Origin of the sequence: Rhizobium sp. WYCCWR10014 (assembly GCF_001657485.1) — a bacterium.
Lineage (GTDB): Bacteria > Pseudomonadota > Alphaproteobacteria > Rhizobiales > Rhizobiaceae > Rhizobium.
This window is the reverse complement of the sequence record NZ_LXFU01000019.1, coordinates 1-44,279: the sequence shown is the minus strand read 5'-3', so window position 1 is coordinate 44,279 and position 44,279 is coordinate 1. Positions and strand designations below refer to the sequence as shown.

At 61.4% G+C, this 44,279-nt stretch carries 49 protein-coding genes; 24 read left to right on the top strand and 25 right to left on the bottom strand.

Annotated features, from left to right (window positions below; translation table 11 throughout):
• Window positions 1–106: 106 nt before the first annotated feature.
• The 4 genes from A6U98_RS37960 to A6U98_RS01290 form a co-directional block, all read right to left on the bottom strand.
• Window positions 107–238 carry a hypothetical protein gene (locus A6U98_RS37960; protein WP_280950171.1) on the bottom strand — a complete coding sequence of 44 codons (132 nt, stop codon included), beginning with the start codon at window positions 236–238 and terminating at the stop codon, window positions 107–109.
• Window positions 239–332: 94 nt separating this feature from the next.
• A complete protein-coding gene (locus tag A6U98_RS01300) occupies window positions 333–1,418 on the bottom strand; it encodes a putative zinc-binding metallopeptidase (protein ID WP_064647359.1) in 1,086 nt (361 codons plus the stop codon).
• Between the two features lie 95 nt (window positions 1,419–1,513).
• Entirely contained in the window at window positions 1,514–1,705 is a 192-nt protein-coding gene (locus tag A6U98_RS01295; RefSeq protein WP_003546001.1) for a CsbD family protein, read from the bottom strand.
• 114 nt (window positions 1,706–1,819) lie between these two features.
• The gene (locus A6U98_RS01290; protein ID WP_017959273.1) at window positions 1,820–2,425 is read right to left on the bottom strand and encodes a YqgE/AlgH family protein; all 606 of its coding nucleotides are present in this window, start codon (window positions 2,423–2,425) and stop codon (window positions 1,820–1,822) included.
• A 141-nt stretch (window positions 2,426–2,566) separates the two neighbouring features.
• Between A6U98_RS01290 and A6U98_RS01285 the strand changes: the two genes are divergently transcribed.
• Together A6U98_RS01285 and A6U98_RS01280 are read left to right on the top strand one after the other, a co-directional pair.
• Window positions 2,567–3,418 (top strand): protein-disulfide reductase DsbD domain-containing protein, encoded by an 852-nt coding sequence (locus A6U98_RS01285; protein WP_064647357.1) that lies wholly within the window; start codon window positions 2,567–2,569, stop codon window positions 3,416–3,418.
• A gap of 94 nt (window positions 3,419–3,512) precedes the next feature.
• Complete coding sequence (locus A6U98_RS01280; RefSeq protein ID WP_011650769.1) at window positions 3,513–3,998, top strand: peroxiredoxin; 486 nt, start codon at window positions 3,513–3,515, stop codon at window positions 3,996–3,998.
• A 77-nt stretch (window positions 3,999–4,075) separates the two neighbouring features.
• Here A6U98_RS01280 and A6U98_RS01275 read toward each other — a convergent pair whose 3' ends face one another.
• Window positions 4,076–4,492, bottom strand: coding sequence for a hypothetical protein (locus A6U98_RS01275; protein ID WP_245304473.1), 417 nt, complete (start codon window positions 4,490–4,492; stop codon window positions 4,076–4,078).
• Between the two features lie 146 nt (window positions 4,493–4,638).
• Here A6U98_RS01275 and A6U98_RS37955 point away from each other — a divergent pair, with 146 nt between their 5' ends.
• From A6U98_RS37955 to A6U98_RS01255, 5 genes are all read left to right on the top strand, one after another.
• Window positions 4,639–4,767 (top strand): hypothetical protein, encoded by a 129-nt coding sequence (locus tag A6U98_RS37955; protein WP_280950170.1) that lies wholly within the window; start codon window positions 4,639–4,641, stop codon window positions 4,765–4,767.
• Window positions 4,764–5,513, top strand: coding sequence for a metal ABC transporter ATP-binding protein (locus A6U98_RS01270; protein WP_064647355.1), 750 nt, complete (start codon window positions 4,764–4,766; stop codon window positions 5,511–5,513). Before A6U98_RS37955 ends, A6U98_RS01270 begins: the two co-directional genes overlap by 4 nt.
• On the top strand, window positions 5,510–6,382 hold the full coding sequence (locus tag A6U98_RS01265; protein ID WP_064647353.1) for a metal ABC transporter permease: 873 nt from the start codon (window positions 5,510–5,512) through the stop codon (window positions 6,380–6,382). Before A6U98_RS01270 ends, A6U98_RS01265 begins: the two co-directional genes overlap by 4 nt.
• 16 nt (window positions 6,383–6,398) lie before the next feature.
• Window positions 6,399–7,298 carry a metal ABC transporter substrate-binding protein gene (locus A6U98_RS01260; RefSeq protein ID WP_064647351.1) on the top strand — a complete coding sequence of 300 codons (900 nt, stop codon included), beginning with the start codon at window positions 6,399–6,401 and terminating at the stop codon, window positions 7,296–7,298.
• A 147-nt stretch (window positions 7,299–7,445) separates the two neighbouring features.
• Window positions 7,446–7,931 (top strand): hypothetical protein, encoded by a 486-nt coding sequence (locus tag A6U98_RS01255; RefSeq protein ID WP_064647349.1) that lies wholly within the window; start codon window positions 7,446–7,448, stop codon window positions 7,929–7,931.
• Window positions 7,932–7,999: 68 nt separating this feature from the next.
• Here the strand turns inward: A6U98_RS01255 and A6U98_RS01250 are convergent, their stop codons facing one another.
• The 3 genes from A6U98_RS01250 to A6U98_RS01240 form a co-directional block, all read right to left on the bottom strand.
• Entirely contained in the window at window positions 8,000–8,308 is a 309-nt protein-coding gene (locus A6U98_RS01250; protein ID WP_027685705.1) for a Dabb family protein, read from the bottom strand.
• A 136-nt stretch (window positions 8,309–8,444) separates the two neighbouring features.
• A complete protein-coding gene (locus A6U98_RS01245; RefSeq protein ID WP_064647347.1) occupies window positions 8,445–8,870 on the bottom strand; it encodes a hypothetical protein in 426 nt (141 codons plus the stop codon).
• 142 nt (window positions 8,871–9,012) lie between these two features.
• Window positions 9,013–9,501: a RidA family protein gene (locus A6U98_RS01240; RefSeq protein ID WP_064647345.1), complete on the bottom strand. Its 489-nt coding sequence runs from the start codon at window positions 9,499–9,501 to the stop codon at window positions 9,013–9,015.
• A gap of 191 nt (window positions 9,502–9,692) precedes the next feature.
• On the opposite strand from A6U98_RS01240, the gene A6U98_RS01235 reads away from it, so the two are divergent.
• Entirely contained in the window at window positions 9,693–10,391 is a 699-nt protein-coding gene (locus A6U98_RS01235) for a TetR/AcrR family transcriptional regulator C-terminal domain-containing protein (protein WP_064647343.1), read from the top strand.
• A gap of 75 nt (window positions 10,392–10,466) precedes the next feature.
• On the opposite strand, the gene A6U98_RS01230 is transcribed toward A6U98_RS01235, so the two are convergent.
• From A6U98_RS01230 to A6U98_RS01220, 3 genes are all read right to left on the bottom strand, one after another.
• Window positions 10,467–10,817: a DUF2200 domain-containing protein gene (locus A6U98_RS01230; RefSeq protein ID WP_064647341.1), complete on the bottom strand. Its 351-nt coding sequence runs from the start codon at window positions 10,815–10,817 to the stop codon at window positions 10,467–10,469.
• Between the two features lie 355 nt (window positions 10,818–11,172).
• A complete protein-coding gene (locus A6U98_RS01225) occupies window positions 11,173–12,183 on the bottom strand; it encodes a DUF3095 family protein (RefSeq protein ID WP_064647339.1) in 1,011 nt (336 codons plus the stop codon).
• Between the two features lie 104 nt (window positions 12,184–12,287).
• Window positions 12,288–12,683, bottom strand: coding sequence for an Ohr family peroxiredoxin (locus A6U98_RS01220; protein WP_064647337.1), 396 nt, complete (start codon window positions 12,681–12,683; stop codon window positions 12,288–12,290).
• Between the two features lie 318 nt (window positions 12,684–13,001).
• Between A6U98_RS01220 and A6U98_RS01215 the strand changes: the two genes are divergently transcribed.
• The 5 genes from A6U98_RS01215 to A6U98_RS01195 all read left to right on the top strand — a co-directional run bounded on the left by A6U98_RS01215 (window position 13,002) and on the right by A6U98_RS01195 (window position 19,231).
• Window positions 13,002–14,309, top strand: a complete 1,308-nt coding sequence (locus tag A6U98_RS01215; protein WP_156667803.1) for an epoxide hydrolase family protein — start codon at window positions 13,002–13,004, stop codon at window positions 14,307–14,309.
• Between the two features lie 51 nt (window positions 14,310–14,360).
• A complete protein-coding gene (locus A6U98_RS01210; protein ID WP_197496322.1) occupies window positions 14,361–14,780 on the top strand; it encodes an Ohr family peroxiredoxin in 420 nt (139 codons plus the stop codon).
• 87 nt (window positions 14,781–14,867) lie between these two features.
• The gene (locus tag A6U98_RS01205) at window positions 14,868–17,705 is read left to right on the top strand and encodes a winged helix-turn-helix domain-containing protein (RefSeq protein ID WP_064647335.1); all 2,838 of its coding nucleotides are present in this window, start codon (window positions 14,868–14,870) and stop codon (window positions 17,703–17,705) included.
• 277 nt (window positions 17,706–17,982) lie between these two features.
• Entirely contained in the window at window positions 17,983–18,609 is a 627-nt protein-coding gene (locus A6U98_RS01200; RefSeq protein WP_064647334.1) for a class I SAM-dependent methyltransferase, read from the top strand.
• Between the two features lie 112 nt (window positions 18,610–18,721).
• Entirely contained in the window at window positions 18,722–19,231 is a 510-nt protein-coding gene (locus A6U98_RS01195; protein WP_064647332.1) for a hypothetical protein, read from the top strand.
• A gap of 25 nt (window positions 19,232–19,256) precedes the next feature.
• Here the strand turns inward: A6U98_RS01195 and A6U98_RS01190 are convergent, their stop codons facing one another.
• Genes A6U98_RS01190 through thrC form a run of 4 tightly spaced genes read right to left on the bottom strand, consistent with a single transcriptional unit; the run spans window position 19,257 to window position 25,535 of the window.
• Window positions 19,257–22,169 carry a sensor domain-containing phosphodiesterase gene (locus A6U98_RS01190; protein WP_064647330.1) on the bottom strand — a complete coding sequence of 971 codons (2,913 nt, stop codon included), beginning with the start codon at window positions 22,167–22,169 and terminating at the stop codon, window positions 19,257–19,259.
• On the bottom strand, window positions 22,166–22,780 hold the full coding sequence (locus A6U98_RS01185) for a GNAT family protein (RefSeq protein WP_064647328.1): 615 nt from the start codon (window positions 22,778–22,780) through the stop codon (window positions 22,166–22,168). Before A6U98_RS01185 ends, A6U98_RS01190 begins: the two co-directional genes overlap by 4 nt.
• 28 nt (window positions 22,781–22,808) lie before the next feature.
• Window positions 22,809–24,107, bottom strand: coding sequence for a pitrilysin family protein (locus A6U98_RS01180; protein WP_018245152.1), 1,299 nt, complete (start codon window positions 24,105–24,107; stop codon window positions 22,809–22,811).
• A 3-nt stretch (window positions 24,108–24,110) separates the two neighbouring features.
• On the bottom strand, window positions 24,111–25,535 hold the full coding sequence (thrC, locus tag A6U98_RS01175) for a threonine synthase (protein ID WP_064647361.1): 1,425 nt from the start codon (window positions 25,533–25,535) through the stop codon (window positions 24,111–24,113).
• 288 nt (window positions 25,536–25,823) lie between these two features.
• Between thrC and A6U98_RS01170 the strand changes: the two genes are divergently transcribed.
• Window positions 25,824–26,468, top strand: coding sequence for a hypothetical protein (locus tag A6U98_RS01170; RefSeq protein WP_082933824.1), 645 nt, complete (start codon window positions 25,824–25,826; stop codon window positions 26,466–26,468).
• Between the two features lie 210 nt (window positions 26,469–26,678).
• On the opposite strand, the gene A6U98_RS01165 is transcribed toward A6U98_RS01170, so the two are convergent.
• The 6 genes from A6U98_RS01165 to A6U98_RS01140 all read right to left on the bottom strand — a co-directional run bounded on the left by A6U98_RS01165 (window position 26,679) and on the right by A6U98_RS01140 (window position 31,611).
• Entirely contained in the window at window positions 26,679–26,978 is a 300-nt protein-coding gene (locus A6U98_RS01165; protein ID WP_064647325.1) for a helix-turn-helix transcriptional regulator, read from the bottom strand.
• Between the two features lie 262 nt (window positions 26,979–27,240).
• Window positions 27,241–27,930 (bottom strand): HAD family hydrolase, encoded by a 690-nt coding sequence (locus A6U98_RS01160; protein WP_003546036.1) that lies wholly within the window; start codon window positions 27,928–27,930, stop codon window positions 27,241–27,243.
• 193 nt (window positions 27,931–28,123) lie between these two features.
• Window positions 28,124–29,953 carry a methyl-accepting chemotaxis protein gene (locus A6U98_RS01155; protein ID WP_064647323.1) on the bottom strand — a complete coding sequence of 610 codons (1,830 nt, stop codon included), beginning with the start codon at window positions 29,951–29,953 and terminating at the stop codon, window positions 28,124–28,126.
• 235 nt (window positions 29,954–30,188) lie between these two features.
• Window positions 30,189–30,632, bottom strand: a complete 444-nt coding sequence (locus tag A6U98_RS01150; protein WP_064647321.1) for a hypothetical protein — start codon at window positions 30,630–30,632, stop codon at window positions 30,189–30,191.
• Between the two features lie 9 nt (window positions 30,633–30,641).
• Window positions 30,642–30,992, bottom strand: coding sequence for a hypothetical protein (locus tag A6U98_RS35415; protein ID WP_082933823.1), 351 nt, complete (start codon window positions 30,990–30,992; stop codon window positions 30,642–30,644).
• A 52-nt stretch (window positions 30,993–31,044) separates the two neighbouring features.
• The gene (locus tag A6U98_RS01140) at window positions 31,045–31,611 is read right to left on the bottom strand and encodes a hypothetical protein (RefSeq protein ID WP_064647317.1); all 567 of its coding nucleotides are present in this window, start codon (window positions 31,609–31,611) and stop codon (window positions 31,045–31,047) included.
• A 428-nt stretch (window positions 31,612–32,039) separates the two neighbouring features.
• Here A6U98_RS01140 and A6U98_RS01135 point away from each other — a divergent pair, with 428 nt between their 5' ends.
• Window positions 32,040–32,471: a hypothetical protein gene (locus tag A6U98_RS01135; RefSeq protein WP_245304472.1), complete on the top strand. Its 432-nt coding sequence runs from the start codon at window positions 32,040–32,042 to the stop codon at window positions 32,469–32,471.
• Window positions 32,472–32,516: 45 nt separating this feature from the next.
• On the opposite strand, the gene A6U98_RS01130 is transcribed toward A6U98_RS01135, so the two are convergent.
• Complete coding sequence (locus A6U98_RS01130) at window positions 32,517–33,203, bottom strand: metalloregulator ArsR/SmtB family transcription factor (protein ID WP_064647313.1); 687 nt, start codon at window positions 33,201–33,203, stop codon at window positions 32,517–32,519.
• A gap of 72 nt (window positions 33,204–33,275) precedes the next feature.
• Here A6U98_RS01130 and A6U98_RS01125 point away from each other — a divergent pair, with 72 nt between their 5' ends.
• The 3 genes from A6U98_RS01125 (at window position 33,276) to A6U98_RS01115 (ending at window position 35,284) form a co-directional block, all read left to right on the top strand.
• Entirely contained in the window at window positions 33,276–33,605 is a 330-nt protein-coding gene (locus A6U98_RS01125; RefSeq protein ID WP_064647312.1) for an NIPSNAP family protein, read from the top strand.
• Window positions 33,602–33,952, top strand: coding sequence for an antibiotic biosynthesis monooxygenase (locus A6U98_RS01120; RefSeq protein ID WP_018449230.1), 351 nt, complete (start codon window positions 33,602–33,604; stop codon window positions 33,950–33,952). The genes A6U98_RS01125 and A6U98_RS01120 overlap by 4 nt, the downstream gene beginning before the upstream one ends.
• 177 nt (window positions 33,953–34,129) lie before the next feature.
• Window positions 34,130–35,284 carry a site-specific DNA-methyltransferase gene (locus tag A6U98_RS01115; protein WP_064647310.1) on the top strand — a complete coding sequence of 385 codons (1,155 nt, stop codon included), beginning with the start codon at window positions 34,130–34,132 and terminating at the stop codon, window positions 35,282–35,284.
• Window positions 35,285–35,441: 157 nt separating this feature from the next.
• Here A6U98_RS01115 and A6U98_RS01110 read toward each other — a convergent pair whose 3' ends face one another.
• From A6U98_RS01110 to mutY, 3 genes are read right to left on the bottom strand one after another with little or no spacing between them, the layout of a single operon-like run.
• Entirely contained in the window at window positions 35,442–35,807 is a 366-nt protein-coding gene (locus A6U98_RS01110; RefSeq protein ID WP_064647308.1) for a nuclear transport factor 2 family protein, read from the bottom strand.
• Window positions 35,808–35,812: 5 nt separating this feature from the next.
• Complete coding sequence (locus A6U98_RS01105) at window positions 35,813–36,427, bottom strand: HAD family phosphatase (RefSeq protein WP_064647306.1); 615 nt, start codon at window positions 36,425–36,427, stop codon at window positions 35,813–35,815.
• Window positions 36,428–36,429: 2 nt separating this feature from the next.
• Window positions 36,430–37,521 carry an A/G-specific adenine glycosylase gene (mutY, locus tag A6U98_RS01100; RefSeq protein WP_064647304.1) on the bottom strand — a complete coding sequence of 364 codons (1,092 nt, stop codon included), beginning with the start codon at window positions 37,519–37,521 and terminating at the stop codon, window positions 36,430–36,432.
• A gap of 108 nt (window positions 37,522–37,629) precedes the next feature.
• Between mutY and A6U98_RS01095 the strand changes: the two genes are divergently transcribed.
• The 6 genes from A6U98_RS01095 (at window position 37,630) to smc (ending at window position 44,002) form a co-directional block, all read left to right on the top strand.
• Window positions 37,630–38,127, top strand: coding sequence for a DUF721 domain-containing protein (locus A6U98_RS01095; RefSeq protein ID WP_011650811.1), 498 nt, complete (start codon window positions 37,630–37,632; stop codon window positions 38,125–38,127).
• 111 nt (window positions 38,128–38,238) lie between these two features.
• Window positions 38,239–38,436: a hypothetical protein gene (locus tag A6U98_RS01090; RefSeq protein ID WP_064647302.1), complete on the top strand. Its 198-nt coding sequence runs from the start codon at window positions 38,239–38,241 to the stop codon at window positions 38,434–38,436.
• Window positions 38,437–38,439: 3 nt separating this feature from the next.
• The gene (locus tag A6U98_RS01085) at window positions 38,440–39,021 is read left to right on the top strand and encodes a Fic family protein (protein ID WP_064647300.1); all 582 of its coding nucleotides are present in this window, start codon (window positions 38,440–38,442) and stop codon (window positions 39,019–39,021) included.
• A gap of 91 nt (window positions 39,022–39,112) precedes the next feature.
• Window positions 39,113–39,337: a TraY domain-containing protein gene (locus tag A6U98_RS01080; protein WP_027685682.1), complete on the top strand. Its 225-nt coding sequence runs from the start codon at window positions 39,113–39,115 to the stop codon at window positions 39,335–39,337.
• A 207-nt stretch (window positions 39,338–39,544) separates the two neighbouring features.
• Window positions 39,545–40,321: a DsbA family protein gene (locus tag A6U98_RS01075; RefSeq protein ID WP_064647298.1), complete on the top strand. Its 777-nt coding sequence runs from the start codon at window positions 39,545–39,547 to the stop codon at window positions 40,319–40,321.
• A 219-nt stretch (window positions 40,322–40,540) separates the two neighbouring features.
• A complete protein-coding gene (smc, locus tag A6U98_RS01070) occupies window positions 40,541–44,002 on the top strand; it encodes a chromosome segregation protein SMC (protein ID WP_064647296.1) in 3,462 nt (1,153 codons plus the stop codon).
• The last annotated feature ends 277 nt before the right edge of the window (window positions 44,003–44,279 follow it).

Sequence of the window (44,279 nt, the reverse complement as noted above, 5' to 3'; positions counted from 1 at the left end):
GCTTGCAACAAATCGCTCATAAGCACGGTGAATCATCGACGATCATCACCGTCAAGACTAAGTTAGCGCCTATGGGGCTTGACCCGAGGATCCACGCTGGTGTCCATCAGCATCGGGCATAGATCCTCGGCTCAAGGCCGAGGATGACGGAGATTGGGGTGGTGTTCTCGCCAAACTCTCCGCCGCTGTAACGCTTGCCTCTCCGCTCGGGTTTCGCAGAGCCGACGATGAGCAGCATTGCCTCTCCTCTTGCTCCCTCATCCTGTGACGAGCACAGGAATGAGGGTGGAGATATTGTGACGCCTCACCACGATAGCGATGGCTTCCAGTATTCAAGCCGCCTGCTGCTGCGGCGCCGTTGCCGCACCCTGGATCAGCCGGTGCAGATATTCGAGCTTTGCCACAACAGGCGAGGAGAGCACGAAGGGATAGGAGTCGGGCTGGCCCATGCTGCGCTGGATGGCGTTGATCGCCAGGCTGAGCGGCACCCAGGCGCTGACCAGCTGTTCGGCGCTTCTTGCCCTGTAAGGGATGAAATCCACCTCGCCTGATATTTCCTCATGGCCGCGCGGATCGATGGCGATGCCGAAGGCGCGCGCGGTTTCGAGCGTATCGACGATATGGAGGTAATGCGCGAAGCATTCGGCGAAATCCTCCCAGGGGTGCGACGCCGCATAGGCGCTGATGAAATTGTCCTGCCATCCCAAGGGCGCGCCGCCGGCATAATGGGTCTGCAGGGCTGCCGTATAATCCTGCCGTTCGTCGCCGAAGACCGTGCGGAAATCGGCAAGGCCGCCTCGATCGCGCACCAGCTTGTTCCAGATGAAATGGCCGGCCTCGTGGCGGAAATGGCCAAGCAGCGTGCGATAGGGTTCGTTCATCGAGCTGCGCGCCTGTTCGCGCGTCGCATCGTCGGCCTCTGCGGCGCGGATGGTAATCAGGCCTTCCTCGTGGCCGGTCATGGCCGGCACGATGTAACCGTTGCTCTCTATCGAATCCTCGAGGAAATCGAAGACCAGGCCGCCCTGCGGATCTTGCTCCCGATCGGGATGCGGCAGTTTCCAGCGCAACAGCGAATAAAACAGATGACGTTGCGCCTGGCTGATGCGCCGCCAGCGATCGATGCCGTCCTGGGTATCGGTGTTCGGAACCAGCCGGTTATGGCGGCAGGCAACGCAGAATTCGCTCTCGCCATCATCGTCCACCAGCCAGTTGCAGATATCGAGGCTGGCATTGGCGCAGAAGCGGACGTCGCGATCGGGATTGGAAACGAGCTGCCAGAGCGTTTCGTCGCGCGGTTCCAGCGCATGCATGGCGAGATCGCCGGGAAGGAAGCCGAGGCGATGGTTGCAGCGCACGCATCGACGGTTGTCGAAGTGGACGACCTGATCGCAATTGTCGCAGGCAAAAAGTTTCATCGTGTCTATCTCTGCAAAGCATGAGGGTGGGGGATTGAAAATGCCTGCCGCGCGAGGGGCGCAGCAGGCATGGTTTTAAAAGGATGCGCTTATGCTTAGAGCCGATCGACGGCGCCCTTGAGCTTATCCTTGACCTTGCCGGTTGCGACCTGTCCCTTGCCCTTGGCTTCCTGGACGGCGCCCTTGGCCTGCATTTCGCGATCGTCGGTCGCCTTGCCGACGGCCTGCTTGGTCTTGCCGGCAATTTCGTTTGCCTTACCGGAAATCTTGTCGCTGGTGCTACCCATAAGTGATGTCTCCTTGGTCGGCATGGGCCTTTTGTCCATGCTTGCCGAAATGAAACGTCACTCTTGGCTATTCGTTCCCGCTGCCGTCAGGTCAGCTAGCGTCAGGCCAGCCTTTCAGGCATGGCCGGCCTCGGCCGAAAGCATGGCGGCGGTCACGCCCATGCCGGCGAGCGCCCGCTCGTATTTGTCATCGAGGCTACGGTCGAAGATCAATTCCTCGTTGGCCGGGCAGGTGAGCCAGCCATTGTTGACGACCTCGCTTTCGAGCTGGCCGGCCGACCAGGAGGAATAGCCGAGCAGCATCGTCGCCCGCGTCGGCCCATCGCCCTTGGAGATGGCGCGGACGATATCGAGCGTCGCCGTCAGGCAGATGTCGTCGCTGACGGGAATGCTGGAGTCGCTGGAATAGTCGTCCGAATGCAGCACGAAACCGCGGCCGCTTTCCACCGGGCCGCCGGTCTGGATCGGGAAATCGCGCGCCCGCTTCGGCAGCACGATCGAATCTTCCTGCTTGATCATGTCGAGATGCAGCAGCACATCGGTGAAGGTCAGGCTCTGAGGACGGTTGATGACGAAGCCCATGGCGCCGGCATCCGAATGCGCGCAGATGTAAATCACGGTGCGCGCAAAATTGCGGTCTTCCATGCCCGGCATGGCGATGAGGAACTGGCCATCGAAGAAGCCACGTTCCCGTCTGTTCTTCAGCGTCAATAAGGACATCGTTCCTCCTGCTGCTAGACCGCACCAAGGCCTCGACAAAAGAAACATGGGCCAATGTCACACATCAATCAACTGAAAATGAAGATTTAAATCGCCGCGACTTCTGGCGGCTAAACAGCACATTCGGTAAACCTTTGTTCCATGATGATTATTTCCTCAGGCCCGCGCAGGCTTTTAGTCGCGGTTGTGTCGATGGCCGCAGCCCTTGTGCCGTTTTATTCCGCCCATGCGGAAATGAGCGCCTGGGCGGACAACGAGGGCGGCCGCATGCGCCTCGTGGCGCTCGCGCCCGATGCCGGCGGCAAAATCCGCGCCGCCCTGCAGATCGAGCCGAAACCCGGCTGGATCACCTATTGGAAAGAGCCCGGCGGCAATGGCATTCCGCCGCAGATCACCATTGCGGCGGGCAGTGGCGTCACGCTCGATGCCATCGCCTATCCCGTTCCGAAGCATTTTTTCAACGGCGCGATCGAGGATATCGCCTATGACGCAGCAGTGATGCTGCCGCTGTCGCTGACGGCGGCCGGCAAAGGCCCGGTTACGATCGACGCCTCAGCCTTCATCGGCATCTGCAAGGATATCTGCATTCCCTTCCAGGCGAATTTGCAGCTGAAGCTTGGCCCCGCCATCCAGTCGCACCCGCAGGAGGAGGCGATCCTTCAGGCTGCCGATGCGAGGCTGCCGAAACCGCCATCGCCAGATTTCGACGTGACGGCGCATGCGATGTCGCCCGATAGGAAGACGCTGTCGCTGACGCTCGCTTTGCCGAGCGGGGGGCCGGGCGAGGGCAGGGCCGCGCCCGATATCATCGTCACCGGCCCGAGCGGCTATGCCTTCACCAAGCAGATCGGCGGCAAACGCGACGGCGCCACCTTCAAAGTCGATGTATCAATCGGCAAGCTGCCAAAGGATTACGACATATCCGGCAAGCGCTGGGGCGTGCTGGTCATCGACGGCGAAAGGGCGATGGAGACCACACTTGCCTTTCAATGATGGGCTCCTATAGTCGCCTCGATCCCCTGCTGCGCCCGCCGCCAAGCAGAACCCCAAAGCCGGAAACCCCCAAGCCAGAACCAAGGAGAAGACCATGACCATCGCGATCGGCGACAAGCTTCCTGCCGCCACCTTCAAGGAAAAGACGGCTGACGGCCCGGTCGAAATCACCACCGATCAGCTCTTCGCCGGCAAGCGCGTCGTGCTCTTTGCCGTGCCGGGCGCCTTCACGCCCACCTGCTCGCTGAACCACCTGCCGGGTTATCTCGAAAACCGCGACACCATCCTTGGCAAGGGCGTCGACGACATCGCCGTCGTCGCCGTCAACGACTGGCACGTGATGGGCGCCTGGGCGCAATCCTCCGGCGGCATGGGCAAGATCCACTTCCTCGCCGATTGGGACGCCGGCTTCACCAAGGCCGTCGGCCTCGACGCCGACCTCTCCGCCGGCGGCCTCGGCCTCCGCTCCAAGCGTTATTCGATGCTGGTGGAAGACGGCGTGGTGAAGGCCCTCAACGTCGAGGAAAGCCCCGGCCAGGCAACGGTCTCGGGTGCTGCCGCGATGCTGGAACAGCTCTGAGCTTCGAACAACAATTGCCCCTCCCCAGCCCCTACCCACAAGGGGGAGGGGCTTAAGGTGCGGCTTCGTCGTCTACCTCATTGAACGTCGAGTGTGCGGTTGGCCGGGTGCCCGGAAACCCAATGAAGTTGGTTCAAGAAGGTCCTGAGCCTGTCAACAGCTCGTTCCGGCGGTTCCGTCCGCGTCCATTGCCTGCGGTCCACGGCCGTGTCGATATAGCGAAACTCTATCAGGCCCGATGACTGTGCTGAAATCCGCAGATAGGCCACTGAATAGGGTTTATGCTCGGTTTGTTGGACGCATAGATCAGCCATTGATGTCCATCCGAACAGCGCATCCCGAAGCGAACTTTGAGCGATGAAATCAGCAAGTTGCTCAATGCCCTGCAAGGCCGACGAGAATTTTTCGTCTTCCGAACGTCCTCGCGCGTTGCGAATATGGTCAACAAGTAGGGGCCATGGCCTGATCATGCGTAAAGTCTGGCTCAGCAGCATATGGTTGTCAAATGGACGCACGCGATCGCCCCATGTCGAATGCTGCCCGTATTTAGCTTAGCAATGTAACTGGCATTAGCTTCCGCCTCAATCTCGCCGCAATCGTTATAACATAACCGTAATGTTATTACATTGTAGGATGCGCCATGTCCCCGAGCCCCGATCGCCCCTCCGTCAGCCTGCTGGGACAGTCGGCTTTTTCAAGGGTGATCGGGATGGCGCTGGTCATTGCCGTGCTCTGGCTGGCGATCCACTGGGCGGTTCTGTTGCCATGACGCCGCTGATCCGTCTGGAGAATTTGACCGTCGCCTATAACAGGCACCCTGCCGTCCATCATGTCTCCGGCGCCTTCGCTTCCGGCAGCCTGACGGCGATCGCCGGGCCGAACGGGGCGGGCAAGTCGACGCTGCTGAAGGCGATCATGGGCGAGCTTCGCCCCGCCGAAGGCAGGGTCGAGCACCGGCTGGGGCGGGCGGAGTTTGGTTACCTTCCGCAGGCGGCCGAGATCGACCGCCGCTTTCCGATCTCGGTCATTGACACCGTCATGCTCGGCGCCTGGAAGAAGACGGGAGCCTTCGGCCGCATCGCGCCGGGCGAGGTGAAAAGGGCAGGCGAGGCACTCTCGGCCGTCGGCCTCGAAGGCTTTGGCCGGCGCCATGTCGGGTCGCTGTCGGCCGGCCAGTTCCAGCGCGTGCTCTTTGCCCGCCTGCTGCTGCAGGATGCCGGCATCATCCTGCTCGACGAGCCGTTTACGGCAATCGATGCCCGCACGACCCGGGACCTCATCGATATCGTCACCCGCTGGCACGGCGAGGGCCGCACGGTGATCGCCGTGCTGCACGATTTCGAGCTCGTCCGCGCCCATTTCCCGCAAACCCTGCTGCTTGCCCGCGAGCTGGTCGGCTGGGGTGCGACCGCAGACGTCATGTCCTCCGTCAATCTCCTGAAGGCGCGCGCCATGGCCGAGCGCTGGGACGAGGATGCAAATGCCTGCGCACCCGAAGAGGCGCCGGCGGCATGACGGCTTACGATCTCTTCCTCGCGCCCTTTGCCGATTACGGTTTCATGCGCCGCGCGCTCGTCGCCTGCCTCTGCCTCGGGCTCGGCTCCGGCCCGATCGGGGTCTTCCTGATGCTGCGGCGCATGAGCCTGATGGGCGACGCGATGAGCCATGCCGTGCTGCCGGGTGCTGCCATCGGTTACCTCGTCGCCGGCTCCTTGTCGCTGACGGCGATGGGCCTCGGCGGGCTGATCGCCGGCCTGTCGGTGGCGCTGCTTTCCGGCGCCGTCAGCCGGATGACCGTGCTGCAGGAGGATGCAAGCTTTGCCAGCTTCTATCTCGCATCGCTGGCGCTCGGCGTGTTGATCGTTTCGCTGCGCGGCTCGAATATCGATCTCCTGCATGTGCTCTTCGGCACCATCCTGGCGATCGATGCTCCCGCCCTTTATCTGATCGGCGCGATCACCTCGTTGACGCTCGTCATCCTCGCCTTCATCTACCGGCCTTTGGTGGCCGAATGCTTCGATCCGGGTTTTCTGCGCGCCGTCGGTGGGCGCGGGCCGATCTATCACGTGCTCTTCCTGCTGCTCGTGGTGCTGAACCTCGTCGCCAGCTTCCAGGCGCTCGGCACGCTGATGGCGGTCGGCCTGATGATGCTGCCGGCAGCCGTCGCCCAGCTCTGGTCGCGCAGTCTGCCTGTCATGATGGCGATATCAGCCGTCAGTGCCGCCGCATCCGGCTATCTCGGCCTGATCGCCTCCTACCATCTCGAACTCGCCTCCGGCCCGACGATCATCATGACGGCGGCGATCCTCTACGGCCTTTCTATTCTTTTCGCGCCCTCCGGCCTGGCCCGGCGCTTCTTTCCCCGCCCGCATTTGAAGGGCTGATCCCAAGGAGACTTCGATGACACCGCACAGACTGCTTCTCTCCGCAGCAATCCCCGCTTTGATGGCGCTGTCGGCCATGCCCGCCTCCGCCGAGACGCTGAAGGTAGTGGCATCCTTCACCGTGCTTGCCGATGTTGTGAAACAGGTCGGCGGCGAGCACGTCAAGGTGACGAGCCTCGTCGGGCCGAACGGCGACCCCCATGAATTCGAACCGTCGCCGGGCGACGCGAAGAATTTGAACGCCGCTCAAGTCACCTTCGTCAGCGGCGAGGGGCTGGAAGGCTGGATGGACCGGCTGATCACCGCCTCGGGTTATAAGGGCAAGCCGGTCACCGTTTCCGAAGGCATCAACACCCGCACCATGGAGGAGGACGGCGAAAAAATCACCGATCCGCATGTCTGGAACAGCCCCCTGAACGTCAAGATCTGGGTCGCCAATATCGAAAAGGCGCTGTCATCGGCCGATCCCACGGACGCCGCCACCTTCAAGGCCAATGCCGAGAAGTACACCAGGACGCTGGATGAATTGAACGCCTACGCCCATGCGAAATTCGACAAGGTGGCCGACGATCGCCGCAAGGTGCTGACCAGCCACGATGCCTTCGGCTATTTCGGCCGCGAATATAATGTCAGCTTCCTGGCGCCGCTCGGTCTGTCCACCGAAAGCGAGGCCTCGGCCGCCGACGTCGCCAAGCTGATCGAGCAGATCAAGGGCGAGCATGTGAAGGCCTATTTCTTCGAAAATTCCAACGATCCACGGCTCGTCAAGCAGGTCGCCAAGGCAACCGGTGCCGAGCCCGGCGGCGAGCTCTATGTCGAATCGCTGTCCGACGCCAAGGGGCCGGCGCCGACCTATGAAAAGATGTTCAAATACAATGTCGACCAGCTCGCCGCCGCCATGGCGAAATCAAGCTGAGGAAATCGAGGGCTGCGGGTTCGGCGCGCAGCCCTTAAAGCAATCTCATCAAAAGTCTGCAGCGTTCGCTGACAATGGGCCTGGGCCTTGTTGACGCAGGCGGCAACACAGGATTGTATCCGGTATCTGCGCTGGAGCTAGACGAGGATGCACGTCATTAGGATTGTCGGTTTTTTGGCTACGATGGCGTCGATTGCTTACGGGCCGTTGGCCAACGCTGGCTCCTTGGACGAAGACGTTTTCAGGAACATCCCAGTTGGCAAGGCCGCGAAGTTTTCGAGTCTATCGTCCTTTGATGCTCAGGCGGTTTGCTTGCTCCAGCCCTACCAGGATCGATTGTCTTCCAAAGATGCGTTGGCCGCCAGGGTGAACAAATATCTCACCGCGGACAACTATGTGCCAGACGAAGGGCATTTTGCATTTGTGCTAATCGGGAAGGAGGCAATCGAGATTGCAGCGTTCAATCGTTCTCAAAAGCTCGATGTCTTAGCCCAGCATAACGTTTCGTCATCGGTCGAGGCGATGTTGCCAAAGGGTTTTGCTCTGCGTGACTGCGCAAGCGGTCAATTTGCAGCTTTCATCAAGATCGGGTTTCGAGGGAGAACCTACGTCGTGCTTGGCGAGACACGCTAGGCTTAAACGAAAAAACACGCTTTAAAACAAAAGCTTAGAGCGGTTTATGCTTCCCGAAAGGATCGCCCTCACAAATTAAGGTCGAAGACCAGGATGCCGGCAAGGCCTCCATCCGTCGACGAGGCAATGCGCTCGCCCACGGTCACGTGCTCGGGATGGATGAGATAGGCATCGCGGGCCTCAGCGCTTTCAAAGGTCACGGCAAACCCGTCGACGAAGCCGCCATGCAAGCCCTCGGGCGAAACATTCGGCCCGTATTTAATATCCAATATGCCGGGAATGAGCTGTTTCAGGGCGACGATCGCCGCAAACAGCGACTGTTTGTCTTCGGTCGTCACCGCGGTCTTCAGCCGCAGGAATACGCAGTGCAGGATCATCAGTGGGCCTCCCGATTTCTTTGGCCGATTTTCTTTGGCCCGATTTTCTTTTGGGTGGAGAATAGCGGCGAAAGCCGGGAGAGCAACGAGATTTATTTTCACGCAGGCGTTGCGCCGCAAGCCGTGAGCCGGCAGATTACATCTGGTCGGTCTTGGCCATGGGCCGCTTGTAGATCTTCTGGACGAGATCGCTCGCCAGCGCGCGGGATTCGTCTTTCTCAGCCGCCGTCATCGGCCGGCAGGTGTTCCTGGTGTTTGAACTGTCGAGCACTGTCGTAGAACCGGAATTGGCGATGACGAGATGCCAGCTGCAGGAGGCGACCTTGTCGATGGCGACGGCACCATGGCAACCGGTGGACAGGCAGAAGGCAATGGTCCTCTGCGCCCCGTGGTCGCCTTTATAGGCCAGCGTGACGGCTTTCTTGATATCCGTGACCCATCGCTCGCATTGCGCCTGTTTTACCCCCGGCTGGCAGCTCTTGGTAACGGGAGTGACGTCGCCGGCCTGAAGCGGCGAGACGCAAAAAACACCCATCGAGAGGGCGAGCAGAAACTTGAGCATGGGATTTTCCTTGTGCAAGCGATGAGAGGCGCACATCGCAGGTCGTTGGTCAATGGCCATCGATAAAAACCAACGTGGCGCGCCCGACTGACCTTGGCGCGCCACCGGGAAAATCCGAAATTGTGCAGACCCGTCGCCGCCGCTATTCCAGAATGACGACGGCTTCGACCTCGAAGAGCATGGGGTCGATGGCAAGCTTGGGAACGGGAATCAGCGTCTGCGCCGGCAATGATTCGCCGAACATGTCCTTGACGTTGCTGGTCAGCACCTCGAGCTTGGACATGTCGTGATCGACCACGAAGACCGTCAGCTTGGCGACCTGATCCGGCTTTGCGCCGAGCGCATCGAGGGCGGTGCGCAAATTCGCATAGGCCTGCTTCACCTGGACGGCGAAATCGGGCGACAAGGCCCCCGTGCTGTCCTGGCCGCCCTGTCCGGAGATGTAGGCCAACCGGCCTTGACGCGGCACGATCACCGCCGTGCTGTAGCCATTCGGTGAGGGGTCGTAGAGGTTTTTCGGATTGACGATATCAAGCTTGAGACCGTCCTCATTGGCTGTCGCCACAGTGGGTACGCTGATGGTCATGATGATGAGTCCTCCGATAATGAGATGCTTGATGGTGCGTGACATGATGTTCTCTTGGCTTCTCAGGGCTGCGAGCGGCGGATCCTCGCGGCCTGCAGGATGGAACCTGAACGCCGTATGATTGACTCGTACGGCGTACGATTAAATTGCATCGTACGCCGTACGAGTCAATCGGTCAGCATCGACATTCCCAGCATTGTCGGCTTAGATCGACCTCTGATCGATAAGGAAGACGAATGGCAGCCAAACGCAGCGGTGCTGAGAGCAAAGGGTCTGGGCGGAGAGGTGCGTCACCTCAGTCCGGGCAGGAGCCGCGCAATGAACCGCCTCTCTCGCTAGAACGGATTGTGGCGACTGCGGTAGACCTGCTGGACGCCGAGGGCGTCGATGGATTGAAGATGCGCCGGCTGGCCGATCGCCTCGGCGCGGGCGCGATGAGCCTCTATTGGCATGTCGGCAATAAAGAGGAGGTCTTCGATCTGGCGCTGGATTCGGTGCTCGAATATCGCGGCCCGTCTGAAGTCGATGCGCCCGGGGACTGGCGCGGGAACGTCGTGCATATGCTCGAAGACTGGCGCGCCAGCATGCTGCGCCATCCCTGGTCGGCCGCGTTGCTGCCGCGCCGGGCGCTCGGCCCGAACATCCTCAGCCGCCTGGAACTGCTGAGCAAGGCCTTGTCCAGGGCCGGTGTCACCGATGCGGATTTGAACGTCGCGATCTGGTCGCTCTGGAATTTTGTGATCGGCGCGACCATCACCCGGGCGAACTTCGACCTCTCGGACGACGACAGGGCCGCAGCGCAGCAGCGCCTGACAGGTCTCAGCCAGCACTACCCGACGATCGAACGCTCTCGTCTGCTGTTGGATAATGATTGGGACGGCGCTTTCAGGAAGGGCCTCGACTTCCTGCTTGACGGCCTCGCGCCGCGGCTGTGAACATTCTTCACGCCTGGACGAGACCGCGCCCGATTCTGCACCAAGCCTCGGGCGAACTCACGCAAACCTGACTGGCTATTTCCGCAGGATTTTCTCCATCGCTTTCCCCTTGGCGAGTTCGTCGATCAATTTGTCCAGATAGCGGATTTCCCGCATCGTCGTTTCCTGGATATCTTCAACGCGGACGCCGCAGATCACGCCCGTAATCGACGATCGGGATGGATTCATCCGAGGCGCTTGCGCAAAGAAATCCTCGAAACTGGTCTTCGCAGCCAACTGATCGTCCAGGCTCTGCTGGCTATGCCCCGTCAGCCAAAAGATGATTTCATCGACCTCTGCCTTCGTGCGCCCCTTCTTCTCTGCCTTGGCGATATAGTGGGGATAGACGCTCGCGACGCTGACTGAATAGATGCGATGCTTTGTCATCGAGTGCTCCTCAACGTTCCGGATATTTTCCGGCTTGAGATAGCTGACTTCAAGACCTCAACAAGTGGCGGATGATGGGCAAGCTACCGCGGGCGCGAAGTAGATCAGTGCAAACGCGGCATATCTACAGCGCCGCGCGTCTTCGTGATTGCACCAACAACGGACATCGGCTCGGCTTGGGTAGACGACCGCTACGGGGCCGACTGCCGACCGTCCGCTGTTAGCATACCCGACGAGAAAACGGACATTTGGGCACTCCGCGCCAAGGTTTGGGATTGGCCCAAAGCGGCCGCTAATCATTGCTCTGCAGGCAATAATTTTGGATGTAGGCTTGTCGGTTGAGCGCCTGCTGTGGTCACTGAGCCTCCAGCATTTCAGCAGCCTTTGTGTATCCGCCGCCCATCCCGTCGAGGAAATGAAGATGAGAGCCCTTGTTGCCGGAAGGTACCAGGCAAGTCATGAGCGCGTGGGATTGCCGGTGTAGCCCAAACCTGATGTCACCACGATTTCTGGCGCGGACAAGCAGAGCTTCGACCACTCCGATCTGTTCGGCCGTGCAATCCAGCGTCAAACGGAGAACGTCGTCGTATCTGCGATAGTCCGAATTCGCGACGACATCGGCCCATGCTGCGCCGCTGAGATAGTCTTCGACGTCTTTCGTGATGACGATGTCGTTAGGTACCGGGTGGGAATGTCGCTCTCCTGTGTCGAAAACCGCCACGATTTGCTTCGCAAGCTTCGCGAACATCGTGGACCTCGAATGGTCGCAGGGTTCCACGAGGAGGGAAAGTATTTCGCCGCTCCGGTTGGGGATCGGTGCCCATTCGCAAGTCAGGCCGTTCAGGTTCGCGGAGGTGTCCGTGACATTGTCGGCGATCCCATACTTTCCGGATTTGATCTGCCGATCAGCCCAGTTAAGTCCGCCGCCAGCAAACATCGAATAGATAGCAGTTTCGGATGCTGAGAATCGAGCAGTACGGACATCTTTACCCCCTGCACGGATTTCTCTCACCGAGACCAGGCCAGCCCGGAGATCAAGCTGGAAAACGTCGCGGACGTGTCCAACGGTCTGCCGGAGCGCCGCCGTCGCTGTTTCCAGTCTGTCGGGATGGAAGGCGAACGCAGCACCGTCGCCTCGAAACACGAATGGGAAATCGAAGCTGTTCCAGGCGTTCCCCAATGCCGCGATGGCCGATGCGCCCGCGTAATTGACGTCCTTGTAGCGTCCCGCATTCACCGCAGAAGTGGAGTTCACGACATCCGTAATCCCGACAAGCCATTCGTCAGGCAATGGCTGGTAGATCGTCGTGTCAAGCAGCTCGGCAAACTCATGATAGGCGTGACGTTTAGTGCTGAACCTGAACATTGCATTTCCTCCTGACATTTCGACGCCGCTGTTTGTGCGGATGGCTCGGCAGCTCGATGGTTGTTGGGTCTGCCTGATAACCGGACAGACCCAAAAGGTCGCGCTTAGATGAGATTGGTGACGACGTCGATATTGCCGTGCGTTGCCTTCGAATAGGGGCAAATGTCGTGGGCGGCGTCGAGCAGCTCGCGAGCAATCACCGGGTCGATGCCGGGGACGCTGACATTGAGGCGGGCACTGAGGAAGAAGTTGCCATCGTCGTTGTTCAGATCGATTTCAGCGTCGACTGATATCCCGGCAGGGAGCTTGATCTGTTTCCTGGAGGCCACCAGTTCGATGGCTCCCATGTAGCAGGCGGACCAGGCGGCTCCGAACAGGTTTTCGGCGGCCGGATGCGGCTGCTTCATCTTGATGTCGAGAAAGCCATCGGCGCTGCGAGCACCGCCATCGCGGCCATTGGTGTTGTGTGTCTTACCAGTGAAGAGAACCTTGGAGGTCATGGCGAAATTCCTTTTGGTAGCTGTTGATGATTGAGCGTCTGCACCGCTGTGCTGACCAAAGACCTACCTCGCCGAGACCGGGATCGCACGTTATGCGTTGCTAGCTGTTAATAGCTGCGATTAACGGCACACGAGCACCGTATAAGCGAGAAGCCCGCCCACACGCGGGGCTAGCAGGCCAACGCACGCTGCTTCCGATAAGCATCGGGCCGTTATCAAGATCTCACAACACCTAACGTGTGAACTCCACGTCCCCAGCGTACCCCTTGAAGCAGCACAGTCGTGCAGACGATCAACCTGTTTCCAAGGAGAATGATCATGACCGCTATCAAGACTGACGTTATCGACGAGGATCGCCGTCGCCTTCTGGCTGCTGCAGCGTCCGGCATTGCTGCCCTGGGCATCGCAAGTTTGCTTCCCACGGGTTCGACTGCCGCAACGGAATCCGATGCCATCCGCCCGTTCCGGGTGAACGTTCCAGAGGCTGATCTCGCCGACCTTCGCTATCGCCTTGCTCACACCCGCCTCCCCGAAAAGGAGACAGTCAGCGATTTCTCCCAGGGTGTACCGCTCAAAACCACCAAGCAGTTGCTCGATCACTGGCAGAACAAATACGACTGGCGCAAGGTCGAAGCCCGGATCAATGCCGTGCCGAATTTCATCACCGAGATCGATGGGCTGGACATCCATTTCATCCATGTTCGTTCCAAGCACGAGAACGCGCTTCCTCTGATCGTGACCCACGGATGGCCGGGCTCGATCATTGAGCAATTGAAGATCATCGGGCCGCTCACCGACCCGACAGCCTACGGTGGCAGTGCCTCGGATGCATTTCACATCGTCATCCCGTCGATGCCAGGATATGGCTTTTCCGGAAAGCCTGATGCGACCGGCTGGGGACCAGAACGGATAGCGACGGCATGGATCAGTCTGATGCGGCGTCTGGGCTACAAGCAATTCGTTGCGCAAGGCGGCGATTGGGGCGCAGTCGTGACCGATATGATCGGTGTGCAGGCTCCTCCGGAATTGCTCGGCATCCATACCAACATGCCAGGAGCGATCCCCAACGACATCAACAACGCATCCTTTGTCGGAGCCCCTGCTCCAGCAGGGCTGTCGGACGAAGAAAAAGCCTCCTACGACCAGCTCGTCTCCTTCTACAAGAATGTCTACTACGCATTTCTGATGGGCACGCGTCCCCAGACCCTCACCGGCTTGTCGGACTCACCCATCGCACTCGCGACCTATATGCTCGATCATGACAGGGCGAGCCTGGCGATGATCGCACGATCATTCGACGGCCAGGATGAGGGTGTGAGCCCTGACGATGTCCTCGACAACGTGACGCTGTTTTGGCTGACAAATACCGGCGTATCCGCCGCGCGGCTCTATTGGGAGAACAAGCTCGTATTCTTCGCTCCGAAGGGCGTCAAGGTGCCGGTCGCAGTCAGCGTCTTCCCAGACGAACTCTACCAGACGCCCCGCGCCTGGGCCGAGAAGGCTTATCCAAACCTGGTTCACTACAACAAGCTTCCGAAGGGTGGACACTTTGCAGCATGGGAGCAGCCGAAGCTCTTCACAGACGAGGTCCGTGTCGGCTTTCGCAGCCTGCGGAAGTCCGGCTGATCTTATCAGGCGAGCGCCCCAACCGGCGCTCGCCGCTCAAGGGATATGTCCATGAACAACACCATGCATCTGATCTACACGGCAATCACCGAAACGACTGGCGGGCGTCAGAACGGGATCGCCCGCAGCACCGACGGCGTGCTCGACATCAGGCTTTCAGAACCCGGTTCGGCCCGAATCGGCACCAATCCCGAACAGCTCATGGCTGCCGCCTGGTCGGCGAGCTTCGCAAGCTCCATGGCGAAGGTCGCCAGAGAGACCGGAGTGAACCTTCCCGCCAACGTCAAAATTCATGCCGAAGTCGATCTGTCATCGGACGACGATCAATCAATCCTCGGCGTTCGGCTCGCCATTCAACTTCCCGGTTTGGAAAGAGACGTCGCTTTCTCTTTGATCGAAGAGTCGCGGCGGATATGTCCATTTTCCAGGGCTACACGGGGCAATGTCGAGGTCGTATTCAGGATCGGGTGAGGGCGCGCTGCGGCAGTGTTCGTCCTCAATAGCCTCAGCAGTGCGATTGGAGTATAAGCAGCCAGTGGGGACGGCTGGGGCAAAGCCATGAACATAGGCGGCGACGTTAAAGCGGAGGAGTTATCCTTCGGTCCGTTCCGTTTGAGTGTCGGCCAACGGCTTCTCGCGAAGGACGGGGTTCCGATAGACCTGGGGGCGCGTGCACTGGACTTGCTGGTCGCTCTCACCCTCGCTCCGAATGTCATCGTCAGCAAGCAAGACCTGATATCCCGCGTCTGGCCTGATGTCATCGTTGACGAAGGGAGCCTGCGTTTCCACATGACAGGCCTGAGGAAGGCGCTGGGCGACGGTCGCGATGGAGCACGCTACATCACCACTATTGCCGGACGGGGCTATTGTTTCGTCGCGCCAATCTCACGATCCGCTCTCCTTCAAGTCTCCGCCGAACTCGATTTCCGTTACGCTATTCTGCCGGGCCGACCGGATCGCATGGTCGGCCGAGAGCAGGACGTTCTTGCGCTGACCGAAAAGCTGATGGCCTCGCGAATGGTCACCATTGTCGGCGTCGGTGGTGTCGGAAAGACGACCGTCGCCACGGCAGTCGCGCATCACCTCGCTCCCACATTCAAGGGAGCGGTCCTGTTTGCCGATTATGGCATGGTGAGCGATCCGGCTCTAGTCGCGGCCGGGATCGCCTCAATGCTTGGTTTGTCCGTCAGCTCCAGCGATGTACGTCCCAGTTTGATTGCCTACCTCCGCGACAAGCAAATCATGCTGATACTCGATACCTGCGAGCATCTGATTGATGCCATTGCCGATCTCGTGGCCGCCATTGTCGAAGCCGCCCCTCAGGTCTTTCTGCTGGCAACAAGTCGCGAGGCGTTAAGGATCGAGGCCGAAAGCGTTTACCGGCTAGATACCCTCGCTTTCCCCCCGGATGACCTGGAACTGACGACCGACACGATACTTGCCTTTCCGGCGACTCGGCTGTTCGTCGAACGGGCTGCGGCGAGCGGTGCCAATCTCAATCTCAGCGACCAGGATGCTCGCGTCGTCGCGAGTATTTGCCGAAAACTCGATGGTATGGCGCTTGCGTTAGAACTCACCGCCAGACGCGTCGAGAGCTATGGCCTCCTTCAGACCGCCAAGCTGCTCGATCAGCATCTGACATTGGGGTGGGCGGGCTCGCGAAACGCACCGCCGCGACAAAGGACCCTACAGGCGACGCTCGACTGGAGCTTTGGCCTTCTAACAGATCTGGAGCGCACGGTGCTCCGCCGGCTTGCCGTTTTTGTCGGCGACTTCACCCTCGACGCCGCGCTGGAGGTCATTTCCACAGCGGACATGGCCCCCTCGGTCATATTCGAGGCGCTGGACAATCTGGTCGCCAAGTCCCTGCTCGCAACGCGGCCGGCAGGGGCGACGATGCGCTACCGCTTGCTGGATACGACACGTGCCTACGCGCTCCATGCGCAGACGGACGAGGACCGCGCCGGATTGAATGCGCGTCACGCGACCTATTACCAGCGTTGGCTGGAGCAATTCGGACCGGATTGGCCGACGCTTTCTACGGGGCCTGAGCGATTGCCGCATTTCGTGAGCATCAACAACGTGCGGGCGGCACTGGAATGGGCGTTCGGGGAGCATGGCGATATCGACGTCGGCATCAGGCTTGCTTCGGCTGCTGTACCTGTCTTCCAGGTGATGTCACTTTTCCCGGAGTGCCAGCGATGGTCGGAACGGGCTGTTCTTGCGCTGGATGAGGCGTTCAGGGGAGGCGTCGAGGAAATGCACTTACAAGCCGGTCGGGGAATTTCCCGGATGTATCTGCAGGGAGGCCGTGAGACACCGCAGATCGCACTTGGTCGCGCCCTCCATATTGCCGAGGACCGGGGGAACGCGCTCGACCAGTTGCGCATACTAGGTCCGTTGCATATGTTCAGCCTTCGGATAGGAGATTTTAACGCCGCTCTTGATTATGCCCGGCGGTGTTCGGCAATCGCCGCCACTCTTGACGACGCCGCCACTGTCGAACTGGCGCACTTCTTCCTCGGCAATTCGCTGCACTTTACCGGTGATCTTCGCCACGCCCGCACCGAACTCGAAGCGGCTGCAAGAAGCGAACAGCAGCCACAACGAACACCTGCAAGCTATGTCGGCTTCGAGGGAAAGCATCTCGCTGGCGGAATTCTTGCACGGAACCTTTGGCTACAAGGCTACCCGGAGCAGGCCGACGTCCAAGCGCGACAGGCGATCAGCGATGCCGCTAAGTTGGATCACTCGCTGACACTCTGCATCGCACTGCTTGGAGGAATTGCAGTCTTCCTATGGCGGGGCGACGTGCCGAGTGCCGAGGAACACATTGAATGGCTGGTCTCCCGTGCGGGGCTACACAACCTGTCTCCGTACGTGTCGGTGGCTCGGGGCTTCGAAGGCGAACTGGCCATCCGTCGGGGACAGGTGAAGCTGGGGATCGAGACACTCAGACGATGCATCGAGAAGCTTCATGCATCCACCTACGAGGTGTTCACGACGATGCTGGAGCTATCCCTTGCAAAAGGACTGGCACTGATTGGAGAGCGCGAGGAAGGGACGGCCCGGATCAACAAGACCATCGAACTTGTCGAGAGGAACGGCGACCTTTGCTATATGCCGGAGCTGCTGCGCGTGAAGGCAGGTTTGCTGTCGATCAATTCCGTAACCGACGCCGAGGCTTGCTTGGTTTCGTCTTTGGAAAGAAGTGCCAGCATGGGTGCGCATGCCTGGGAGCTGCGGGCAGCAACCGATCTAGCCGCACTGATGGCCAGCGACGGTAGGCTACGCGAGGCACGGGTACTGCTGACGCCAGTGTGTAAGCGATTTGAAGAGGGTTTGGACACAACAGACGTGATGGCCGCAGAGACACTACTACAAAACCTGTCATAACCTCGCGAGTAACTAAGTGGCTGCTTTTAGTGCCTAGGGGGACGGAAACCGTGCCCAAGACGATGTCCGCTTTCAGGCTGGCGCGACGACGCCCTGTATGACCGATATGAGGGCGCATTGCCGCCCGGCAGCATTGGCTCGGGTCTCTGACCGCATTTCTGCTAAAGCTCGGAAGCAAATCGCCCGCGATGTCACCAACTGCCGAAGTGTGAAGGGCGCAACGGGCTGATGGGCCTCTCGCTCATCAAGCCTCTTGTCTTGAAGGAGGAGCGCTAGGATGAGCACCGACCTGGATACCGTGCGGTCCTATGATAGGGTCGCGGCGGAGTACGCTGCGGAGGCCGCGGCGATGCCCGAATGGGTCGCGATAGAGATCGATGCGTTCGTGACCGAGCTGGGCGGCTCGGGCAGGGTGCTGGAGATCGGAAGCGGTGGCGGGCGAGATGCACTTGAGCTTGAGAAGCGGGGAATGAGCGTCCGGCGCACCGACATTGCAAAGGGTTTCGTCGAACTGCTTCGCGAAAGTGGCTTCGAAGCCGACCTGTTGGACCCGCTGACCGAAGACTTGGCCGACCCGCAGCGTCCCGGCACGCCGTACGACGGGATATGGGCCTGCGCCTGCCTGATTCATGTCGCGCGCGAGGATTTCGGCACGGTGCTTGGACGGCTTGCCGAGGCGACCCGGACCGGTGGCCGATTGCACGCCTCGGTAAGAGAGGGCGAAGGCGAGGATGTGTCGACACACGGCAGTGCTGCAGCGCCCCGGCGCTACGTCGAGACGTACTGGCGCGAGCCTGCCTTGCGGTCCGCACTCACAGACGCCGGCTGGATCGTCAGCGAGGTACGTCTGTGCGTCGGAAAGCCCCATGATCGGTGGCTGAGCGTTCGGGCGAGTCGGGCGTGACGCACATAGAACTTGCGGAAATGGCCGGCTGTGGCGCGACTATGAACTCTAGGTGGTCACCGCCAGGCAGAGTGTCTTTTCACCAGATCGAAGGCCATGATAAGCGGCGCCTATGGGAATCAAGAACTATCTGATCGAAGGCGGTTCCGGCACTGGGAAAACGTCTGTCGCTACCGAACTGGAGCGGCGGGGCTACCATGTCGTCCATGGTGACCGGGTCTTGGCCTATGTTGGCGACCCCGAGACGGGCCAGGCACTCGCAGGACCACCCGAAGGCGCGGACCGCATCGTTTGGGGATACGCCCACTGGATCTGGCGTGTCGACCAGGTCCGCGCTATTGCTGCCGACACCACCCATCCTGCCACGTTCTTCTGTGGCGGCTCGCGCAATTTCCACAAATTCCTGGACCTGTTCGACAAGGTTTTCGTGCTCGATATAGAAGTTGAGACCTTGAACCGACGATTGGATGGACGGCCGAATGAGCCGGGCTTCGAGCCGGCCGAGCGGGCGCTGGTGCTCCGCTACCATCATACCCGGGAATATCTTCCCATCGGCATCAATATCGACACGGCGGGTACTGTCCCAAGTGTCGTTGACGATATCCTCGCTCAACTCACCTGACGACCGATGAGACCAGCCGCTCCGCTCACGCCCGTTTCGTCAGCGGAAACCGGTCACGCAGCAGCCGCAGCACCGATTCCGAAGGGATCGGCGGGCCGAAAAGGTAGCTCTGGCCGTAATTGCAGCCCATCTTGGCGAGTTCGATCGCATCCTCGTTGGATTCGATCCCCTCCGCCACCACCTTCATGTCAAGCTCGCGCGCCATCGCGATCACCGACCGGAGCACGGTCGCCTTCTTGTCGCTGCTGTCGCGCACCAGGGCCTTGTCGAGCTTGATCGTGTCGAAGGGGAAGCGGGTGAGATAGGCGAGCGACGAATATCCGGTGCCGAAATCGTCGAGCGCCAGGCCGATGCCGGCTTCCTTCAGCTTCTGCAGCACGAGGCGGGCCTGTTCCGGATTTTCCATCACCATGGATTCCGTCAGTTCGAGCTTGAGACGCGAGGGCTGGCAATGCGTCTTGGCGAGAACCGAACGCACGTCGTCATAGAGCTCGTTGTTAAGCAGCTGCACGCTCGACAGGTTGATCGAGACGAAGATCGGCAGTTCGCCGGTCTGGTGCTTCCAGCTCATCAGATCGTTGGTCGCCTGTTCCAGCGCGAACATGCCGAGCGGGCCGATGAGATCGGAGGCCTCGGCGATCGGAATGAACTCGGACGGCGGGATATTGCCGCGTTTGGGATGCTCCCAGCGCATCAATGCCTCGAAACCGGCGACCTCGACATCCTCCAGCCTTGCGATCGGCTGGTAGACCATCGACAATTCCTTGCGCTCGATGGCGCGGCGCAGATCCGTTTCGAGCTGCAGCCGGTCGGTGCCGAAGTCGCGGAAGGCCGGCTGGAACGGCTCGACACGGTTGCCGCCGGCCCGTTTTGCCCGGTACATCGCAAGCTCCGCATCGCTGAGCAGGCCGGTGGCGCTCTCCTGCCGGTCGACCCAGGAGGCAAGCCCGACCGAGGCCGTCAGGATGATCTCGCGATTGGCGAAGTTGATCGGCACCATGATCGCCTTGCTGATCGCATCGGCAAAATCGGCGACCTTGGCCGGATTGTGCTCGGAAACCAGGATGAGGCCGAACTGGTCGCCGGCAAGCCGCGCCAGCGTGTCCTGCGGTTTCAAGAGCCGGCGCAGACGCCGCGTCAGCGCGATGAGAATGTTGTCGCCGGCAGCAACCCCGAGCGAATCATTGACCAGCTTGTAGCGGTCGATGTCGATCACCATCACCGTCGGGCGCAGCGTGTCGCCGCCCGGCGCCAGTGCCAGCACCGACTGCAGCCGGTCGAGGAAGACCTGCCGGTTCGGCAGGCCGGTCAGATTGTCGTGCAGCGCATCGTGCAGCAGCCGTTCGACGGAATTTTTCTGCTCGGTCACGTCGACGATCGTGCCGACGCAGCGGATGATCTCGCCGTTCGAACCGAGCACCGGACGGGCGCGGATCAGCAGCCAGTGGAAATGCCCGTCCTCGGCGCGGATGCGGAACTCGTGGTTCAGCCGCCCGCGGCGGTGTTCGAGCAGCACGTCGAGCGTGGCGCGGAAACGGTCGCGGTCGTCGGGATGCAGCCGCGGCAGCCAGTTGCGCGCCGCGCCATGCATGGCGCCCGGCGACAGGCCGAGCTTGATCGAGACGTCGGGAATGGTGACGACGCGGTCGCGCGCCACGTCCCAATCCCAGACCATGTCGCCGGAGCCGGTCAGCGCCAGCGATTGCCGTTCGAGATCGGAAAACAGCCCCTGCTGGTAGGCGCCGCCGGCAAAAGCGTGCTGCATGACGGTGAAGCCGATCAGAAGCACGATGAGCACGAGGCCGCCGCCGAGTGCTGGCTGGATGATATCGTTGTCGAGCCGTCCGGTGACCGTCAGCCACGCCCCGAACAGCCAGACCAGGATCAGCGCCCAGGCCGGCACTAGCAGGATGGCGCGGTCGTAGCGGTTGAAGCCGAGATAGATGATCAGCAGCAGCCCCATCGTCGCCGTCAGCGCGAAGGAAAGCCTGGCGATGCCGGCGGCAATCGACGGATCGTAGATCGCCACGCCGAAGAGCAGGGCAAGGCCGAGCACCCAGGCAAGCGTGGCGTAGCCGAGATGCGCATGCCAGCGGTTGAGGTTGAGATAGGTGAAGAGGAAGATGACGAAACTCGACGCCAGCGCTACCTCGGCGCAGGCGCGCCATATTCGCTGATCGGCCGAGGCGACGCTGATCAGCTTGCCGAGAAAGCCGAAATCGACGCAGATATAGCCGAGCACCGCCCAGGCGAGTGCTGCCGTCGCCGGCAGCATCGAGGTGCCCTTGACGACGAAGAGGATGGTCAGGAACACGGCGAGCAGGCCCGCAATGCCAAGCACGATGCCGCGATAGAGCGTGAAGGCGTTGATCGTGTCCTTGTAGGCGTTCGGTTCCCAGAGATAGATCTGCGGCAGTTCCGGCGTCGACAGTTCGGCAACGAAAGTGATGACGGCCCCGGGGTTCAGCGTGATGCGGAAAACGTCGGCCTCGTCGCTCGGCTGCCGGTCGAGCGCGAAGCCTTCGCTCGGCGTAATCGCGCTGATGCGCTGCGAGCCGAGATCCGGCCAGAACAGCTTGGAATTGACCAGACGGAAATGCGGGGCGACGATGACGCGTTCGAGCTGTTCTTCGGAGACGTTGGCGAGCGCAAACACCGCCCAGTCGCCCTGATGGTTCTCCGAGCTTGCCCTGACCTCGATGCGGCGGCGGATGCCGTCGGCGCCGGCCGCGGTCGAAACCTGGAAGGCCTCGCCCTGGTTGGCGTAGATCTCCGTCGTTGCCGTCAGATCGAGCGCGGTATCGTCACGGGAAATTTTTACCGGTTCGGCCGCCCGGGCAGCACCCGCCACGAAGGCGAAGGCCGCCAGGAAAAGGGCTGCGATCACCGCGATCACTCGTCCGGACGGTGACTTGGGCAGCATGCGGTCTCTTGTCATCGGCTGTCGGTTTTCCTGCCTTTATCCGTATCGGTGGCGAGACGTGAAAACATCACATGGTCATGCCACTGACCGTTGATCTTCAAATATCCGCGCAGATAGCCTTCCTGTTGAAACCCGGCTTTTTCAAGCAGACGGATGCTGCGCGCGTTATCTGGAATACAGGCTGCTTCGATACGGTGCAACTCAAGCCCAGCGAAGATGTAAGGAATAACCAACTGAAGGGCGGCGAACATATGCCCCTGGCCGGCATGGCGTTCGCCCATCCAGTAGCCGATCATGCAGCTTTGTGCCGCACCCCGTCGGATGTAGCCGATGGTGACGCCGCCGACGAGCGTCATGTCATCCTTCAGGAAAATGAACAGCGGCACCGCCTGGCCCGAGGCATATTCCTGCTTGCCGCGGACGACGCGGGCGCGGTAGGCGCCCTCCGTCAACTCGTCGCGCCGCCAGGTCGGCTCCCAGGGTTCCAGGAACTTGCGGCTTTCGGCGCGCAGCCGGTGCCACTGGTTGAAATCCTGATAGCGCGGCAGGCGCAGGAGATATCTGTCGTTCTCCAGCTGCACCGCTTCCGGCTGCCGCTGCAGGAACCGAAAAACCGATTTTGGCATCGATCACTCCCGGCAGGACGACGTCGGCTCAGCGGCTTGCCTGCAGCGTCTTCGACGCCGGGACCGAAAGCGAGGCAGTGATGTCTTCCATCGGCGCGAGCTGCTCCAACGGACCGATCGCCGAAAGCGTCGGCACCGTGTCATAGAACAGGCGTCCGGCAAGGTCGGTCAGCCGCTCGATGGTGATGCCTTCCAGCCGCTCCATCATCTCCGGATTGGAGATCGGCCGGCCGTAAAGCATCATCTGCCTGGCGATCTGGCCGGCGCGGGCAGCCGGGCTTTCCGCACCCATCAACAGCTGGGCGCGGATCTGGGCGCGGGCGCGCTCGATTTCCTTCTGGTGGATCTGATCGGCCGACTTGTGCAGCTCGTCGATGATGACGGGCACCAGCTCCGGCAGGTTTTCGCCGCCGGTTGCGGCATGAATGCCGAAGATGCCGGTGTCGGAAAAGCCCCAGTGGAAGGCATAGACCGAATAACAGAGGCCGCGGAACTCGCGCACCTCCTGGAAGAGCCTGGAGGACATGCCGCCGCCCAGGATATTGGCGAGGATCTGCGAGCAGTAGAAATCGCGGGCGTGGTAGGGCTTGCCTTCGAAGCCGAGCAGGATCTGCGCGTCCATCAGGTCGCGCGGTTCGCGCACGCTGCCGCCGATATAGCGCGCCGGCTCCATGACGGGCGGCGCGGAAGGGGCCGTCGGCAGGCTGGCGAAACGATCCTCGACCATGCGCAGGAATTCTTCATGCTCGACGGCGCCGGTGGCGACCACGAACATGCGGTCGGTCGTGTAGTTGCGGCTGAGATAGCCACGGATTTGCTGCGGCGTGAAGGAGACGACGGTCTCCGGCGTGCCGAGGATCGCCCGGCCGAGCGTCTGGTCGCGATAGGCGACCTCGGAGAACCGGTCGAACACCACGTCGTCGGGCGTGTCGTTGGCGGCGTTGATCTCCTGCAGGATCACCTGCTTCTCGCGCTCCAGCTCCTCTTCCTCGAAGGCCGATTCCGTCAGGATGTCGGCGAGGATGTCGACGGCAAGCGGCACGTAATCCTTGAGCACGCGGGCGTAATAGGAGGTCGTCTCGGTCGAGGTGGCGGCATTGACTTCGCCGCCGACATCCTCGATTTCTTCGGCAATCTGGCGGGCCGTGCGGCGCGCCGTGCCCTTGAAGGCCATGTGTTCGAGCAGGTGAGCGATGCCGTGCTCGTTGTCCGTCTCGTTACGCGATCCCGATTTGATCCAGACTCCGAGCGCAACGCTTTCAAGATGCGGCATGGTCTCTGTGACTACTGTCAGCCCGGATTTCAGCCGGGTGCACTCAACTGTCATTGGCTATCTTTCTGCGCCTGCTGTCGTCTCGCCGCGGGCGTGCTTGCCGATAAAGGTCTCTACGGCTTTCAGCTCCGGTTTGATGATCTGGAAACGCTCCTCCCTGTGCATCAGATCAGCAAGCCACGTCGGAAGCGCCGGGTCAATACCGCAGGCGGATTTTACGGCAACGGGGAATTTCGCCGGATGCGCGGTCGAAAGCGTCACCATCGGCGTATTCGGCTTTTCTTTCTTGGCAGCGACGAAGACGCCGATTGCCGAATGCGGATCCAGCAGATAACCGGTTTCGGCATGGGTCCTGCGGATCGTCTCGGCGACCTGCTTCTCGCTGGCGCGCCCGGCGCGGAAGTCGCGGCGGATCGCCTTCAGCGCTTGGCTGCCGATCTCGAAGCCGTTGGATTGCTTGAGGCTTTCCATCGCCGCGCGCACCTTCGAGGCGTCGCGGTCATAGGCTTCGAACAGCAGCCGTTCGAAGTTCGACGAGATCTGGATGTCCATCGACGGCGAACTCGTCGCCTTGACCGCCTTCATGTCGTAGCGGCCGGTCTTCAGCGTCCGCGCCAGGATGTCGTTCTCATTGGTGGCGATCACCAGCCGGTCGATCGGCAGGCCCATGCGCTTGGCGCAGTAGCCGGCGAAGATATCGCCGAAATTGCCGGTCGGCACCGTAAACGAGATCTTCCTGTCCGGTCCGCCAAGCGCCACCGCCGCCGTGAAATAATAGACGATCTGGGCCATGATGCGCGCCCAGTTGATCGAGTTGACCCCCGATAGACGAACCTTGTCGCGAAAAGCCACGTCGTTGAACATCGCCTTCACCAGGTTCTGGCAGTCGTCGAAATTGCCCTCGACGGCAAGCGCATGCACATTTGGTGACGACGAGGTCGTCATCTGCCGCTGCTGCACCGGCGAGACCTTGCCATGCGGGAAGAGGATGAAGATGTCGGTGCGCTCGCGGCCGGCGAATGCGTCGATCGCTGCCCCGCCGGTGTCGCCCGAAGTGGCGCCGACGATCGTCGCCCGCTCGCCGCGCTTTTCCAGCGCATAGTCCATCAGCCGGGCGAGCAACTGCATCGCCACGTCCTTGAAGGCGAGCGTCGTGCCGTGGAAGAGCTCCATGACGAAGCTGTTCGGCCCGGTCTGGACGAGCGGCGCGATCGCCGGGTGGCGGAAGGTGCCGTAGGCCTCGTCGATCATCGCCCGGAAAGTGTGATCGGGGATCTCGCCATTGGTGAAGGGCGACAGGATGGTGAAGGCGATCTCCTGATAGGTCTTGCCCCTGAGCGCCCGGATCTCCTTCTTGGAAAAGCTCGGCCATTTCGAGGGAACGTAGAGCCCGCCATCGCGCGCCAGCCCCGTCAAAAGGGCGTCGCAAAAGCCGAGGGAAGGGGCCTCGCCGCGGGTCGAGATATAGTCCACGTTCGTCATCCTTGATCTATCGCTGGAGGAAATCCGGCCGGGCGCGGCCATGGCCCGCTCTGCCGGAAGTCTTGGCTCGAAATCGGGCCGGAAATCGAAAAGGGGCCGCCCTGCGGGCAGGGCTTTGCTCGTATGCTTTTGAAGTTGCCCGCATCCGGCGTCGAAAAGTGCATCAAAACGGCGCTTACCCAATCGATTTTTGTTTGCGCCGCTGATATAGACCATCGCAAACCGTCGTGAAAGGCCCCGCGGAAAAGACATGGGGCGTCCAAGAAGCGCTTATACAAGGGATGGAATATGGTGCTCGGCAAGATCTCGCGTCTCATCGTCTCCGCATCTTTTCTTGCCCTGCTTACCGGTTGCAACTCGCTCGGCATAGGCGGCGACAGCAAACCGGCGACGCCGGCCCAGCCGAACGGCACCGCCCAGATCATGCCGCTGGCGCCAGCCAACCCCTCTTCGAACAATCCTTCGATCGGCACCGGCACGACGGCGCAGGGCACGGTCGCCCCCGTCGTCCAGGGCGCCTGCCCGCAGATCTTCATGCGTGACCAGGACGCGATCTTCCGCACCTATGCCAAGGGCAAGAAGGACGATCCGCAGCAGATCGTCTACCAGGCCTCCTTCGGCGATTACACCCGCCAATGCACGCTGAACGACACGAACCTGACGATGACGGTCGTTGCCCAGCTCCGCCTGATCACCGGCCCGGCCGGCACGCCAGGCCCGGTGACGCTGCCGATCCGCATCTCCGTCATCGATGGCGAGACCGTGCTCTATTCCGAGGTCACCAAGTTCGCGACCGAGATCCCGGCAGGCGCGCCGGGCACGCAGGTCATCTTCCGCAAGGACGGCATCACGATGCCGGTCGGCTCCGGCGCCCTGGTGCGCGTCAATATCGGCTTCGACACCCAGCCGGCAAAGACCAAGAAGAGCAGCTAGAGCTATTTTCGCGAAACGTGGGAAGCGGGCATTCTAGTTCAGAATCCGGTCAAGCTCGGTTGTACGGGATTTGGATAGGCGCAGCGAGGAATTCTGTCGAATATTCAAAATAGGCCCGGCGTTCGTCACTGCTCCAGGCAAGCGTTCCCAAATGTCTCTCGCTCCCCACGAGATCGAGAACGACGCTCATTTTTCGGATCGGCTTGAATTTCATCTCTTGCGCACCCTCTGCCTGACAGGACGGCCAATGACATCGTCAATTGTCTTGGGCGGGCGAGGCGGAAACAAGTGCTCGAACTCAGCTTCGGCTTCTAGAACAAAGGCAATCTTCACGAGAGCTTCAAGTGAAACCTTTCCCGTCTCTTCGAACAGTCTTAGCGATCCGTAGGAAACGCCAGCTCTTGCGGCTAACTCCCTTTGAGTGAGGCCGGCATCAATACGTCGACGCTTCATTCGTTCCGACAGGCCGACAATCACCTCGGCGGGAGAGGTCATATTAAATGTGAACATAATAGCACTTATATCAAATAATGGATATAAGTGCTAATATAATAGCAATTACCTTGATAAAATCGATCGGATGGATTCCCGATCGATACCTGCCATACCATCGGCCATAGGTCACAGCTCCATATGCTCGCGACGACTTATGGGCTCGGCAGCTGGAAGTCTGGTGGCAGTTAACGGGCAGCGCAAAACTGCCCAGCGATTTGGGCCGTCACTCGGGAGAAAGAGGGAAATGCTTATGCATAGCCCGCGGGCATAGTACGCCTCAGAGAACGTTGTCCCAAGCCGCCAATGCGGCGACGACGCCTGGCAGGTCGTTCATGCGCGAGATTGCCGTTTCGGCGCCGGCATCCGTCAATTTGTCAGCATGGGCGGGATAGCTGTGCGAAGCGCCGGTAAAGCCGATGACGCGCATGCCGGCGGCGCGTGCCGCATGTACGCCGTGGACGGAATCCTCGACCACGACAACCTTGTCAGGCGAAACGCCCATCTGGCTTGCGCCGTGCAGGAAGATGTCGGGCTTCGGCTTGACGCGGTCGGGGCCAAGATCCTTGGCGGAAAAGATGTTCGGCGCAAACAGCGGCTTCAGGCCCACCTTGCTCAGCATCATGTCGAGCCGCTTGGTGCTCGAATTCGAGCAGATGCAGCGCTTGATCGGCAGCCTGGAGACGGCGAATTCGACGCCTGGGATGGCCTGGACGTCCTGCGCCAGCCTAAGGTCGAGCATATGCTCCGACTTGTCGAGCAGCGAGGCCGAAAACGGGATGCTTGCCTCGCGCTCGATCTGCAGCAGGATGTTGCGCCACGTCATGCCGGCGAAGCGCTCGCCCATTTCCTCGGCGTCGATCGGATATCCGGCCTCTGTCAGAAGCGCGGATTCGACTTCCGCCGCGATGATTTCCGAATCGACGAGAACGCCGTCGCAGTCGAAGATGATGAGGTCGAAGCCGTCCATATGTTCACGCCTTGCTGAAAGTCTGGGCTGGAGTCTGGGTCTTGTCCGGGAATGCTGCGGCTTTACACGATGCCCGGCCAAAGCTCAACCTGATCTCAAGCATGGCTGCGATGCGGCAAGCGACCGGCTCCGGCGTCGCTGCCGGATCGGTCGTGCCAGGTTGGCTTGAACAACGGCAGGCAGATAGCAGCCGTCAGGCCGCCAGCTGCCCACCCCGGCGTCCAGTTGCAGATTGCGAAGCTGTCGCACGAAGCCTGAACCGCGAAACCAGTTCGCGCAGCGTGGCAGCTTCCTGGGCAAGCTGGCTGGATGCCGCGGTGGATTGCTCCACCATCGCCGCGTTCTGCTGGGTCACCTGGTCCATGGAATTGACGGCGGTGTTGACTTCGGCAAGGCCGGTCGACTGCTCTCTGGCCGATACGGCGATTGCATCCATGTGCTGATTGATACGGGCAATCTGCTCGCTGATTGCCTTCAGAACCTGGCTGGTGTCGAGAACCAGCTTGACGCCGCTTTCCACCTCCACCGAGGATTTCTGGATGTGGCCTTTGATTTCCTTTGCCGCCTGAGCCGATCTCTGGGCGAGTTCGCGGACTTCCTGGGCGACCACCGCAAAGCCCTTGCCCGCGTCGCCGGCGCGTGCCGCTTCGACGCCGGCATTCAGCGCCAGCAGATTGGTCTGGAAGGCGATCTCGTCGATCACGCCGATAATGCTGGAGATCTGCTGGGACGAAGCCTCGATGCGGCGCATCGCTTCTTCGGCATGCGACACGACCTCGGAAGACTTGGCGGCATTGCGATTTGCATCGGTCGCTTCCGTGCGTGCCTCATCGGTCCGCTTGCTCGAGTTCGAGACATTGGCGGTGATCTGGTCGAGCGCTGCGGCGGTTTCTTCGAGAGAGGCCGCCTGCTGTTCGGTTCGTTTCGACAGGTCGCCGGCCCCGGAGGCGATTTCCCTGGTGCCTTCGTCGATCGCGGCAATGGCGGTTGCAATCGCGCTGAGCGTCTGATCGAGCTGCCGGATCGACATGTTGAAATCATGCCGGAGGTTTTCAAAGTCCGGGGCGAAGGGCTCGTCGATCTGGAAGGCGAGATCGCCGGATGCAAGCCTCTTCAGGCCTGCGGCGAGACCCGATGTCGCCGCCCGCAGCCGTTCGGCTGCATCTTCGTCAGCCTGCTGGCGCGCCGTGACCCGCTCGGTTTCACCCTGCAATCGGGCGGCCTCGGCATCTTTTTCGAGTTGCTTGTTGGCAATCGCCGCCTGGCGGAAGATTTCGACAGCCGACGCCATCGTCCCGATTTCATCGGTGCGGCCGATCCCGGCGCAGGCAATGGCTGTGTCACCGCCGGCGAGCCTTTGCATGTCATTGGAAAGCGAAAGGATTGGTCTGGTGACGGTCTTGCGGGTCAGGAAATAGAGGCCGAGCGCAAACAGCGCGGCCGCGGCGAGAAGTGATTTCAGAACAATATCGACCGACGCTTTTATGTCGGCGCTATACTTGGAAATTTCGTCCGACGCCGCGGTGATCTCATCCCCGGCCTGTTCCATGGCCGTTTCCAAGGTAGAGAACTGCGCCATGAAATCCGGCAATGCCTTCAATGCCGTTGAGGGATCCTGGCTCGCCAGATCGACGATCTTCTTGGCGCTTTCGACATAGGTCAGAAGGGGAGGTTCGATGCTGGCAAGCAGCGCTTTGGTCTTTTCGTCGGCGGCAAGCGCCTTGTTGGCAGCAATCATCTCGCTGAACGACGCGTCGTGCTCCGCCAGATCCGCCTTCACCCCGGCTGCGTCTATGCCTGCTGCCGGATTGGACGCCAGCATGGATGCCAGCACGTCCGCGCGCATTGCGTCATGCATCATGTCGGCCTGCATGTGGTTGCGCAGAATTTGGGCCGACCGGGCAACCTCGGCGTTGTTTTCGGAGAGGGTCGAGGCGGACCAGATGCCGACGCCAGTCGCGCCGCCCGCCAACCCGAAAATCGCGATGCTTGCAATGATGATCTTATGCTGGATCGACGCCATGACAGGGCTCTCTCGTTAAATTTAGAAGGTGAGAGTAGCCGAATATGCTTAATTATTTTCTCAGCACCATGTCGCTTACCGGCGCAAAAACAATAGGTTGCAGTCAACGTTTCATCTTCGATAAAAAGTTGAGCCGATTTGAGAGTAGAGCGGATGACTGGCACGGGCACCTCGAGCGCCGGATGATGTAATAGGGCGGGGCTCTTCCTCGGTTACAAGGGCGAGCCCCATCCAACTATTGCTCCGGCAGAATGATCTTCTGATTTGTGGTGTTCTTGACCGGCTTCTCGCCAGGGACATGCGACATCGTGCGGGTCGTGCTATCCAGCGTGCTGCCGTCGGTGCTGGTCTTTGTGCGCGACTTGCTGAACGTCCCCTTGTCGACTGCCTGGGCTTTCGTCTGGGCTTTCAGCTTGTCGCCACTGTCGTTGACGTGGGTCTTGCTTTGCGCCTTTCCATCGGTGGTGGCTGCACTTCCCCCAGATCCGATCGAAGAGGTCGTGCCGTCATCGGTCCGGCAGGTGCCCGCCGTTCCGACCGAGCTTGCGGATGTGCCTCCTGCCGAAGCGCTTCCGCCTGTTCCGACCGTTCCGGCCGCATTGCACTCCTCTGCAATAACGCCCGAGCTCGACGCGAGCAGCGCGATCGAGGCCGCCGCGATAAGGTTGATAGGTTTCATTGCCATCTCCTACTTCTTGGGTTTCGTGACCGAGCAGGTCCCGTCGGACCGTTTGGTGATGACGGTGCCGTCAGGCCGCGTGATGCTTGCCGTCGAAAAGCTGTCGACGCTTCCCGATCCGGCCGAGGAACTGGCGGAAGAGGATGACGAAGAGGTGCCGGTCGATCCGCCGCCGGTCGTGGTCGATGACGAAACATGGCCGTTGCCGGCCGTCACGGTGGTGGACATGTCTCCCTGCGACGACTGAGACTGGACGACGATGCATGTCGTTCCGTCGTCGAGTTTGATCTCCTCGGACATTGCCTGTCCGGCGATCAGGACGAGTGAAGCGCCCAGTGCGATAGTGAAAAACTTTGCCATTGGTTTATCTCCGAGGGCTTGGCCGGCGCCATCAAGACGCCGGCCGACATCGTCAGCAGCCTTTTGTGCCGGCGGCATCCTTCTTGACCTGTCCGGGCGCACAGCCCTTCTTGCCCTTGTTGTCGTCAGAGCTTCCCGCTGCACTGCCGCCGGTGCCGACAGTGCTGCCGGTCTTGTCTCCGTCCGCCGACGAAGCACCGGTTCCAACACTCGAGGCCGAGTTCGCGTCGCCCGAACCTGCGGCGGAGCCGCCGGTGCCGACGGTGCTGCTGGACGTGCCGCCGCCGGCCGACGAACCGCCGGTGCCAAGCGTCGAAGCAGACCCCGAGCCCGAGCCCGCAGCAGATCCGCCGGTGCCGACCGTGCTGCTCGAAGTGCCGCCACCGGCCGATGAGCCGCCCGTGCCGACCGTCGAGGACGTGCCGGATTTGCAGTTGGTCGAACCAGCCGGGCAGTCGCCCCCGGCAGAGCTGCCACCAGTACCGATCGTGCTGCTCGCAGTTCCGCCGCCGGCCGACGAACCGCCTGTGCCGACGGTGCTAGACGATTGAGCGAAGCCGGAAACAGCCGTGCCGGCCAAAAGGGCGGCCGCCAAGGCCAGATGTGTTGCCTTCATCATCGTGTATTCCTCCGTTTGTTTCTAACTTGCCGTCGCATCCGGAATGGATGGATAGCTGCCTGACAAACTTCGGTTTCGACCCTCTGTTCCTGCCTTAGGTACTCAGTCGGATATCCCTCGGACCTTGGTCCGACCTCGCCGTCATGGTTGACATTCGAGCGTTATGGGAGGGTTTCATGAGGCGGCCGACGGGTCGGAAAACCTCAATCTTGGCGGCTCCAACGGTGCCGAAGAAGGTTTGGCTGCAGGCGACGTCATTGCTGGCCGGTGGAGCGACATCTATCAAATCCGCGTCATGGCAGACTAACCGCAGCCCCGGGACTACCTTTGGCAATCTCATGCACTAGATGGCGATCGGGAGGAGAACGCCACCGCCGCTATTGGGAAGAGAAGCGGCATGCCAAAGAATGGATGAAGAGGAAGACTGCATGACGATCGAGGACATCATCGAAACCCTGGAAAAGACTGACATGCCCGACAGCCGGATCGACGCTTTCATCACCTGTGCCTTTCTGTTGAAGCAACTCCGGCCGGCCGAGCCCAAGGATTTCGACGGTCCTAACGACTACCTGCCGAGCAGTATCAAGTCAGAGCACGGCTTCCTGATGGCGCGACCCTTCACACACGACGTCAATCACGCCATCGACCTGTGCCGGGAAGTCCGGCCGGATGCGGTTTGGCACCTCGCCCGCGGCCGCCAGACAGCAGACGAGTCGCTCTACGGTGCGCAGCTGCGCGAGATCAAGGAGAGCGAAAGCGTGCTCGGTGAAGCCGAGAGCAATCACGCGGCGCTGGCGCTCACGCTGGCCGCGCTGCGCGCCCATGTGCGGCAGGAAGATGAAAAGAGGGCAGGTGCGTGAGGGCGCTGGATACCGCCTCGGAACCTCTTGCAGGTCCGCAATAACCTACGCATCGACCGGAAATAGCTTCAGAAACTGCCGGTCGCCTTCCGGCGAAAACAGGATGGAGCGGCTTTCGGCCGTGCGCCGCGCCCAACCCTTGTCGAGGAAACTTGAAAGCAGGGCCTTGCCGAGGCTGCCGGCGAGGTGGGCGCGCCTTTCGCTCCAGTCGAGGCAGGAGCGGCAGAGCGGCCGGCGCGACGATCTGAGGTCGCTGACATCGATGCCGATGCGTTTGAGATCGCTTTCGCCCTTTTCCGTCAGCGCCAGGCCTTCGCCGACCGCCTCGATCGAGCTGGAGGCAATCAGGCTGTCGAGCATCCGCACGCCGTAATCGCCGGCAAGGTGATCGTAGCAGATGCGCGCCTTGCGCAGCGCCGGCTCCTTCGGTCCCGGCTGGTGACGCAGATGGCCGCGTCCGGCGGCAAAGCCCATCATGCTTTCGATCAGCCGGGCGACGGCCTCGTCAGCCAACGTGAAATAACGGTGGCGGCCCTGCTTGCGCTGGGCAAGCAGCCCGCCGGCTTCGAGCTTGGCGAGATGGGTGCTCGCCGTCTGCACGGTGATGCCGCCGACGCCGGCAAGCTCGGTCGCCGTCAGCGCCCGGCCGCCGGTGAGTGCCGCCAGCATGTTGGCGCGGGCGGGATCGCCGATGAGCGCGCCGATCTGCGCAATATCAGGGCCTTCCTTCATAGTTCGATCGTAACCGAAGCATCGCCGTCAGGCAATGTGCGAAAATAGGTGAAGAGCCAAAGGAGAAACGATATGATCACCTGCTTCATCCGCTATCAGATCGACCCCTTCAAGAAGGAGGCGTTTGCCGAATATGCCCGCAACTGGGGCCAGGCAATTCCGAAGAATGGCGCCGATCTGATCGGCTATTTCGGCCCGCATGAGGGATCGGCGACGACCGCTTACGGCGTCTACAATATCGAAAGCCTCGCCGCCTACGAGGCCTATCGCGCCAGGCTGGCCGCCGACCCGCTCGGCCGCGAGAATTATGAATTTGCCCGACGCGAAGCCTTCATCCTGAAGGAGGATCGCATCTTCCTCAAAAATGTCTCCACTCCTCACGCAAAGCTGGTGCAGTCATGATCGCCGTCATCTTCGAAGTCGTGCCCTATATGGGCGAACGCCACAAATATCTGGATCTCGCCGGCGAGCTGCGCACTGAGCTCGAAAAGATCGACGGCTTCATTTCGATCGAGCGTTTCGAGAGCCTGACGAACCGCGGCAAGCTGCTGTCGCTTTCCTTTTTCCGCGATGAGGAAGCCGTCAAGCAGTGGCGCAATCTCGAGGCGCACAGGGCAGCCCAGCAGGCCGGACGCGGCGGCATCTTCGCCGATTACCGCCTGCGGATCGCCAGTGTCGTTCGCGATTACGGCATGTTCGAACGCGACGAAGCGCCTGATGACAGCCGCAGGGTTCACGACGCCGCCTGATCGCTGGCGGCGGCATTCTTGCCGCCGCCAGGCAGCCGGCCGGCGTCGGCAAAGTCTGCCGCTCACTTATCGGACCCCGAATAAATTCCCGAAATCGGCCAGCGCTTCAGGCTTTGGTAACTAAGTTGCGTAACCATAACGGACAGTTAAGCGTAGAGCGTATGAGTGAGTATCAGAATGGCATCAGTTTTTCCGCTTGCCGACCTCAAGGCTTCCGTCAAGTCGGATTCCCGGCCGGATTCCCGGCCCGGGTCTTGGGTCGACACGATCATCAAGGGCGATTGCGTCAGCGCCCTTGAAGCTTTGCCCAGCCACTCCGTCGATATCATCTTTGCCGACCCGCCGTATAATCTCCAGCTCGGCGGAACGCTGCATCGTCCCGATCAGTCGCTGGTCGATGCGGTTGACGACGAATGGGATCAGTTCGCCTCCTTCGAGGCCTATGACGCCTTCACCCGCGCCTGGCTGCTGGCCTGCCGGCGGGTGCTGAAGCCGACCGGCTCGATCTGGGTGATCGGCTCCTACCACAATATCTTCCGTGTCGGCGCCACGCTGCAGGATCTGAATTTCTGGATTCTCAACGACATCATCTGGCGCAAGACCAACCCGATGCCGAATTTCAAGGGCCGCCGTTTCCAGAACGCCCATGAGACGATGATCTGGGCAAGCCCCAGCGCCAAGGCCAAGGGCTATACCTTCAATTACGATGCGCTGAAGGCCGCCAATGACGACGTGCAGATGCGCTCCGACTGGCTCTTCCCGATCTGCAACGGAGCCGAGCGGCTGAAGGGCGAGGACGGCAAGAAGGCGCATCCGACGCAAAAGCCTGAGGCGCTGCTTGCCCGCGTCATCATGGCCTCGACCAAGCCCGGCGATATCGTGCTCGATCCCTTCTTCGGCTCGGGAACGACCGGCGCCGTCGCCAAACGTCTCGGCCGTCACTTCGTCGGCATCGAGCGCGAACAGGATTATATCGATGCGGCCTCGGCCCGCATCGCCGCCGTCGAGCCGCTCGGCAAGGCGGAACTGACCGTCATGACCGGCAAGAAGGCCGAAGTCCGCGTCGCCTTCAACGTGCTGGTTGAAAGCGGCCTGATCAAGCCCGGCCAGGTGCTGACCGACGCCAAGCGCCGTTACAGCGCCATCGTCCGCGCCGACGGCACAGTAGCTTCCGGCGGCGAGGCCGGCTCCATTCATCGTCTCGGCGCCAAGGTGCAGGGTCTCGATGCATGCAACGGATGGACCTTCTGGCATTTCGAAGACGGGCAGTCCCTGCGCCCGATCGACGATCTCAGGTCCGTCATCCGCAGTGATCTGGCAAAGGCGGAGTGAGCAGCGCCTCTACGGATCGAAACCACCTTCTTCCGATTTCCCTCCAGTTGCGGAAGAAGACCAAGGCGCCCGGGGTTCGAACTCCGGGCGTCCTCTTTTTGTTTTTGCGCAATTCCGGACGCAAAACCGCTCTACACTTTTGCTGGAATTGCTCCGGTCAGAACTCCTGGTAATCGGTGACGTCGACCCGCGTGACACGCCCTTCCGCATTGAAGGTGATCGTCTCCTCGCCCTCGCGGATCAGCGGCTTGCCCGTCTTGCTGTGGGTGGCGCGTACCGACCAGACCGACCGGCCGGAGAGCGGCGTCAACGTTTCCACCAGCGAATTTTCCGCCGTCTGATCGGGATAGTCGTCGAAATATTTTCGGAAGGCGGCCATGATCTCAGCCCGTCCGGCAAGGCTGCCGACGCCGTTCGAGACATAGGTCGCGTCCTCGGCGAAATAGGCCTCGATTGCGGGAAAATCGAGGGCGTTGATGGCAGCGTGAAAACGTTCGATTTCTTTTGCGGGGTCGAATGCCATCGGCCTCAGACCTTCAATCCGTAAGCCGCAAGATCGCTGCGCAGCTTCTCGGGCCCCGAAAACAGCACCGCATTCCAGCCGAAGGCCTTGGCGCCTTCGACATTAACAGGCGCGTCGTCGATGAAGATCGTCGCGGCCGGATCGAGGCCGAAGCTTTTCGTATGCGTCTCGTAGATCGCGATATCGGGCTTGATCAGGCCGACATCGCCGGAAACGGTGACGCCGCGCGGCTTTGTGAGGAAGGGGAAGCGTGCCTGCGCCTCGCGGAAGGTGTCGGAGGCGAAGTTGGTCAGCATCGTCACATCACGCCCTTCGGCGATCAGCCCTTCCATGATCGCGACGCTGTCGTCATAGGCGTGCGGCACCATCTCGTGCCAATATTTGCGGAAGGCGCGGATATGCTCCTCGCGCGCCGGGTGCTGTTCGATCAGCAGCGCTTCGGCCTCCGCCCATGTGCGGCCGCGGTCCTGCTCGATGTTCCAGTCGTGGGTGCAGATATTGGCGAAGAACCAGTTGCGCTCGGTCTCATCGGGAATGAGGCGGCTGAAGGGAAGATGCGGATCGTAATGAATAAGGACTTTGCCGATGTCGAAAACGATATGTCTTATGTTGGTGGTCATGGTCATCCCTTGGATGTTTTAAACGCGAGAGGAATAGCTGCTGCGATCGCTTTTTTCATGATTGTTGGTAAGGCCTGGGCTTCAAGATTTGTAACCGGCTCCCACCATCCGTCATTCGTGCTGACCTTGGCAGCGATGGCCGCACGCCAGATCGAAAGCCTGAGCTCGAAATGGGTGAAGACATGGATGACGGTGCCAGAGGCCTGCCATGCTGCATCGAAGGGAGCGGCGGCAGCCGAGGTCTCGCCGTCGATGCGCGCCGTCCACGCCGTCGTCGGCACTTCGGTCATGCCGCCGAGCAGGCCGCTGTCGATGCGCCGCCGCAACAGGATCTCGCCATCACCTGTTACCGCGATGAAGGCCGCGCCATATCTGACCGGCTTCTCCTTCTTTGCCGCCTTGACCGGAAAGAGCTCGGGATCGGAAAGTTTGAGCGCCTCGCAGGCGCCCCGGAACGGACAGAGTGAACAGGCCGGCCGCTTCGGTGTGCAGATCGTGGCACCCAGATCCATCATCGCCTGGGCGAAATCGCCGGGCCGATCGGCGGGCGTCAATAGCGCCACCTTCTCTCTCATCGCGGGCTTTGCCGCGGGAAGCGGCGTGGCGATCGCATAAAGCCTGGAGATCACCCGCTCGACATTGCCGTCCATGACCGCCGCCTGCCGGTTGAAGGCGATGGCCGCGACGGCGGCAGCCGTATAGTCGCCGATGCCGGGGAGCGACTTGAGGCCTTCCTCGGTATCAGGAAAGACGCCGCCATGCTCGTTCGCCACCGCTTCGGCGCATTTCTTCAGGTTGCGGGCCCGCGCATAATAGCCGAGCCCCGCCCAGGCGGCCATCACCGCGTCGTTTTCGGCTGCGGCAAGATCGGTCACTTCGGGCCAGCGCTGCAGAAACCGCTCGAAATAGGGTTTGACCGCCTGCACCGTCGTCTGCTGCAGCATCACCTCGGACAGCCAGACGCGATAGGGATCGGGTTTGACGCCGCGGGCCGCCATGCCGGGCGAAACGCGCCAGGGCAGCTCGCGGTGGTGGCGATCGTACCAGTCGAGCAGGGGCTTTGCTGAGGGCGTGTCGAGTGTGGTGATCGTCATGATTTGCCGCGATGGGGGGAAGTGCCTATACTTGGCGAAGCAATGCCGCGCGATCAAGTCGCCTGTGCGAGTTGGCATGCGAATTGGCGGCGTCGCTGAAGGGTTTCGATGAGTTATCCACGCAAAGGTGCAAAGCAGATATCCGAGCTGGCGAACGGGCTGATCGATCCCGTGCTTGCGAGGCGGGCCGGCATCAACACCGCGCTGCTCGGCTCGTGGAGTGAAATTGCCGGCGAGGATTTCGCCGATTGCACCCGGCCGGAAAAGATCGCCTGGGCCCGCGGCGGCGATGAGACCGGCGGCTTCCGCCCCGGCGTGCTGACGATTGCCTGCGAAGGCGCGCGTGCGCTCTTCCTTACCCATGCCCAGGGCGAACTCATCCAGCGCATCAACAGCTTCTTCGGCTTTGCCGCCGTCCACCAGATCCGCATCGTCCAGAAGCCGGTCTCACAAGCCATCCGCCGCTCCCGCACCCCGCCGCCGCTGAAAGGCGAAGCCGCCCGCAAACTCGAAGGCATGATGGAGGGCATCGAGAACGACAAGCTGCGCCAGGCAATCCAGCGCTTGGGGACCGCGGTGATGGGCAAGCGGGGGAATCAACGCTAACCCTTTACGATCATGGGGTCCCAACCTGAAGTGTGCTCGCCGTGAATCGCGAGCGTTGACTAAGCGAATTCCTTTTGCTGATCCGCGTAAGGTCGTGCTAGATTCTGACTCATGACGAGCAAAACGCCCAAGTTGACCCGCAACGCCAAGACCGGCGGCCTGACCCAGGCCAGTGCCGAAAAGATCAGTGCGGTTGAAGGCCTAGTCCTCAGCCCGCGCATGCGCAAGCTCCTCGCCGAGACCAAGGATCAGCCGCCCGAAGAACGCCGCCAAGCGATCCGCGCACAGTTCACGCGCAAGTCCGCCTAAGCGTTGGTCTATACCGCCGAATCCGATCCCCTCTGTTATCCAGGCACGACCGTGCTCCGCAACAAACTGGACCTCACGGACCAGAGCGAACTCGACGAGTTTGAGACAACGATGTTCGTGCTCCGCTCGGAAGAACCTTGGCCGGAGGGTAATCTGGATGTCACTCACTATCTCGCCCTTCATCACCACCTGTTCCAGGATGTCTATGATTGGGGCGGTGAGATCCGCACCATCCGTATCGGTAAAGCTGGCAACTGGTTCTGCTACCCGGAATTCATCTCGAACGAGCTTAGTCGGATTTTCCAGGAGCTGGCCCAGGCGGACTATTTCGAGGGTCTGACACTGGCTGACTTTGCGGTTCAGGCCGCGCACCTCCTTGCCGAAATTAACGCCATCCACCCGTTCCGTGAAGGCAATGGCCGCACCCAATTGACCTTTCTCGCGCTTCTGGCCAGGCATGTCGGCCGGCCATTCAATGCCGAAGTGCTTGATCGTGAACGTGTCATCGAGGCCATGATCGAGAGCTTTGCGGGCTCCGAGCAGCCGCTAGCGACGCTGATCCTCGACATCGTCACCGAACCTTGACGCTACCCTCTTGAACTTTCCTCGGCGGTGTAGAGGCACTGGCAAAACGCCTCGGATGCCATATTTGTATATAGCAGACGGGAGAAAAGCCATGCTGGTCTTGCAGTTGCCCCCTGATATCGAAACGCGGCTGATTGAGCTTTCCAAGCGTACCGGCCGCAGCAAGAGCTTCTATGTTCGTCAAGCCATCCTCGCGCATCTCGACGATCTGGAAGATGTCTATCTTGCCGAAAGGCGCCTCGAAGAACTTCGCCGCGACGAGGGCGATACCGTGCCGCTGGCCGAGCTGACGGCGCGTTACGGGTTGGACGACTGAGTTTCATCGACCAGCCGATATGGGCTGGCGGCCGCCGCGATATCTACCGGCAAAATTCGCAGACGGACCAATCTCGCAATTTTTGGTCTAGTCGTCTTCCCGCGGTCACAATTCTTTGAAGGAAGTTGGCGAACCGTGCCTTGTGAGTGGCCGCAAGCCGTTATATCGCACAGTCACGCCGTCAATCTCATTAGTTATGGGGAATCCATGCAGATGTCCGAAATGCAACTGACGAAACGCCGCCTGCTCAGCGGTATCGCCATCGCCGCAGCTGCCGTGGCGCTTGTCGCCTGCAACGACAGCAAGGACGCTGCCGATGCTTCTTCCTCCGGCAAGACCATGGCTGATGGCACCAATGTCGACACCATGCAGACGGCGGCCACCTCGGCGACCGAAATGCCGGAGTCCGATGGCGACGTCGACATGGCCGAAGTGCTGAAGCCCGGCGCGCTGCCGGAAATGGCGCTCGGCAAGGCCGACGCCCCGGTCAAGATCGTCGAATACATGTCGATGACCTGCCCGCATTGCGCCCATTTCCACAACACCACCTTCGACACGATCAAGCAGAAATATGTCGACAGCGGCAAGGTGCAGTTCATCATCCGCGAATTCCCCTTCGACCCGCGCGCCGCCGCAGCCTTCATGCTCGCCCGCTGCAATTCTTCCAATCCGGAGCAGTTGAGCACGCCGGAACAGTATTTCCCGATGGTTTCCATGCTCTTCAAGCAGCAGCAGGTCTGGGCTGCCGCCGATGATGGCCGCGCCGCACTGCTGCAGATGTCGAAGCTTGCCGGATTTACTGAGGATAGCTTCACGAAATGCTTGACGAACCAGAAGCTTCTGGATGAAGTGAACGCCACGCGGGAAAGAGGTTCCAAGGATTTTGGCGTCAACGCCACCCCGACTTTCCTGATCAATGGCAAGCGCTACTCTGGAGACATGCCGGTTGACACCTTGTCGAAGCTCATCGACAGCCTGCTCTGAACCGGATCGTTTCGATAGAACGGGCGACGGCGAAAGCCGTGCGCCCGTTTTTCGTTTTCAGCGCAGTTTGCAGGTGTGGCCCCCTCATCCGCCTGCCGGCACCTTCTCCCCGCTGGGGCGAAGGGGATTTGCCGCAGCGTCTCGATTCCCTCTTCTCCCCAGCGGGGAGAAGGTGCCCGTAGGGCGGATGAGGGGGCTTCCTGCCGTGGATATTTCCGCATGAAGTTCAACAAGCTGCGCCTGGTCGGCTTCAAATCCTTCGTCGAGCCGACGGAATTCATCATCGAGCGGGGACTGACCGGCGTCGTCGGCCCGAACGGCTGCGGCAAGTCGAACCTCGTCGAGGCGCTGCGCTGGGTGATGGGCGAGAATTCCTATAAGAACATGCGCGCCTCCGGCATGGACGACGTGATCTTTTCGGGCTCGGGCAACCGTCCGGCGCGCAATACCGCCGAAGTCGCGCTCTATCTCGACAATGCCGAGCGCACGGCGCCTGCCGCCTTCAACGACAGCGACGAGATCCAGGTCACCCGCCGTATCGAGCGTGAACAGGGTTCGCTCTATCGCATCAACGGCAAGGAAAGCCGTGCCAAGGACGTGCAGCTGCTGTTTGCCGACGCCTCCACCGGCGCGCGATCGCCCTCGATGGTCGGGCAGGGCCGTATCGGCGAGCTGATCCAGGCCAAGCCGCAGGCCCGCCGCCAACTGCTCGAAGAGGCGGCCGGCATTTCAGGCCTGCATTCCCGCCGCCACGAGGCCGAGCTGCGGCTGCGCGCTGCTGAAGGCAATCTCGAGCGCCTCGACGACGTTACCTCGCAGCTCGAAAGCCAGATCGAAAGCCTGAAGCGCCAGGCCCGCCAGGCAAATCGCTTCAAGACGCTGTCTGCCGATATCCGCGCCCGCGAGGCGATGCTTTTACATATCCGCTGGGTGCAGGCCAAGGAAGCCGAGGCCGAGGCCGACAGTGCCTTGAACCAAGCGACCTCCGTCGTCGCCGAAAAGGCGCAGATGCAGATGGAGGCGGCGAAGAACCAGGGCATCGCCAGCCTGAAGCTGCCGGAACTGCGCGAGGGCGAGGCGCGCGCCGCCGCCGCCCTGCAGCGCCTGCAGATCGCCAGAAGCCAGCTGGAAGAGGATGCCGGCCGCATCCTGCGCCGCCGCGACGAGCTGACCCGCCGTCTCGCCCAGCTTGCGGAGGATATAAGCCGCGAGCAGCGGCTGGTGGCCGATAATGCCGTCATCCTGGCGAGGCTCGATGCCGAAGAGGCGGAGATTTCAGAAATCCTCGCCGATTCCGGCCGTTATGCCGAGGAAACCCGCGAGGCCTTTGAGGGCGCGGCGGCAAAACTTGCCGACAGCGAGCGCATCTTTACAGCGCTGACGGCCGAGCGCGCTGAAGCCGCCGCCGGCCGCAACCAACTGGAACGCGCCATCCGCGATCTCACCGACCGCCGGATGCGCCTCGAACGCCAGATGGATGAGGCGAACCAGGAACTGTCAGCTGTCGGCGAGAAGATCGCCGGCCTGCCCGATCCCGACGAAAAACGCGCCATCGTCGAAGCCGGCGAGATCGCCGTCGCCGACGCGGAAGCCGCGGTTCAGCTGGTCGACCAGGCGCTGGCTGGCGCCCGCCAGACCGAGGCGCTATCGCGCGCGCCGGTCGATCAGGCCCGCTCGAGCCTGAATGCGCTGGAAACCGAGGCGCGGACCATTTCCCGCATGCTCGCCGCCGGTGCTGCGGCCGGCAAATTTCCGCCGGTTGCCGACGAGCTGAAGGTCGATCGCGGCTTCGAGACGGCACTCGGTGCCGCCCTCGGCGACGATCTGGAATCGCCGCTCGATGCCGAGGCGCCGGCCCATTGGTCGGACAATGGCGATGGTGCCAGCGATCCCGCCCTTCCATCCGGTGTTGCGCCGCTGCTTGATCATGTTCGCGCCCCGTCAGCGCTCACCCGCCGCTTGCGCCAGATCGGCCTGGTCGCGGAAGCGGAGGCGCAGTCGCTGATGGCGGCGCTGAAGCCCGGCCAGCGGCTGGTGACGAAAGAGGGCGCGGTCTATCGCTGGGACGGCCACGTCACCGGTGCGGATGCCCCGAGTGCGGCGGCGCTCCGCCTTGCCCAGAAGAACCGCCTGGCCGAACTCGAAAGCGAAGCAGCCCTTGCCCGCGACGTGCTTGCCGAAGCCGAAGAGCGGCAGGCAGCCGCTGCGGAAGCGATCCGCGCCGAGGAGCGAAGGCTTGCCGAGGCCCGCGACATGAGCCGCCTGTCGGCGCGTCATTTGGCCGAAGCCCGCGATGCGCTTGTTGCCGCCGAGCGTGCCTCCGGCGATCTTATCCGCCGCCGCGATGTCGTCAGCGAGGCCGCCAGCCAGCTGCGCGCGCAGCTGGAGGAGATCGCTATCCAGGAGGAAAATGCCCGCATCGAGCTGGAAGACGCGCCTGATCTGACGGCGATCGACGAGCGGCTGCGGTTCCAGCAGGCGGAAGTTGCGACCGATCGCGGCGCGCTGGCCGAAAGCCGCGCCCGCCATGAAAGCCTGGCGCGGGAAAACGAAGCCCGCCAGCGCCGCATCGTGGCGATCGGCCAGGAGCGCGACACCTGGCGCCAGCGGGCGGCAAGCGCCGAAGACCATGTCGCGACGCTGCGCGACCGCGAGGAAGAGGCGCGCGAAGAGGCAGCCGAGCTCGAGCTGGCGCCGGATGAATTCGACGACAAGCGCCGCGCTCTGCTCAGCGAATTGCAAAAGGCCGAGGAGGCCCGCCGCCAGGCCAGCGATCTCCTGGCCGAGGCCGAACGCATCCAGCGCGAAGCCGACCAGAAGGCGACGACGGCACTGTCGGAACTTGCCGAATGCCGCGAACGCCGCGGCCGCGCCGAGGAGCGCCTCGTCTCCGCTCGCGAGAAGCGGCAGGAAAGCGAGGGCCGCATCCGCGAGGTCCTGAACGTCGCGCCGCACGAGGCGCTGCAGCTGACCGGGCGCCCGACCATGCAGGCGCTTCCCGATCCGCGCGAAGTCGAGCGCGAACTCGAACGCCTGCGGATCGAGCGCGAGCGGCTGGGCGCCGTCAACCTGCGCGCCGACGAGGAACAGAAGGAGCTGAGCGAGAAGCTCGAAGCCTTGATCAAGGAACGCGACGACGTCATCGATGCGATCCGCAAGCTGCGCGGCGCCATCCAGAGCCTCAACCGCGAGGGCCGCGAACGGCTGATCGCCGCCTTCGACATCGTCAACGCCCAGTTCCAGCGGCTGTTCACCCATCTTTTCGGCGGCGGCACCGCCGAGCTGCAGCTGATCGAATCCGACGATCCGCTCGAAGCCGGCCTCGAAATCCTCGCCCGTCCGCCCGGCAAGAAGCCGCAGACCATGACGCTGCTATCGGGCGGCGAGCAGGCGCTGACGGCAATGGCGCTGATCTTCGCCGTCTTCCTCACCAATCCGGCGCCGATCTGCGTGCTCGACGAAGTGGACGCACCGCTCGACGACCACAATGTCGAGCGCTACTGCAATCTGATGGACGAAATGGCGGCTTCCACCGAAACCCGCTTCGTCATCATCACCCACAATCCGATCACCATGGCCCGCATGAACCGCCTCTTCGGCGTCACCATGGCCGAGCAGGGCGTCTCCCAGCTCGTCTCCGTCGACCTGCAAATGGCCGAGCGCCTGCGCGAGATTGCCTGAGGTTTTCGTGAGGAGAGCCTTTGAGTGTCTCTTGGCGTTAGGGAAGGGCGACGTTTCTTATTTTCACGGTGCGGCGGTGCTCGCAGCCTAGATCCTCGGGTCAAGCCCGAGGATGACGGAGGGTGGGGAGCCTGCTGGCCAAGACAATGCTCCGGGCGTCTCCCCTCTTGCCATCGCGCCCTCCCTCTCCGTCATGCTCGGGCTTGACCCCATAGGCGCTAACTTAGTTGTCGATGTGCGATGGCTCGTCGCCTTCGCGGTGGCTCGCGAAGTCGAT

Bases quoted from the DNA above. Each gene is read 5' to 3' on its own strand.
- A6U98_RS37960 (WP_280950171.1), bottom strand. From the start codon at position 238: ATGCTGCTCATCGTCGGCTCTGCGAAACCCGAGCGGAGAGGCAAGCGT.
- A6U98_RS01300 (WP_064647359.1), bottom strand. From the start codon at position 1,418: ATGAAACTTTTTGCCTGCGACAATTGCGATCAGGTCGTCCACTTCGAC.
- A6U98_RS01295 (WP_003546001.1), bottom strand. From the start codon at position 1,705: ATGGGTAGCACCAGCGACAAGATTTCCGGTAAGGCAAACGAAATTGCC.
- A6U98_RS01290 (WP_017959273.1), bottom strand. From the start codon at position 2,425: ATGTCCTTATTGACGCTGAAGAACAGACGGGAACGTGGCTTCTTCGAT.
- A6U98_RS01285 (WP_064647357.1), top strand. From the start codon at position 2,567: ATGATGATTATTTCCTCAGGCCCGCGCAGGCTTTTAGTCGCGGTTGTG.
- A6U98_RS01280 (WP_011650769.1), top strand. From the start codon at position 3,513: ATGACCATCGCGATCGGCGACAAGCTTCCTGCCGCCACCTTCAAGGAA.
- A6U98_RS01275 (WP_245304473.1), bottom strand. From the start codon at position 4,492: ATGCTGCTGAGCCAGACTTTACGCATGATCAGGCCATGGCCCCTACTT.
- A6U98_RS37955 (WP_280950170.1), top strand. From the start codon at position 4,639: ATGTCCCCGAGCCCCGATCGCCCCTCCGTCAGCCTGCTGGGACAGTCG.
- A6U98_RS01270 (WP_064647355.1), top strand. From the start codon at position 4,764: ATGACGCCGCTGATCCGTCTGGAGAATTTGACCGTCGCCTATAACAGG.
- A6U98_RS01265 (WP_064647353.1), top strand. From the start codon at position 5,510: ATGACGGCTTACGATCTCTTCCTCGCGCCCTTTGCCGATTACGGTTTC.
- A6U98_RS01260 (WP_064647351.1), top strand. From the start codon at position 6,399: ATGACACCGCACAGACTGCTTCTCTCCGCAGCAATCCCCGCTTTGATG.
- A6U98_RS01255 (WP_064647349.1), top strand. From the start codon at position 7,446: ATGCACGTCATTAGGATTGTCGGTTTTTTGGCTACGATGGCGTCGATT.
- A6U98_RS01250 (WP_027685705.1), bottom strand. From the start codon at position 8,308: ATGATCCTGCACTGCGTATTCCTGCGGCTGAAGACCGCGGTGACGACC.
- A6U98_RS01245 (WP_064647347.1), bottom strand. From the start codon at position 8,870: ATGCTCAAGTTTCTGCTCGCCCTCTCGATGGGTGTTTTTTGCGTCTCG.
- A6U98_RS01240 (WP_064647345.1), bottom strand. From the start codon at position 9,501: ATGTCACGCACCATCAAGCATCTCATTATCGGAGGACTCATCATCATG.
- A6U98_RS01235 (WP_064647343.1), top strand. From the start codon at position 9,693: ATGGCAGCCAAACGCAGCGGTGCTGAGAGCAAAGGGTCTGGGCGGAGA.
- A6U98_RS01230 (WP_064647341.1), bottom strand. From the start codon at position 10,817: ATGACAAAGCATCGCATCTATTCAGTCAGCGTCGCGAGCGTCTATCCC.
- A6U98_RS01225 (WP_064647339.1), bottom strand. From the start codon at position 12,183: ATGTTCAGGTTCAGCACTAAACGTCACGCCTATCATGAGTTTGCCGAG.
- A6U98_RS01220 (WP_064647337.1), bottom strand. From the start codon at position 12,683: ATGACCTCCAAGGTTCTCTTCACTGGTAAGACACACAACACCAATGGC.
- A6U98_RS01215 (WP_156667803.1), top strand. From the start codon at position 13,002: ATGACCGCTATCAAGACTGACGTTATCGACGAGGATCGCCGTCGCCTT.
- A6U98_RS01210 (WP_197496322.1), top strand. From the start codon at position 14,361: ATGAACAACACCATGCATCTGATCTACACGGCAATCACCGAAACGACT.
- A6U98_RS01205 (WP_064647335.1), top strand. From the start codon at position 14,868: ATGAACATAGGCGGCGACGTTAAAGCGGAGGAGTTATCCTTCGGTCCG.
- A6U98_RS01200 (WP_064647334.1), top strand. From the start codon at position 17,983: ATGAGCACCGACCTGGATACCGTGCGGTCCTATGATAGGGTCGCGGCG.
- A6U98_RS01195 (WP_064647332.1), top strand. From the start codon at position 18,722: ATGGGAATCAAGAACTATCTGATCGAAGGCGGTTCCGGCACTGGGAAA.
- A6U98_RS01190 (WP_064647330.1), bottom strand. From the start codon at position 22,169: ATGACAAGAGACCGCATGCTGCCCAAGTCACCGTCCGGACGAGTGATC.
- A6U98_RS01185 (WP_064647328.1), bottom strand. From the start codon at position 22,780: ATGCCAAAATCGGTTTTTCGGTTCCTGCAGCGGCAGCCGGAAGCGGTG.
- A6U98_RS01180 (WP_018245152.1), bottom strand. From the start codon at position 24,107: ATGACAGTTGAGTGCACCCGGCTGAAATCCGGGCTGACAGTAGTCACA.
- thrC (WP_064647361.1), bottom strand. From the start codon at position 25,535: ATGACGAACGTGGACTATATCTCGACCCGCGGCGAGGCCCCTTCCCTC.
- A6U98_RS01170 (WP_082933824.1), top strand. From the start codon at position 25,824: ATGGTGCTCGGCAAGATCTCGCGTCTCATCGTCTCCGCATCTTTTCTT.
- A6U98_RS01165 (WP_064647325.1), bottom strand. From the start codon at position 26,978: ATGTTCACATTTAATATGACCTCTCCCGCCGAGGTGATTGTCGGCCTG.
- A6U98_RS01160 (WP_003546036.1), bottom strand. From the start codon at position 27,930: ATGGACGGCTTCGACCTCATCATCTTCGACTGCGACGGCGTTCTCGTC.
- A6U98_RS01155 (WP_064647323.1), bottom strand. From the start codon at position 29,953: ATGGCGTCGATCCAGCATAAGATCATCATTGCAAGCATCGCGATTTTC.
- A6U98_RS01150 (WP_064647321.1), bottom strand. From the start codon at position 30,632: ATGAAACCTATCAACCTTATCGCGGCGGCCTCGATCGCGCTGCTCGCG.
- A6U98_RS35415 (WP_082933823.1), bottom strand. From the start codon at position 30,992: ATGGCAAAGTTTTTCACTATCGCACTGGGCGCTTCACTCGTCCTGATC.
- A6U98_RS01140 (WP_064647317.1), bottom strand. From the start codon at position 31,611: ATGATGAAGGCAACACATCTGGCCTTGGCGGCCGCCCTTTTGGCCGGC.
- A6U98_RS01135 (WP_245304472.1), top strand. From the start codon at position 32,040: ATGACGATCGAGGACATCATCGAAACCCTGGAAAAGACTGACATGCCC.
- A6U98_RS01130 (WP_064647313.1), bottom strand. From the start codon at position 33,203: ATGAAGGAAGGCCCTGATATTGCGCAGATCGGCGCGCTCATCGGCGAT.
- A6U98_RS01125 (WP_064647312.1), top strand. From the start codon at position 33,276: ATGATCACCTGCTTCATCCGCTATCAGATCGACCCCTTCAAGAAGGAG.
- A6U98_RS01120 (WP_018449230.1), top strand. From the start codon at position 33,602: ATGATCGCCGTCATCTTCGAAGTCGTGCCCTATATGGGCGAACGCCAC.
- A6U98_RS01115 (WP_064647310.1), top strand. From the start codon at position 34,130: ATGGCATCAGTTTTTCCGCTTGCCGACCTCAAGGCTTCCGTCAAGTCG.
- A6U98_RS01110 (WP_064647308.1), bottom strand. From the start codon at position 35,807: ATGGCATTCGACCCCGCAAAAGAAATCGAACGTTTTCACGCTGCCATC.
- A6U98_RS01105 (WP_064647306.1), bottom strand. From the start codon at position 36,427: ATGACCACCAACATAAGACATATCGTTTTCGACATCGGCAAAGTCCTT.
- mutY (WP_064647304.1), bottom strand. From the start codon at position 37,521: ATGACGATCACCACACTCGACACGCCCTCAGCAAAGCCCCTGCTCGAC.
- A6U98_RS01095 (WP_011650811.1), top strand. From the start codon at position 37,630: ATGAGTTATCCACGCAAAGGTGCAAAGCAGATATCCGAGCTGGCGAAC.
- A6U98_RS01090 (WP_064647302.1), top strand. From the start codon at position 38,239: ATGACGAGCAAAACGCCCAAGTTGACCCGCAACGCCAAGACCGGCGGC.
- A6U98_RS01080 (WP_027685682.1), top strand. From the start codon at position 39,113: ATGCTGGTCTTGCAGTTGCCCCCTGATATCGAAACGCGGCTGATTGAG.
- A6U98_RS01075 (WP_064647298.1), top strand. From the start codon at position 39,545: ATGCAGATGTCCGAAATGCAACTGACGAAACGCCGCCTGCTCAGCGGT.
- smc (WP_064647296.1), top strand. From the start codon at position 40,541: ATGAAGTTCAACAAGCTGCGCCTGGTCGGCTTCAAATCCTTCGTCGAG.